This window comes from Azospirillum sp. TSH20 (assembly GCF_003115935.1).
In the GTDB taxonomy this organism is placed as follows: Bacteria; Pseudomonadota; Alphaproteobacteria; order Azospirillales; family Azospirillaceae; genus Azospirillum.
Window position 1 is genome coordinate 1 of sequence record NZ_LGQU01000039.1, and the last position, 57,145, is coordinate 57,145.

General features: G+C 68.0%; 52 protein-coding genes and 3 tRNA genes (1 of these 55 cut by a window edge). 35 read left to right on the plus strand and 20 right to left on the minus strand.

Features of this window, described 5'->3' with window-relative positions:
- From TSH20_RS10825 to TSH20_RS10845, 6 genes are all read left to right on the plus strand, one after another.
- A partial coding sequence (locus tag TSH20_RS10825) for an NAD(P)(+) transhydrogenase (Re/Si-specific) subunit beta (protein WP_146207476.1) occupies positions 1-746 on the plus strand: 746 nt, incomplete at its 5' end.
- Positions 747-845: 99 nt separating this feature from the next.
- Complete coding sequence (locus TSH20_RS10830; protein WP_109074742.1) at positions 846-1,133, plus strand: DUF1330 domain-containing protein; 288 nt, start codon at positions 846-848, stop codon at positions 1,131-1,133.
- Between the two features lie 142 nt (positions 1,134-1,275).
- Entirely contained in the window at positions 1,276-1,404 is a 129-nt protein-coding gene (locus TSH20_RS36140; protein ID WP_256379244.1) for a hypothetical protein, read from the plus strand.
- A 183-nt stretch (positions 1,405-1,587) separates the two neighbouring features.
- Positions 1,588-2,613, plus strand: a complete 1,026-nt coding sequence (locus TSH20_RS10835; protein WP_109074743.1) for an ABC transporter substrate-binding protein — start codon at positions 1,588-1,590, stop codon at positions 2,611-2,613.
- Positions 2,614-2,643: 30 nt separating this feature from the next.
- Entirely contained in the window at positions 2,644-3,396 is a 753-nt protein-coding gene (locus TSH20_RS10840; protein ID WP_085090656.1) for an ABC transporter permease, read from the plus strand.
- The gene (locus TSH20_RS10845) at positions 3,384-4,154 is read left to right on the plus strand and encodes an ABC transporter ATP-binding protein (RefSeq protein WP_109074744.1); all 771 of its coding nucleotides are present in this window, start codon (positions 3,384-3,386) and stop codon (positions 4,152-4,154) included. Before TSH20_RS10840 ends, TSH20_RS10845 begins: the two co-directional genes overlap by 13 nt.
- Positions 4,155-4,165: 11 nt before the next feature.
- Here the strand turns inward: TSH20_RS10845 and TSH20_RS10850 are convergent, their stop codons facing one another.
- The 3 genes from TSH20_RS10850 to TSH20_RS10860 form a co-directional block, all read right to left on the minus strand.
- Positions 4,166-5,380, minus strand: a complete 1,215-nt coding sequence (locus TSH20_RS10850; protein ID WP_109074745.1) for a threonine ammonia-lyase — start codon at positions 5,378-5,380, stop codon at positions 4,166-4,168.
- A complete protein-coding gene (locus tag TSH20_RS10855; RefSeq protein WP_109074746.1) occupies positions 5,377-8,190 on the minus strand; it encodes a penicillin acylase family protein in 2,814 nt (937 codons plus the stop codon). Before TSH20_RS10855 ends, TSH20_RS10850 begins: the two co-directional genes overlap by 4 nt.
- 142 nt (positions 8,191-8,332) lie before the next feature.
- The gene (locus TSH20_RS10860; protein ID WP_247871271.1) at positions 8,333-10,648 is read right to left on the minus strand and encodes an MHYT domain-containing protein; all 2,316 of its coding nucleotides are present in this window, start codon (positions 10,646-10,648) and stop codon (positions 8,333-8,335) included.
- 210 nt (positions 10,649-10,858) lie between these two features.
- Between TSH20_RS10860 and TSH20_RS10865 the strand changes: the two genes are divergently transcribed.
- On the plus strand, positions 10,859-11,452 hold the full coding sequence (locus tag TSH20_RS10865; RefSeq protein WP_247871270.1) for a hypothetical protein: 594 nt from the start codon (positions 10,859-10,861) through the stop codon (positions 11,450-11,452).
- A 4-nt stretch (positions 11,453-11,456) separates the two neighbouring features.
- Here TSH20_RS10865 and cbiB read toward each other — a convergent pair whose 3' ends face one another.
- Positions 11,457-12,419: an adenosylcobinamide-phosphate synthase CbiB gene (cbiB, locus tag TSH20_RS10870; protein WP_109074748.1), complete on the minus strand. Its 963-nt coding sequence runs from the start codon at positions 12,417-12,419 to the stop codon at positions 11,457-11,459.
- 69 nt (positions 12,420-12,488) lie between these two features.
- On the opposite strand from cbiB, the gene cobD reads away from it, so the two are divergent.
- From cobD to TSH20_RS10890, 4 genes are all read left to right on the plus strand, one after another.
- Positions 12,489-13,583 carry a threonine-phosphate decarboxylase CobD gene (gene cobD, locus TSH20_RS10875; protein WP_109074749.1) on the plus strand — a complete coding sequence of 365 codons (1,095 nt, stop codon included), beginning with the start codon at positions 12,489-12,491 and terminating at the stop codon, positions 13,581-13,583.
- A 136-nt stretch (positions 13,584-13,719) separates the two neighbouring features.
- Positions 13,720-15,114 (plus strand): diguanylate cyclase, encoded by a 1,395-nt coding sequence (locus tag TSH20_RS10880; RefSeq protein ID WP_247871269.1) that lies wholly within the window; start codon positions 13,720-13,722, stop codon positions 15,112-15,114.
- A 33-nt stretch (positions 15,115-15,147) separates the two neighbouring features.
- Entirely contained in the window at positions 15,148-15,465 is a 318-nt protein-coding gene (locus TSH20_RS10885; protein WP_146205371.1) for an STAS domain-containing protein, read from the plus strand.
- A 3-nt stretch (positions 15,466-15,468) separates the two neighbouring features.
- The gene (locus TSH20_RS10890; protein ID WP_109074752.1) at positions 15,469-16,659 is read left to right on the plus strand and encodes a SpoIIE family protein phosphatase; all 1,191 of its coding nucleotides are present in this window, start codon (positions 15,469-15,471) and stop codon (positions 16,657-16,659) included.
- Here the strand turns inward: TSH20_RS10890 and TSH20_RS10895 are convergent.
- Positions 16,622-17,542: a response regulator gene (locus TSH20_RS10895; protein ID WP_109074753.1), complete on the minus strand. Its 921-nt coding sequence runs from the start codon at positions 17,540-17,542 to the stop codon at positions 16,622-16,624. The two genes, TSH20_RS10890 and TSH20_RS10895, sit on opposite strands and share 38 nt — an antisense overlap.
- A 132-nt stretch (positions 17,543-17,674) precedes the next feature.
- Complete coding sequence (locus TSH20_RS10900; RefSeq protein WP_247871268.1) at positions 17,675-21,121, minus strand: response regulator; 3,447 nt, start codon at positions 21,119-21,121, stop codon at positions 17,675-17,677.
- Between the two features lie 457 nt (positions 21,122-21,578).
- Here TSH20_RS10900 and TSH20_RS10905 point away from each other — a divergent pair, with 457 nt between their 5' ends.
- Both TSH20_RS10905 and TSH20_RS10910 read left to right on the plus strand, forming a co-directional pair.
- Positions 21,579-22,313, plus strand: coding sequence for an ABC transporter substrate-binding protein (locus TSH20_RS10905; protein ID WP_109074754.1), 735 nt, complete (start codon positions 21,579-21,581; stop codon positions 22,311-22,313).
- Between the two features lie 82 nt (positions 22,314-22,395).
- Positions 22,396-23,037, plus strand: coding sequence for a glutathione S-transferase family protein (locus TSH20_RS10910; protein WP_109074755.1), 642 nt, complete (start codon positions 22,396-22,398; stop codon positions 23,035-23,037).
- Between the two features lie 62 nt (positions 23,038-23,099).
- On the opposite strand, the gene TSH20_RS10915 is transcribed toward TSH20_RS10910, so the two are convergent.
- The 3 genes from TSH20_RS10915 to TSH20_RS10925 are packed head-to-tail and all read right to left on the minus strand — an operon-like array spanning position 23,100 to position 24,973.
- Positions 23,100-23,426 carry a DUF1244 domain-containing protein gene (locus TSH20_RS10915; protein ID WP_109074756.1) on the minus strand — a complete coding sequence of 109 codons (327 nt, stop codon included), beginning with the start codon at positions 23,424-23,426 and terminating at the stop codon, positions 23,100-23,102.
- Positions 23,427-23,458: 32 nt separating this feature from the next.
- Positions 23,459-24,685: a DUF2478 domain-containing protein gene (locus tag TSH20_RS10920; protein WP_109074757.1), complete on the minus strand. Its 1,227-nt coding sequence runs from the start codon at positions 24,683-24,685 to the stop codon at positions 23,459-23,461.
- Positions 24,686-24,730: 45 nt separating this feature from the next.
- Positions 24,731-24,973 (minus strand): sulfurtransferase TusA family protein, encoded by a 243-nt coding sequence (locus tag TSH20_RS10925; RefSeq protein WP_085089306.1) that lies wholly within the window; start codon positions 24,971-24,973, stop codon positions 24,731-24,733.
- 169 nt (positions 24,974-25,142) lie between these two features.
- Here TSH20_RS10925 and TSH20_RS10930 point away from each other — a divergent pair, with 169 nt between their 5' ends.
- Both TSH20_RS10930 and TSH20_RS10935 read left to right on the plus strand, forming a co-directional pair.
- Positions 25,143-26,165, plus strand: a complete 1,023-nt coding sequence (locus tag TSH20_RS10930; protein ID WP_109074802.1) for an SDR family oxidoreductase — start codon at positions 25,143-25,145, stop codon at positions 26,163-26,165.
- A gap of 104 nt (positions 26,166-26,269) precedes the next feature.
- The gene (locus TSH20_RS10935; protein ID WP_109074758.1) at positions 26,270-27,520 is read left to right on the plus strand and encodes an Hsp70 family protein; all 1,251 of its coding nucleotides are present in this window, start codon (positions 26,270-26,272) and stop codon (positions 27,518-27,520) included.
- 202 nt (positions 27,521-27,722) lie between these two features.
- On the opposite strand, the gene apbC is transcribed toward TSH20_RS10935, so the two are convergent.
- Positions 27,723-28,877 (minus strand): iron-sulfur cluster carrier protein ApbC, encoded by a 1,155-nt coding sequence (gene apbC / locus TSH20_RS10940; RefSeq protein WP_109074759.1) that lies wholly within the window; start codon positions 28,875-28,877, stop codon positions 27,723-27,725.
- A 172-nt stretch (positions 28,878-29,049) separates the two neighbouring features.
- Between apbC and hflK the strand changes: the two genes are divergently transcribed.
- The 3 genes from hflK (at position 29,050) to TSH20_RS10955 (ending at position 33,134) form a co-directional block, all read left to right on the plus strand.
- Complete coding sequence (gene hflK, locus TSH20_RS10945) at positions 29,050-30,315, plus strand: FtsH protease activity modulator HflK (RefSeq protein WP_109074760.1); 1,266 nt, start codon at positions 29,050-29,052, stop codon at positions 30,313-30,315.
- 13 nt (positions 30,316-30,328) lie between these two features.
- Positions 30,329-31,264, plus strand: coding sequence for a protease modulator HflC (hflC, locus tag TSH20_RS10950; protein ID WP_109074761.1), 936 nt, complete (start codon positions 30,329-30,331; stop codon positions 31,262-31,264).
- A gap of 202 nt (positions 31,265-31,466) precedes the next feature.
- The gene (locus tag TSH20_RS10955; protein ID WP_247871267.1) at positions 31,467-33,134 is read left to right on the plus strand and encodes a DegQ family serine endoprotease; all 1,668 of its coding nucleotides are present in this window, start codon (positions 31,467-31,469) and stop codon (positions 33,132-33,134) included.
- Between the two features lie 110 nt (positions 33,135-33,244).
- Here TSH20_RS10955 and TSH20_RS35295 read toward each other — a convergent pair whose 3' ends face one another.
- Positions 33,245-33,418 carry a hypothetical protein gene (locus tag TSH20_RS35295; RefSeq protein WP_169055058.1) on the minus strand — a complete coding sequence of 58 codons (174 nt, stop codon included), beginning with the start codon at positions 33,416-33,418 and terminating at the stop codon, positions 33,245-33,247.
- 524 nt (positions 33,419-33,942) lie between these two features.
- Here TSH20_RS35295 and TSH20_RS10960 point away from each other — a divergent pair.
- Positions 33,943-34,632, plus strand: coding sequence for a response regulator transcription factor (locus tag TSH20_RS10960; protein ID WP_109074762.1), 690 nt, complete (start codon positions 33,943-33,945; stop codon positions 34,630-34,632).
- A gap of 133 nt (positions 34,633-34,765) precedes the next feature.
- Here TSH20_RS10960 and TSH20_RS10965 read toward each other — a convergent pair whose 3' ends face one another.
- A complete protein-coding gene (locus TSH20_RS10965) occupies positions 34,766-36,175 on the minus strand; it encodes an ATP-binding protein (protein WP_109074763.1) in 1,410 nt (469 codons plus the stop codon).
- Positions 36,172-36,873, minus strand: coding sequence for a response regulator (locus TSH20_RS10970; RefSeq protein ID WP_109074764.1), 702 nt, complete (start codon positions 36,871-36,873; stop codon positions 36,172-36,174). Before TSH20_RS10970 ends, TSH20_RS10965 begins: the two co-directional genes overlap by 4 nt.
- Positions 36,874-37,041: 168 nt before the next feature.
- Here TSH20_RS10970 and TSH20_RS10975 point away from each other — a divergent pair, with 168 nt between their 5' ends.
- On the plus strand, positions 37,042-37,329 hold the full coding sequence (locus tag TSH20_RS10975; protein WP_109074765.1) for a hypothetical protein: 288 nt from the start codon (positions 37,042-37,044) through the stop codon (positions 37,327-37,329).
- A gap of 21 nt (positions 37,330-37,350) precedes the next feature.
- Here the strand turns inward: TSH20_RS10975 and TSH20_RS10980 are convergent, their stop codons facing one another.
- Entirely contained in the window at positions 37,351-37,863 is a 513-nt protein-coding gene (locus TSH20_RS10980) for a MarR family transcriptional regulator (protein ID WP_109074766.1), read from the minus strand.
- Positions 37,864-37,977: 114 nt separating this feature from the next.
- The gene (mbfA, locus tag TSH20_RS10985) at positions 37,978-38,934 is read right to left on the minus strand and encodes an iron exporter MbfA (protein ID WP_109074767.1); all 957 of its coding nucleotides are present in this window, start codon (positions 38,932-38,934) and stop codon (positions 37,978-37,980) included.
- Positions 38,935-39,214: 280 nt separating this feature from the next.
- On the opposite strand from mbfA, the gene tpiA reads away from it, so the two are divergent.
- The 10 genes from tpiA to TSH20_RS11035 all read left to right on the plus strand — a co-directional run bounded on the left by tpiA (position 39,215) and on the right by TSH20_RS11035 (position 50,213).
- Entirely contained in the window at positions 39,215-39,970 is a 756-nt protein-coding gene (tpiA, locus tag TSH20_RS10990; RefSeq protein ID WP_109074768.1) for a triose-phosphate isomerase, read from the plus strand.
- A gap of 167 nt (positions 39,971-40,137) precedes the next feature.
- Positions 40,138-40,470, plus strand: a complete 333-nt coding sequence (gene secG, locus TSH20_RS10995; RefSeq protein WP_109074769.1) for a preprotein translocase subunit SecG — start codon at positions 40,138-40,140, stop codon at positions 40,468-40,470.
- A gap of 198 nt (positions 40,471-40,668) precedes the next feature.
- Positions 40,669-42,300, plus strand: coding sequence for a CTP synthase (locus tag TSH20_RS11000; protein ID WP_109074770.1), 1,632 nt, complete (start codon positions 40,669-40,671; stop codon positions 42,298-42,300).
- Positions 42,301-42,469: 169 nt separating this feature from the next.
- The gene (locus tag TSH20_RS11005) at positions 42,470-44,299 is read left to right on the plus strand and encodes an autotransporter domain-containing protein (RefSeq protein WP_158281983.1); all 1,830 of its coding nucleotides are present in this window, start codon (positions 42,470-42,472) and stop codon (positions 44,297-44,299) included.
- Positions 44,300-44,373: 74 nt separating this feature from the next.
- A complete protein-coding gene (locus tag TSH20_RS11010) occupies positions 44,374-45,069 on the plus strand; it encodes a dienelactone hydrolase family protein (protein WP_109074772.1) in 696 nt (231 codons plus the stop codon).
- Positions 45,070-45,196: 127 nt separating this feature from the next.
- Positions 45,197-46,024: a 3-deoxy-8-phosphooctulonate synthase gene (kdsA, locus tag TSH20_RS11015; protein ID WP_109074773.1), complete on the plus strand. Its 828-nt coding sequence runs from the start codon at positions 45,197-45,199 to the stop codon at positions 46,022-46,024.
- 78 nt (positions 46,025-46,102) lie between these two features.
- Positions 46,103-46,540, plus strand: coding sequence for a DUF192 domain-containing protein (locus TSH20_RS11020; RefSeq protein ID WP_247871674.1), 438 nt, complete (start codon positions 46,103-46,105; stop codon positions 46,538-46,540).
- Positions 46,541-46,625: 85 nt separating this feature from the next.
- Entirely contained in the window at positions 46,626-48,272 is a 1,647-nt protein-coding gene (locus TSH20_RS11025; protein WP_109074774.1) for an efflux RND transporter periplasmic adaptor subunit, read from the plus strand.
- Entirely contained in the window at positions 48,262-48,984 is a 723-nt protein-coding gene (locus TSH20_RS11030) for an ABC transporter ATP-binding protein (RefSeq protein WP_247871675.1), read from the plus strand. Before TSH20_RS11025 ends, TSH20_RS11030 begins: the two co-directional genes overlap by 11 nt.
- Positions 48,981-50,213, plus strand: coding sequence for an ABC transporter permease (locus TSH20_RS11035; RefSeq protein ID WP_109074776.1), 1,233 nt, complete (start codon positions 48,981-48,983; stop codon positions 50,211-50,213). Before TSH20_RS11030 ends, TSH20_RS11035 begins: the two co-directional genes overlap by 4 nt.
- On the opposite strand, the gene TSH20_RS11040 is transcribed toward TSH20_RS11035, so the two are convergent.
- Positions 50,182-50,586 (minus strand): hypothetical protein, encoded by a 405-nt coding sequence (locus TSH20_RS11040; RefSeq protein WP_109074777.1) that lies wholly within the window; start codon positions 50,584-50,586, stop codon positions 50,182-50,184. The genes TSH20_RS11035 and TSH20_RS11040 overlap by 32 nt on opposite strands.
- A gap of 155 nt (positions 50,587-50,741) precedes the next feature.
- Between TSH20_RS11040 and TSH20_RS11045 the strand changes: the two genes are divergently transcribed.
- From TSH20_RS11045 to TSH20_RS11055, 3 genes are all read left to right on the plus strand, one after another.
- Positions 50,742-50,819, plus strand: a tRNA-Pro gene (locus TSH20_RS11045).
- Positions 50,820-50,896: 77 nt separating this feature from the next.
- A complete protein-coding gene (locus tag TSH20_RS11050; RefSeq protein WP_109074778.1) occupies positions 50,897-51,193 on the plus strand; it encodes an ETC complex I subunit in 297 nt (98 codons plus the stop codon).
- 17 nt (positions 51,194-51,210) lie between these two features.
- Positions 51,211-51,287, plus strand: a tRNA-Arg gene (locus TSH20_RS11055).
- A gap of 178 nt (positions 51,288-51,465) precedes the next feature.
- Here the strand turns inward: TSH20_RS11055 and TSH20_RS11060 are convergent.
- The 4 genes from TSH20_RS11060 to TSH20_RS11075 all read right to left on the minus strand — a co-directional run bounded on the left by TSH20_RS11060 (position 51,466) and on the right by TSH20_RS11075 (position 56,570).
- A tRNA-Lys gene (locus tag TSH20_RS11060) sits at positions 51,466-51,541 on the minus strand.
- A gap of 140 nt (positions 51,542-51,681) precedes the next feature.
- Positions 51,682-52,245: a pantetheine-phosphate adenylyltransferase gene (coaD, locus tag TSH20_RS11065; protein WP_109074779.1), complete on the minus strand. Its 564-nt coding sequence runs from the start codon at positions 52,243-52,245 to the stop codon at positions 51,682-51,684.
- 23 nt (positions 52,246-52,268) lie between these two features.
- A complete protein-coding gene (gene gyrA, locus TSH20_RS11070; protein ID WP_109074780.1) occupies positions 52,269-55,052 on the minus strand; it encodes a DNA gyrase subunit A in 2,784 nt (927 codons plus the stop codon).
- A gap of 159 nt (positions 55,053-55,211) precedes the next feature.
- Entirely contained in the window at positions 55,212-56,570 is a 1,359-nt protein-coding gene (locus tag TSH20_RS11075; RefSeq protein WP_109074781.1) for an MATE family efflux transporter, read from the minus strand.
- A gap of 293 nt (positions 56,571-56,863) precedes the next feature.
- Between TSH20_RS11075 and TSH20_RS35300 the strand changes: the two genes are divergently transcribed.
- Together TSH20_RS35300 and TSH20_RS11085 are read left to right on the plus strand one after the other, a co-directional pair.
- A complete protein-coding gene (locus TSH20_RS35300; protein ID WP_199232143.1) occupies positions 56,864-57,049 on the plus strand; it encodes an entericidin A/B family lipoprotein in 186 nt (61 codons plus the stop codon).
- Positions 57,050-57,088: 39 nt separating this feature from the next.
- A protein-coding gene (locus TSH20_RS11085; protein WP_109074782.1) for a hypothetical protein crosses the window boundary here: on the plus strand, positions 57,089-57,145 show its 5' end (the start). The gene runs 132 nt beyond the window's last position; the window shows 57 of its 189 coding nt (coding positions 1-57); it begins with the start codon at positions 57,089-57,091; its stop codon lies off the right edge, out of view.

Here is a 57,145-nt window from a genome sequence, read left to right on the forward strand (position 1 = left end):
CGATGCTGAACAGCTACTCCGGCTGGGCGGCTTGCGGCATCGGCTTCACCCTGCAGAACAATCTGCTGATCATCACCGGTGCGCTGGTGGGCTCCTCGGGCGCGATCCTGTCCTACATCATGTGCAAGGGCATGAACCGCTCGATCTTCAACGTCATCCTCGGCGGCTTCGGCGGCGAGAGTGCCGCGGCCGGCGGTCCCGCCAAGGGTCCGCAGGGCAGCGTCAAGGCCGGCTCGGCCGAGGATGCCGCCTACATCATGAAGAACGCCCAGTCGGTCATCATCGTCCCTGGCTATGGCATGGCCGTCGCCCAGGCCCAGCACGCCCTGCGTGAAATGGCCGACGTACTGAAGCACGAAGGCGTGGATGTGAAGTACGCCATCCACCCGGTGGCGGGCCGCATGCCCGGTCACATGAACGTGCTGTTGGCCGAGGCCAACGTGCCGTACGACGAGGTGTTCGAACTGGAGGACATCAACCGCGACTTCGGTACGGCGGATGTGGCCTTCGTCATCGGCGCCAACGACGTGACCAATCCGGCCGCCAAGACCGATCCGACGTCGCCGATCTACGGCATGCCGATCCTTGACGTGGAGAAGGCCAAGACGGTGTTCTTCATCAAGCGCGGCATGGCTGCCGGTTACGCCGGTGTCGAGAACGAGCTGTTCTTCCGCCCCAACACCATGATGCTGTTCGGCGACGCCAAGAAGGTCACCGAAGAGGTCGTGAAGGCGATGGAAGCCTGACCGGCATCCATAGCGGTTGACCGGAGCGGGCGCGGGAAGCAAGGCTTTCCGCGCCCGTTTCTTTTGGGCCGAAAAACGACAAGAGAGGATGCGGAAACCATGACCGCCTACATCATTGCCGACGTCCGCGTGACCGACCCCGTCGCCTATGAGGTCTACAAGTCGCTGACCCCCGATGCGATCGCCAGGAACGGCGGACGCTTCATCAGCCGCGGCGGCGAGACGGCGGTGCTGGAAGGCGATTGGCAGCCCAACCGGATCGTCATCCTGGAATTCCCGGACATGGCGGCGGCCAAGGCCTTCTACGACAGCCCGGAATACCGCAAGGCGCGCGAGGCGCGTCGCAACGCCGCCGATTTCAAGATGATCGTGGTGGAAGGTCTGTAACGGACGGCCGGCGTCGTTACCGTCGGTTACACAACATCGTTCACGGGACACACCGCAGCAACACGGCCCCGCTATCGCTTACCGTCACCGAGAGACGGCGGCTTATCCCCGCCGTCCTCCCCACAGTGACGGAAATCAGGCCATGGACGATGACGATCTCTGCGAACCATTCGATTCGCACCTCACGCTCTGGACCCGCATCGCGGTTGCGATCCTGTTGGTGGGGGTATCGCTCTGCGGCGTGTCGCTCTACCTGCTGACGGAGAGCTGAGGCCCTACCGCCCAAGCCGCGCCGAACCCACAATTTCTGCGGCTTTCCGGCGGTGTCCGGCGCATTAATAACAAAGATTTTTTGTGTGATATTGAATTCCCTTTTCCAGTTATGTGGAAATCGCTCTTCTCCATCCGTGCAATCGTGCTAAATAGCCTCGGAACCCCAGTCGAGGATGATCCGATGCTTCGCACCACCCGCCGCTTCACCCTTGCCGCCCTGGTTGCCCTCGGTACCGCCGCCGTGATGCCCGGCACCGTGCGCGCTGCCGATCCGGTGAAGCTGGAGATCGGCTATATTCCGATCCTGGCGGCGTCGCCGCTGTTCATCGTCGATGGGCAGGGCTGGGCCAAGGATGCGGGGATCGAGCTGAAGCTGACCCGCTTCGAATCCGGCCCGCACGCCATCCAGGCGATGGCCGCCGGCAAGATCGACCTGCTTTATGCCGGCGTCGCCCCGGTGCTGGTCGCCCGCACCAAGGGCGCCGACATCTCGGTCATCGCCAATTCGGCGGTGGAGGAAATGGTGGTCGCCGCGCGCGGTCCCTTCGCCAAGGCGGTGGGCACCAACCCGACCGCGGAGTCCTTCAAGAAGTTCGCCGCCGATACCGGCCGCAAGCCGAAGTTCGGCACCCAGCCGCCGGGTTCCGTTCCCGACACCGTGCTGAAGTACTGGCTGTTCAAGGTGGTGAAGGTCGATCCCGCCGACGTGGAACTGGTGCCGATGGGCATCGAGAAGACGCAGCAGGCCCTGCTGGCCGGCGCGCTCGACGCCGCCACCATCCGCGAGCCGACGGTGACCGTCACCCAGCAGATGGACCCGAACGTCGCGCTGCTCGCCACCGGCGCCCAGATGTTTCCGAACCAGCCAGGCACCGTGGTCTCCGCCCGCGCGGAAGTGCTGAAGGCGCATCCCGACGCCATCAAGGCCCTGCTGAAGGCCCACATCCGCGCCGTCGACATGATCGCCAAGGATCCGGCCGCGTCGGCGAAGCTGGTGAACAACTATCTCGGCAAGGGCCTGCTGGAGCCGGCGACGCTGGAAGCCGCCTTCAAGGGGCCGGGGTCCAACTTCCTCGCCGACCCGCACAAGGTCGTGCCGGCGGTCGAGCAGATGATGGCCTACACCAAGGAGATCGGCTCGGCCAGCGAGACGGTGCCGGTGGCCGAGGCCTTCGACTTCAGCTTCTACGACGCCGCCGCCAAGTAAGCCGGCCGACCGATGCAGACCGACAAGCCGATGAAGTCCTATCAGAAAGTCGCCCTATCGGCGCTGGGCGTGCTCGTCTTCCTGCTGGCGTGGGAAGCGGTGGCGCGCAGCGGCGTCGTGCCGGCCCGGCTGCTGCCCTCGCCGAGCGCGGTGCCCGCCGCCTTCCTGACCGAGTTCAAAAGCGGCACCTGGCAGGAGATGGTGCTGGCCAGCCTGTCGCACTATCTGGTCGGGCTGTCGCTGGGCACCTTCCTCGGCGTGTCCTTCGGCACGGCGGCGGCACTGTGGGGCAAGTGGGACGCCTTCCAGGCCTGGGTCGTGCGCATGCTGCGCCCGATCCCGGCGATCGCCTGGATCCCCTTCGCCATCATCTGGTTCGGCGTCAGCGAAGGGGCGGCGTCCTTCCTGATCTCGCTGACGGTGTTCTGGATCAACTACTACGCCAGCTATGCCGCGGTGCGCGGGGTGGACAAGGACCTGATCGAGCTTGGCCATGCCTTCGGGCAGGGCGGGCTGATCCCGCGTCTGTTCAAGATCATCCTGCCGGGCGCCCTGCCGGGCATCCTGTCGGGCATGCGCGCCGGGCTGGGGCAGGGCTGGATGACGGTGGTCGCGGCCGAGCTGTTCGGCATCTCCGGCCTTGGCATGCGGATGATGGAGGCGTCCGGCCTGCTGGCCACGCACATCGTCGTGCTCTACATGGTCACCATCGCGCTGCTCTACGGCGTGTCGGATTTCCTGTTCATGCAAGTTCAGTCGCGGGTGCTCTCATGGCAGCGGTGACCCTTTCCAAGACGTCCACCGCCGGGTCGGTCATCGACCTCGAGGACGTGTCCATCGGCTATGGCAAGGACGCGCCGCCGGTGCTGGTCGACGTCAACCTGTCGGTCGAGCGCGGCAGCTTCGTCGCCATCGTCGGCCCGTCCGGCGTCGGCAAGTCCACGCTGCTGCGCGTCGTCGCCGGGCTGCACACCGCGCGCAGCGGCGGCGTCACCATCCACCAGGACCAGCGCCCCGGCCATCGCCCGGTCGGGCTGGTGTTCCAGGACTCCCGACTGCTGCCCTGGCGCCGGGTGATCCGCAATGTGGAGTTCGGCCTGGAGGGCCTGCCGGTCAGCCGTGACGAGCGCCGCCGGCGCGCGGAGGCCGCGTTGAAGCTGGTGCGGCTCGACGGCTACGCCCGCCGCTGGCCCTACGAGCTGTCGGGTGGCCAGCGCCAGCGCATCGGCATCGCCCGCGCCATGGCGGTGGACCCGGACATCCTGCTGATGGACGAACCCTTCGGCGCGCTCGACGCCATCACCCGCCACAATCTGCAGGACGAGCTTCGCCGCATCCACCAGGAGACCGGCAAGACCGTGCTGTTCGTCACCCACGATCTGGAAGAGGCGGTGCATCTGGCCGACCGCATCATCGTGCTGGGCGGCACCCCGGCCCGCGTGGTGCGCGACGTGCGCAACAGCGCCGGCCGGGACGGCTCGGTGTTCCGCGATCAGGTGGAACAGCTGCGGTCGGAGATCGCGGACAATTACAGCATCTGAGGGGTGGGGTCCTACCCCACCTCAACCATCAGGCTGGTCGGATAGCCCGCGTCCTTCATCCGTGCGATCAGCGCATCGACATGGGTCTGGTTGCGGGTTTCCAGCACCACGTCCACTTCGGCCATCTTCACCGGCACATTGTGGAACAGGCGCTGGTGGTGGACCTCGACGATGTTGGCGCCGGCCTCGCCCAGCAAGCGGGTGACGCGGGCCAGAGCGCCGGGGGCGTCGGTGATGCCGATGCGCAGGCGGACGATCCGCCCCTCATAGACCAGACCGCGCATCAGCACCTGCGCCATGATGCGCGAATCGATGTTGCCGCCGGACAGCACCATGCCGACCTTGCGGCCGCGGTAACGCTCCGGCTCTTCCAGAATGGCGGCGAGCGCGGCGGCGCCGGCCCCTTCGGCGACCAGCTTCTGCATCGTGGCGAGGCGGTAGACCGCTTCCTCCAACCGGGCCTCGCCCACCTCCACCACGTCGTCGACGAGCGCGCGGATGATCGGCAGGGTCAGGGCGCCGGGCGCCTTCACCGCGATGCCCTCCGCCACCGTGGCGCCGCCGCAGGTGATCGGCTGTCCGGCCAGCGCCTGACGCACGGCGGGGTAGAGGCTGCACTGCACGCCGACGATCTCCAGATCCGGCAGCAGCGCCTTGGCCGCCGTCGCCATTCCGGCGATCAGCCCGCCGCCGCCGATCGGGACCACAAGCACGTCGAGGTCCGGGACGTCCTCCAGCAGTTCCAGCGCTGTCGTGCCCTGGCCGGCGGCGACCAGCGGGTCGTCGTAGGGATGGACGAAGGTCAGCCCGTCGCGCGCCGCCAGATCATGGGCGAAGGCGGCGGCCTCGCTCAGCGTTTCGCCATGCAACTCGACGGTGGCGCCCAGATTCTCCGTCCGCTCCACCTTGGTGAAGGGGGTGAAGGCGGGCATGACGATGGTGGAGCGGATGCCGAGCCGCGTGGCGTGGCAGGCCACCGCCTGGGCATGGTTGCCGGCGGACATGGCGATGACGCCGGCTTGGCGCTCCGCCTCGCCCAGCGACAGCAACTTGTTCAACGCGCCACGCTCCTTGAAGGAACTGGTGGCGTGCTGGCTCTCCAGCTTCACGTGCAGCCGGCACCCCGCCATGTCCCCCAGGCGGGGCGCCGGAACCGTGGGCGTTCGGGACAGATGCCCCGCGATGCGCGCCGCCGCGGCGCGCACGTCCTCCAGAGTGATGGTCATTTCTTGTTTGTCCCGGTGTTGCGTGGTGTGAGTGTCAGCACCTCCGCCCCTGCCGAGACCAGCGTGCCACGGTCGCCGGCCAGACGCAACGAGCCGCCGTCGCGCCACAGTCCGACCAGATCGCCCCAATGGCGGGACCAGATGTTGCCGGACTGGCCGGTGGCGATCACGAAGCGGGAATTGTCCAGATCGGCCAGATCATAGACCGCGCGGAACCCGGCGCCATGGACATGGCGGAACGGGTTTGCCGGGTCGCGGGTCGAGGTCGTGCCGCGGTTGACGGTGAAGAAGCCGCCGTCGGTTTCCACCGACAGGTCGGCAGTGCCGCCGATCAGCGGCAGGCGGCTCAGCATCCGGTGGACCAGCGCCGCCTTGTGGTCGTCGCCCCAGCGCCAGCTTTTCGGGCTGGAGCCGTGACGCTCGGCCAGCATCGCCACCGCCGCCTCCAGCGACCGGCCGATCACGTCGGCGCAGCCTTCCTTCTGCGGCGTGGTGACGTCGTCGCACCACTCCGGCCGCTCGTTCAGGACATGGCGCAAAGCCTCCGGCCGCAGGTCCCAGTAGGAAGCGAAATCGGGCCCGAGCTCGTCGGCGAACACCGCACGGACCAGTTCGCGCATCCAGGCGGTGAAGATCAGCGGTTCCGGCCGGTTGCGGTCCATGCGGCCGTCCCAGTTGCGCAGAAGCGTCGCCGCATCGCTGGCGAGGCCGGGTGGGGACGGATATTTCAGAAGTTCGGGCAGGAAGTCGCGGGCGGGAAGCGAGACGATGTCCATCTGCTGCTGCGCCACCTCCTCGACGGAAAAGCGTCCGGTGCCCAGCATCTCGACGATGCGCTTTGCGCGCGACGGATCGGGCCATTCGGTCGCGAGGCGGTAGGGATAGTCGCGCCCGACCACAGCGTTGTTGGCGTTGACGAACTGCCCGGACGGCGGATTCACCGACTGCGGCAGGGCGTAGTAGGGCAGGAAGCCGGTCCAGTCATACTCGCCGGTCCAGCCGGGAACCGGCACGCGGCCGTCGCCCTTGCGGCGGATCGGCACCCGGCCGGCGGAGATGAAGCCGACCGTGCCCGACACATCCGCATAGACGACGTTCTGCTGCGGAGCGACATGCAGGCGCATCGCTTCGCGCGCCGCTTCCGCCGATGCCGCGTGGTTCAGGCGGTAGAGCGCCTCCGCACTGGTATCGTCGTCGGCAAGGCCGGGGAAGGACAGCGACAGCACCGTGCCGGGCGCATTGCCGGCGGGCATGGCGTCGAGGTCGGAAATGACCGGGCCATGCCGCGTGCTGCGCACGGTCAGCGTCTGCGACGGCTCGCCGGCGATGGCGATGGTCTCGGCGCGCGTCTCGAAGGGCTGGCTGCCGTCGGGGGTCAGATAGCGGGCGGGATCCTGCGGGTCGGGCTTCTCGACGAACAGGTCCTGCGTGTCGCTGTGGGTGGTGGTGAAGCCCCAGGCGACCTTGCCGTTGTGGCCGAGGATGGCCAGCGGCACGCCCGGCACGGTGGCGCCGGTGACGCTAAAGTCGGGCGTCACGATGCGGGCGAGATACCAGAGGATCGGCGCTTCCAGCCCGAGATGCGGGTCGTTGGCGAGGATCGGCTTGCCGGTGGTGGTGCGGGCGCCGGTCAGGACCCATTCATTGGATGCGGTGTCGAAGCCCATTTGCGGCAGGGCTGCCAGGGTGCGGCGCACGGTTTCCCGCAAATCCATGCCGCGCAAGTCGGTCGCCAGCGTCGTGGGGGCGCCGGGGGCGTCGGGCGGGAACAGGTCGTCGACCTGGGCCGGCGACAGCCGTTCCAGCACGCGGGAGCGGAACAGCTCGTCGCGGTAGTTGGCGGACAGCTGCAGCGCCATCAGCTTGGCCCAGACCAGGCTGTCAGTGACGGTCCAGGGCTCCGGCGTGTGGCGCAGAAGCTGGAATTCGATCGGCAGCGCCTCCGACCGCGTGGCGAGATAGGCGTTCACGCCCTCGGCATAGGACTCGAAAGCGGTGCGGGCGTCCGGCGACAGGGTGGCTTCCATCGCCTCCGCCGAGCGGCGGACGCCCAGCGTGCGCATCAGCCGGTCGCTGCGCAGGGCGAAGTCGCCGTATTTGGTGCCGATCAGCTCGGCAAGCCGGCCGGCGCCGGCGCGGCGCATCGTCTCCATCTGCCACAGCCGGTCCTGGGCGTGGGCATAGCCCAGCGCGCGGTAGGCGTCGCTTTCCGTCGCCGCGAAGATATGGACCACTCCCTGCTTGTCGCGGACGATCTCCGCCGGGGCGCCACTGCCGGGGATGGCTATGGTGCCGCTGGTCTGCGGCTGCTGCGCCCGTATCCACCAATAGGCGCCGAGCAGCGTCACCGGGGGCAGCAGAACCAGCACGCCCGCGACGACCGCCACCTTGCCCCAACGCCCGCGCGGCAGGCGGAATTGCGGGCGTCCCGGCGGCCGGTTGGACGGCGGGGTTTGGGGCGGATATTGCGGGGGAGGGGCGTAGGGAGGAACCGCTTGCGGCGGCTGCACGCCATAGGGCGGCGCCGGCTGCTGCGGATAGGGATAGGGCTGCCCGGGTGGATAGCTTCCGGGCGGGTAACCGTCGGGCGGATAGACCGACTGCTGCGGAGCCTGCGGATAGGGTGCGCCGGGATAGGGTGCGCCAGGGTACTGGACCGGTGGCTGCTGCGGGGGCGCCGGATGTCCGGCATATGGAGGTGCAGCGGGCGGTGCGGCAGGAGGGGCGGGGCGGGACAGCGCACGCGCCAGGGCGGCGCGGAGATGGAAAGCGCAGGTCTCGCCGGCGCGGATCAGGGAACGGCGCAGCATCACGGTCCGTGAGAGAGAATGGGGCGGCGACGGGCGGGGGCCGCCGGGGGGCTCGTTCGGGTGGCGGATGCTAGTCCCCCGGCCGCCGGCCCGTCCAGGGTTGGTTCGGTGGAGTCGGGCGCTTTTTACCGCCGCGTCCCGCCTATGCGGCCGAGGTCAGGATCTCGCGCAGCATCGGGGCCGACACCGGCTTGTGGATCAGGCGGTGGCCGCTGCGCTGCACCTCGGCGATGCGGGCGGGGTCGGTGTCGCCGGTCAGAACCACGGCGGGGACGCGCACGCCGCAGACGCCGTAGATGTCGCGGATCGCCTCCACCCCCGTCCGTCCTTCGCGCAGGCGATAGTCGGCGACGATCATCGCCGGTTGCCGGCCGAGATTCAGCAGCGACGCGATCGCCTCGTCGGCCGACACGGCGGCGACCACCTCGTATCCCCATTCCTCCAGCATCGCCCGCATGCTGAGCAGGATGATGGTGTCGTCGTCGACGACCACGATCAGCCCCTTGGCGTCCGGCGGTTCGGCTGGGCAGCGCACCGGTTTCGGGACCGGGCGGGGAACCGCCGTTGGCAGGTCGAGGAAGAAGCCGCTGCCGCGGCCGGGTGTCGAGCGCACCACGACCTCATGGTCCAGCAACCCGGCCAGCCGCCGCACGATCGCCAGCCCCAGTCCCAGACCCTTGCGCCTGTCGCGTTCCGGGTTGGCGAGCTGGATGAACTCCTGGAAGATGTCCCCCGTCCTGTCGGCGGGGATGCCGATGCCCTGGTCGATCACCGCCAGCCGCAGAGTACCGCCGCGGTGCAGGCAGCCGACCAGGATATGGCCGCGCTCGGTATAGCGGATGGCGTTCTCGATCAGGTTGCGCAGGATGCGTTCCAGCAGGGCGGGGTCGCTGCTGGTCCAGGCGGAGGTCGGGACATGGCGCAGCGTCAGCCCGGATTCGGTGGCGCGGATGCGGTATTCCTCCGCCAGCCGGTCCAGCAGGGGCCCGAGCGCGAAATCGGTGATGCCGGGCTTCACAACCCCGGCATCCAGCCGCGACACGTCCAGCAGGCTGTCCAGCATCACCCGGAGACCGTTCAGCGAATCGGTCATGCTGGCCAGCAGCGGCGACGTGGGGTGGTCCTGCAGCTTGTCCGATAAGGCGTGGGCAAAGAAGAACAGCGACTGCAGCGGCTGGCGCAGATCGTGGCTGGCGGCGGCGAGGAACTTGGTCTTCGCGCGGTCGGCCCGCTGGGCGTCGTCGCGGGCTCGGACCGCCTCGATCCTCGCCGCCTCCGCCTCGTCGCGGGCGCGCAGGATCGCTTCCTCGGCGGCCTTGCGGGCGGTGATGTCGCGCATGATGCCGGTATACATGCGCCGCCTGCCGACATGCCATTCACCCACCGACAGGTCGAGCGGGAAGGTGGAGCCGTCCTTGCGCAGCCCTTCCACCTCGCGGCCGATCCCGACGATCCGCCGCTCTCCCGTCCGGTGATAGCGGTCGAGATAGCCATCATGGGCGCTCCGGTACGGCTCCGGCATCAGCATGTTGACGTTGCGGCCGATCACCTCGTCGGCGCGGTAGCCGAAGGTCTTCTCCGCCGCATGGTTGAAGGATTCGACGGTGCCCTGGTCGTCGATCAGGATGATGGGGTCGACCGCGGTGTCGACGATGGCGCGATAGCGCGCCTCCTGTTCCGCCGACCGCTCCGCCTGCTGCCGGCGGTCGAGCAGCGACGACAGCATCGCGAGCGAAAGCAGCAGCAGCGTGCCCACTCCCGTCATGATCGCCAGCAGGGAGGGGGAAAGCGCCATCCGCTGCCCGGAGGAGGTCATCGCATGGGCCGGCATGGCGTGGTAAGCGCCCATGCCGTCGGGCGCCGCGGTGCTCACCTCGGTTATCGGCTCCATCCCGGCCGCGGCCATGCCGGTGTAGTGCATCGTCACCACGCCCAGGCCCAGCAGAACGGCACCGGCGGCACGTTGCAGCGGGCGCGGGGTCCGGAAGGCCAGCCACATGGCCGCGGTGGAGGCGACGATGGCGACGGCCACCGAAACGGCGACCAGAATGACGTCGTAGGACAGGTTCATGTCCATGCGCATTCCCGCCATCCCTACATAGTGCATGCTGACGATGCCCAGCCCCGTCAGGGTTCCCGCCACCGGCAGGGTGTGACGGCGGGGACGGTTGCGGGCGACGGCGAACAGGCCGGCCCCGGAAACGGCCACCGCCAGCAGGAAGGACAATGCGGTAAGCCCGGCGTCGTAGCTGATCGGTATGTCGCTGCGATAGGCGAGCATGCCGATGAAGTGCATCGACCAAATCCCCGCCCCCAGCGCCAGCGCCGCACTCGCCAGCCGCCGGCCGTCGCCCGGGTCGCGCTCGGAATCGCCGCGGCGGTTCGGCGCGATGGAGGGATTGGCCGTGCCGTTGCCGCTGTGATGGGCGAGATCCAGCGCCACATAACCGCCGAACACGGCGATTACGTATGACAACGCGACAAGGAGGGGGTCGTAATGGCCGGGCACGGTGGGCTTTGCTGTTGTGGGACCACGTTCGGGGAGGGAGCAGACCTGATTGTGCGTGTACAGGAACAATTTTGGTGAAGGTGCCAGCCCCTTCCTGCAAACGAAAGGCTTGCCTTGGTGGTAGACAGGCGACCTAGGCCGTCCGTCGGGATATTTCGAATGAACAGCAAACTCCCGCCCGGCCCCACGCCAGGGGCAGACAAGCATACCGCCTCGCCGGTTCGGCCGAAGCAGCCGTGGCGGCTGTTGGCTCGGCTGCTGCGTCCGGTCGCGACCCTGCTCGCGGTCGGATATTTCCTTCTGGATGCGCTGGCTTACTGGGTGGTGCGGCCGGTGGTCCGCCGGATCGCCCGGCTGCCACTGTTCGGGCGGATCGGCCGCTGGGTGGCCGGGCTGGGGCCTTACCCGTCGCTGATCCTCGTCCTGGTGCCCCTGGCGTTGCTGGAGCCGGCGAAGCCGGTCGGGGCATGGCTGTTCGCCACCGGCCGCCCGATATCCGGGGCCGCCGTGATCGTCGGGGCGGAACTGGTCAAGATCACCCTGGTTGAGCGGCTGTTCCATGCCGCCAAGCCGAAGCTGCTGACCATCGGCTGGTTCGCCTGGGGCTATGTTCGGGTGACGGCCTGGCTCGCCTGGCTGAAGGAGACCGCTCCCGTCCGCGCCGCCCGTCGTCTGCTGTCCGGCCTCCGCCGTGTCGGTCGCCGGGTCGGCCGGCGGCTGTCGCTGATGATGCGGCGGTTGGCGCGCGGGTGACCGCCTATCCCAGCGCCGCCAGCGCCAGCGCCGAGGCGATCAGCAGGGCGCAGGCGCGGCGGTAGAGAACCAGCGCCCGGTCGATGTCGTCGGGGGTGGCGGCGGTGCGGCCGGGGCCTAGCCAGACATCCTCGATCCGGGTGGCGCCATAGACCCGCGGGCCGCCCAGCCGCAGGTCGAGCGCGCCGGCCATCGCCGCTTCCGGCCAGCCGGCATTCGGGGAGCGGTGGCGGTGGGCGTCCCGCCGGACCGACGCCCAGGCCTGCGTCGCGTCGCCGCCGCCGGTCATCCAGGCAGCCCCCACCAGCAGAAGGGCGGTCAGGCGCGATCCCGGCAGGTTGACCAGATCGTCCAGCCGCGCCGCCGCCCAGCCGAAGGCCTCGTGGCGCGGGGTGCGGTGGCCGATCATGCTGTCAGCGGTGTTGACCGCCTTGTAGAGCGCCAGACCGGGCAGCCCGCCAACCAGCAGCCAGAAGGCCGGTGCCACCACCCCGTCGGAAAAATTCTCCGCAAGGCTTTCGATGGCGGCGCGGGCGACGGCGGGCTCGTCGAGCGTCGCCGGGTTGCGGCCGACGATCATCGACACCGCCCTGCGCGCACCCTCCAGCCCACCGGTGCGGAAGCCCTTGGCAACGGCCGCCACATGGTCGTGCAAGCTGCGCTGGGCCAACAGGGTGGAGGCCAACACTGCCTCGACCAGCCAGCCGAACGGCAGCAGCCGGCAGACCCAGGCCACCGCCACCGCGACACCGCCGACCGTCAGCAGAAGCACCACAACCGCCAGCACGCCGAACGCCTTGCGGCGGCCGAAACCATCGGTCTCATGGTTGAGCGTACGGTCAAGCTGGGCGATAAGCGCTCCGATCCACACGACCGGGTGACGGATGCGGGCGTAGAGTGGATCGGGATAGCCCGCCAGCGCTTCGACGATGAGTGCGGTGGCGAGCAGGAAGGGATGCAGCGGCACGGGTGGGACGTTCCAGGCAATGGGGCGGCGCGCTGGCCGCGCGTCGGTGAATGAGGAAGAGGCGCGATCATGGCCGAAGACAGCCCGGTGACCAAGCCGTGCGTGGCGGACGAAGGGCGGACGGGGCAGGAGGCCTCCGCGGGCGGCGCCCTGCTGCATGGCGGCGACCTGGACGGCGCGCGCGCGGTGTTTCCCGGCGCGCCGGAGCCGTGGGTCGATCTGTCCACCGGCATCAACCCCTGGCCCTACCCGCTGCCGCCGGTGCGGCCGGATGCCTGGAACCGGCTGCCCGGCCGCGGAGAGGAGGCCGCGCTGCGGAACGCGGCGGCGGCCTGCTACGGCGCGCCGTCGGCCGAATTGGTGGCCGCGGCGTCTGGCTCGCAGGCGCTGATCCAATTGCTGCCCCGGCTGCGCGCGCCGGGGCGCGTCGCCGTCCTGGGGCCGACCTATGCCGAGCACGCGCGCTGCTGGGCGCTGGCCGGCCATGAGGTCCGGATGGTGGAGGAGGTGGAGGAGGTCGAGGTCCTGGTGATCGTCAACCCCAACAACCCCGACGGCCGGCACTGGCCCGCTGCCCGGCTGCTGGAGATAGCCGACGCACAGGCGGCGCGCGGCGGCTGGCTGGTGGTGGACGAGGCCTTCGCCGACATGCGGCCGGAGGACAGCCTCGCGGCGCATGCCGGCAAGCCGGGGCTGGTGATCCTGCGGTCCTTCGGCAAGTTCTTCGGGCTTGCGGGGCTGCGGCTGGGCATCGCACTGGCGCCGGCCGGGCTGGCGGCGGCGCTGCGCGAGGCCATCGGGCCCTGGGCGGTGTCGGGACCGGGGCTGGCCATCGCCACGGCGGCGCTGGGCGATCGCCATTGGATCGAGGCGACCAGGCTGCGGCTGGCGGCGGCGGCGGCGGAGCTGGACCGTATGCTGGAGGGGGCCGGCCTGCGGGTGGTCGGCGGGACCGAACTGTTCCGTCTCGTCGAGGACCCTCGGGCACCGGCGCTCTATCGTGCCTTGGGGGAAGCCGGGATTCTCGTGCGCCGATTCGAAGGCCGGGCGGACTGGCTGCGCTTCGGGTTGCCGGACGCCGCTGAAGATTGGCAGCGGCTTGGTGTCGCATTGGCTGTGGAAAGACGCCGGGCACTGCAACCGCGTGAAACGTCAGCGTCTTGAACAATCGGCGAAAATTTTATATACTCAACCGTTTTTAGAAATCCGGCCGTCACACTTCGACCCTGTCGGAAATCGCCGGCGTTGCGGGGATATAAAATTCTATGAAACACTCTCGGCCATGCCGGTATCGGGTTGCATGGTGATGATCTCGGGCCGTGGTGTGGATGACGGGCGCGATACCGCGTTTTCAGTCTTCGACCGTCTGCCGGTCGGGGTTTGCCTCGTCACGGCATCAGGGATCATCCACCACGCGAATCCAGCCCTGCATGACCTGCTGGGTTGCGAGGCGGGCGGCCTGCCGGGCCGGAGTCTGTGCGAATTTGAACTCGACCATGGTGGCTCCAGCAGCTGGGCGCAGGCTTCGGGTGATGCGCAGCGCGCCCTGCGGAACGATGGTTCCACACGCTGGGTGACGGTGGCTGAAAGTCCGTGGATTGGCAAAGCGGACGGCAAAGCCGGCATCAGCCGGCTGCTGACCGTTACAGACGTCGATTCGATTTTTCGGCAGGCCGGCGATCCGCGCGATGCGGAAGCGCCTGCCGGGATATCGGCGGTCGACGCTCTGCTGTACGAGGCGCCGATCGGTACGGCCGAAGGTGCGACGCGGACGGTCAGTCTGACCAAAACCGCCATCCACGAGCTGACCGAATCGCGCCCGAACGAGGAGCGGCTGGAGGCCATCCTCGAACAGAGTCCGATCGGCGTTTCTGTATCCCGGCGCGATGACGGCCGGATCATCTTCGTCAACACCCGCTTCGCCGAACTGATCGGCCTGCCGCGTGAAAAACTGATCGGCAGCCGTGCCCGCGACTATTACCTGGACAGCCACCAGCGCCTGCGCGTGTTGGAACGGCTGCGCGGCGGCAGCGGCGTCACCAATATGGAGGTCCAGTTCAAGCGGGCCGACGGCTCGCCCTTCTGGACTCTGTTCACGGTGAATCAGGCGGTGATCCAGGGCATGGCGGTCAATCTCGCCTGGATCTACGACTACACCGAGCGTCGCAGCATGGAAGAGGCATTGCGCGACATGGCGTCGCGCGATCCGCTGACCGGCATCTACAACCGTCGCTCCTTCATGGACATGGCGCGCGCCCAATTGGCCCGCGCCCACCGGTTCCACGAGCCGCTGTCCGTCTTCGTCCTCGATGTCGACCATTTCAAGCGCATCAACGACACCTTCGGCCATGCCACCGGCGACGACGCGCTGCGCATGGTGGCGGCCGGCTGTCAGGCGATTCTTCGGGAATACGACATTCTCGGCCGGCTGGGCGGGGAGGAGTTCGTAGTAGTCCTGCCCGGTGCGACCGCCGACGAGAGCCGCGTGGTGGCCGAACGGGTGCGCCGCCATCTGGCCCGCATGCCGATCGAGGCGACCGACGGCACCTTCCGCCTGACCGCGAGCATCGGCATCGCCGGACTGGAGGGGGCGACCGACACGTTGGAGCGGGCGATCCACCGTGCCGACCTCGCGCTCTATCGGGCGAAGCACCTCGGCCGCAACCGCGTCGCGGTGTTCGAGCCGGGAATGTAGGTCGGCAGGGTTTCAAGGGTGGATCGGGCAACGGTGGATCGGGTGATGGACTACACGGTGCGCGACAGCGGCGGCGTGCGCGAACTGGAACTGCGCGGGCAGATGACGTTCGAGGCCGACGCCGGGTTCCGGGACATCCTGTCGGAGTGGGAGAAGGGCGGCATTGCGGAGTGCGTGCTGAACCTGTCGGCCGTCGAGTATATGGACTCCGCCGGGCTGGGGCTGCTGGTCCTGGCGAAGAATGCGGCCAAGCGGACGGGCGTCGTCTTCCGCATCAGGCATCCGCGCGGTCAGGTCCGCGAGCTGATCGAGATCTCGGAGTTCCACACCATCATTCCCTGCGAGTTCTAGCCGGTGAGCGGCAGCCCGCTGGTCGTGATCGGCCATCCGCGTCCCCCGGCGGCGGGGCGTTTGCGCGGTGTGCTGGGCCGGCTGGGGGTTCGAAACATCATGGTGGTCGATGGCGACGGGCTGGCCGGGGCGTTGGCGGCCGGGACGCCGCAGATGCTTCTTCTGCATGCCGGCCTGCCGGGATTCGGGCCGGAACTGCTGGCGGGGCTGCGGACGGAGGCTCATCTGCGCGACCTTCCGATCCTCGTGCTCGGCCGCTTCCCCGGCGGGCGGGAGCGGGCGGAACTGCTGCGCGCCGGTGCGACCGATCTGCTGGCGCGCCCGCTGACCCTGGCGGAGCTGTCGGCCCGCCTGTCGCTGCATCTGGAAAACCGCCGGCTCGACCGCTCGCTGCAGGAGGTGATCCGCAGCCTGCGCAACCACCACAGCGACGCCGTGCAGCGGATGGCGCTGGCGCGCGACATGCAGTTGGACCTTTTGCCCGATGTCACGCTCTGCCGGTCGCTGGAGCGGCGCTATGGCATCGCGCTGGACAGCCATTTCGAATCCAGTTCGGAACTCGGCGGCGATCTGTGGGGCGCACGGCCGATCGACGACCGGCGCTTTGCGCTGTTCCTGTGCGATTTCACCGGCCATGGGGTGGCGGCGGCACTGAACACCTTCCGGCTGCATGCGCTGCTCGCCCGCAGCGATTTGCCGGCCGACGATCCGGCCGAAGCGCTGCGGGTGCTGAACGGCCTGCTGGTCGGACTGCTGCCGGAGACGCAATTCGCCGCGATGATCTATGCCGTGGTGGATGTCGCCGCCGACCGGCTGGTCTACGCCACGGCCGGCGCGCCGAAGCCGCTGGTCCGCCGCCCCGATGGTGAGCTGGAGATCGGTTCGAGCTGCGGCCTGCCGCTGGGCGTCGCGGCCGAGGCGCGCTACCGCAACCAACGCCTGGGCTTCCCGCCGGGCTCCGCGCTGGTCCTGTTCAGCGATGCCTTGTACGAGGCGCGTGGATGGGACGGGCAGATGTTCGGCTATGGCGGCGTGACCGATCTGGTGCGCGGCCTGGGGAATGGCGGCGCGCCGGACCGGCCGCTGCGTTGCCTGCTCGACCGCTATTTCGCGGCGATGCCGCGGCTGCTGGCCGACGACCTGACGGTGCTGTGGGTCAGTCGGACAGGCCGTCCGGCGTCCGGTCCAGATTGACGATGCCAACCACCCGGTTGCCGTTGCCGACATAGGTCAGCTGGTCGAATCCGACCATGCGGGCCAGCGCGATTCCGCGGCCATGGGTGGCGTTGGACTGGGAGGCATCGACCGACAGGTAGCGGTTGAAGTCGAAACCCGCCCCCATGTCGGTCACGGTGAAGATCACGCGGCTGTCGCTGCGCTCCACATGCAGGGTGGCGTATTTGTCGCGATGCTCGGCCGAGGCCAGCCTCGCCTCGATCTCGCGCGCCAGCATGCCGCTGGCCTTCAGCCGGCCCTTCGCCTCGAAGCCGATGCCGAGGTTGCCGTGCTCCACCGCATTCACCAGGATCTCCGACAGCCCGAAGGTCAGGCTGTGGGCGGTGGCGGCGACGGACGACAGGGTGATGGCGAGATTCTGCGCCTCCTGCAGGGTGCGGAAGCGGAAACGCCCGTCGCGCAGCAGGCCGATGGCGTTGGAGCGGGAACGCAGGTCGCCCTGCAGGCTCCGCATCCGCCCGGTGGTCTCCTCCGCCGCACGGACGACGGAGCGCAGCAGCGCACCGTCATAGGGCTTGAGGAGGTAGTAGAACACGCCGGCGCGGATGGCGGCCGCGATCTCCGAACTGCTGTCGGAGATGGTCTGGACGATGACGGGGATGTCGGCCAGATGCGGCTCGCGCTTCATCCACTCGTACAGTTCCAGCCCGTCGCCGTCGGCGAGCCGCCGGTCGAGCAGAACGACATGGATCGCCGACCCGCTGGCTGACAGGATTTCCCACGCCTGCGCCTTGGTCTCGGCCTCCAGCGTGCGGTAACCGATGCGGGAGAGGTAGCCGGCAACGATGGCGCGGGTCATTTCCTCGTCATCGACGACCAGAGCGGTGACGGCATCGGCCATGGTCGGCGTCTACTCCAACGGTTCGGGGAGCGGGATCGGGAAATCCGCGGCATTTTACTGAAACTGACGCTATTGCACAATCACCGGCGGCACTGCGTCGCAGCATGGCGGGTCGGCGACCCGGTCAGCGGTTCAACCGACGGACGCCTCCAGGGCCGCCGCGGCCTTCCGTGCGGCCGACAGCTCGGCGGCGACCCGTTCGCCGGCGGTGGCGGTCAGGGCGTCGAGGTCGCCGCTGCGGGCGGCGGCGACCAGATGATGCGCGGTGACGGCCAGCCGGTCGAACCCGACATTGGCCGCGGAACCCTTCAGGATATGCGCCTCGCGTTCGATGCCGGCGCAGTCCCCGCGCGCGATGGCGGCACGCAGCAGATCGAGATGCTGCGGACTGTCGCTGAAGAAGGTTTCCAGCAGCAGCGCGAACCCGTCACCGCCCAGCGCGTCGCGCAGTTCATCGATCTTTTCCGCATTGACGGTGGCAGGCTCCGGTTCGGACGGCGGCTGTGGCGGGGCAGGGGCTTGCCCGCCGCCATCGGCGGTGTCGTCGGCCGCCGGAACGACGAAGCGGGCGATGGTATCCAGCAGCTTGCGGGCGTTGATCGGCTTGGACAGATAATCGTCCATGCCGGCTTCTAGGCAGATGGCGGCGTCGCCCTGCATGGCGTTGGCGGTCAGGGCCACCACCGGGATGCGCGCGGCGGGGCCGGACAGCCGGCGGATCCGCCGTGTCGCCGTCAGCCCGTCCATCACCGGCATCTGGACGTCCATCAGGACGAGGTCGTAGGGCCGGGACGTCACCGCCTCCACCGCCTCCTCGCCGTTCGACACCGCTTCCGCGCTGTGTCCGGCGCGGCGCAGCAGGGCCAGCGTCAGCTGTTGGTTGACCGGATTGTCCTCCGCCACCAGCACGCGGGCGCGCTGCTTCGCCTCCGGCTGCTGGGCGGACGGGACATCGGTTTTGGCGACAGCCGCCATGTCGGCCGGCCCGCGGACGGGGAGCGACACGATTTTTGTGGCGGCGATAGCGCTTGCCGGGAGGGGATGCGGCCCGGATGCGAGGCTATCCGCAGGCGGTTGCGGTTCCAGCAGCCGGGCGAGGCATTGGCAGAGAGTGCTGAAGCGGATCGGCTTGGGAAGGTGGGTATCGACCGGTGACCGGTCCGGCTCCTGCCCCTCCGATCTCTGCGACGAGGCGAGCGCCAGCCGGATGCCGGCCAGTTCGGGGATGGACCGGATGCGGCGGGCCAGCTCGGGACCGGTCAGGCCCGGCATGCGGTGATCGAGGATGGCGGCGTCGAAGGGCTTGCCGTTCCGGGCGGCGGCGATCAGGCGGTACAGGGCCTGCTCCCCGTTCTCCGCCGTTTCGGTCACGATGCCGAAACCGTCGATCTGCCGGGTCAGCAGGTCGCGGTTGACGGCGATGTCGTCGACCAGCAGCAGGCGGCGCCCGGCCCAATCGCCGGCCGGCGTCGGCGGATGGGCGCTGCCCGCGCCGCGCTTCAGCGGGATGGTCACCCAGAAGGTGCTGCCCGATCCCGGCTGGCTGTCCACGCCGATCCGGCCGCCCATCAGTTCCGTCAGCCGCTTGCAGATCGCCAGCCCCAGCCCGGTGCCGCCATGGCGGCGGGCGGGCGAGGAATCCACCTGGGTGAACATGGCGAACAGGCGGGGCCGCTCCTCCTCCGGAATGCCGATTCCGGTATCGCGCACCTCGAACCGGACGCGGACGCCGTCGGATTCGGAACCGGCGGAAGCCGGCTCCTCGCTCAGCAGGATGGTGACGCTGCCGGTATCGGTGAACTTCACGGCGTTGCCGGCGAGGTTCAGCAGGATCTGCCGCAGCCGTCCGGCATCGCCCAGCAACGGGCCGCGCAGGCCGGGCGGCACGTAGCTGGCCAGATCCAGCCCCTTGGCCGCGGCGCGCGGCGCCAGGATCTCCGCCACGCTTTCAACCATCGGCACAAGCTCGAACTCGCCGATCTCCAGGTCCAGCCGGCCGGCGTCGATCTTGGAGAAGTCGAGGATGTCGTTGATGATGACCAGCAGCGATTCCGCGGAATCGCGGATCGTCTCGGCATAGGTGCGCTGTTCGGCCTCCATCGGCGTGTCGAGCAGCAGCCCGGCCATGCCGATCACGCCGTTCATCGGCGTGCGGATCTCGTGACTCATGGTCGCGAGGAATTCCATCTTGATGCGCTGGCCATCCTCCGCCCGCTCCTTAGCGTCGCGCAGCGTATGCTCCAGCCGCTTTTCCTCGGTCAGGTCGCGCAGGATCGCGGCATAGAGCGGGCCGGCCCCGGTCCTGACCAGCGCCATGGAATAGGCCAGCGGGAAGCTCTCCGCCTCCCCGGTGCCGTCGGATGCCGACGGCCGCAGGGCAACGGTCTCGCCCCGCCCCGCACGACCCATGCCGCGGCGGCCCTGTGCGATTTCGTCCATCGCACGGGCGGCATTGGTCCGCCTGTCCGGCGGCAGCAGATCCAGCACCGACCGTCCGACCAGCCCGCCCGGCGCGGAGCGGAAAATGGCGTGTGCGGCCGGATTGGCGGCCTCGATCACGCCGTCCGGCCTTGCGGTGACGATGCCCTCCGCGGCGGTGTCGACGATGGCGGTCAGACGGGCGTTGGTCTCTTCCAGTTCCTTGCCCTGCCGGCGCTGCGCCGCCAGTGAACGGGCAAGCATCAGCCCGAAGAGGCCCAGCAGCAGGATCATCCCGCCGGACAGCAGGGTCGCCGTCCACAGATTGTCGCGCCACCCGGCCAGCACCGCGTCCTTGCGCACGCTGACCGTCAGGACCAGCGGCCAGACCGGCGTCGTCCGGTAGGCGACGATGCGCGTGTCGGGACCGGCGCCGACGTCCGTCCCGGAATGGCGGAACACGCCATATTCGGCCTGCGGCAGATGGCGCTGGAACAGTGGGGTCGCGGCGAAGGAACGGGCGATCTCCTCCCCGGCCTGCGGCTGGACGGTCAGCAGGGTGCCGTCATAGCGGTACAGCGCGATGCGGTCGCCCACGACGGAGACGTTGTCGGCGACGTGGCCGCCCTGGACCGCGCGGTACAGGCCCTGGAAATAGTCCGGATTGACGGTGGCGACGACCACCGCCTGCAGTGTGCCGTCGGCGTCGCGCAGAGCGCGGCTCATCGGCAATATCCAGCGTCCCGACCGCTCTCCCCCATCGGCGCGGTCGATCAGGCTGCGTCCCGGGCGCGGATCGCCGATCACCAGGCCGCTGCCCTGGCCGGCCGCCGGCAGGCGGAAGACGTCCAGCACCGTCAGATAGAAGCCGGCGGGGCGCGTCCCCTCCGTGGTGGCGACGATGCGGCCGGTGCGGTCGAGCAGCGTCAGCCCGCGCAGGTGCGGCGAGCGGCGCAACCGGTCGGTCAGCATGGCGGTCGGGTCGGGGTCGGTCGCCCCATCCTGGCCGGTCCAGCTGGCATCGGACAGCGAATCGACGATGGAGGAGAGGGTCACGTCCACCGACTGAACCGTGCGGGTGGTCGATACCTCCAGCGCAGCGGCGAGGCTGGACAGGCTGGCCTCCGCCGAATCGAGTGCGGCCTGCCTTGCGGCGATCAACTGCTGTCCCTGGTTTATCAGCAGGGCGAAGACCGCCAGAAGGGCGAAGGCGATGACGCCGCCCCGCTTTTCGAAGAGACCTTTCAGGTCCGCTTTGGCTGGGGACAGGGACAGGACTGCGTTCCGGACGGTCAGATGTGGTCGAGCGACCCGGCCGGTTTCGCGGACCCGACGCGCAATCGCCTTCGGATTGCAGTCGAATCAAGGCGCTGGACGTCGGCCGTGGTCGAAGTTTGCGCCCGGGATAATAGCAGGAACGGACGGCGGACGCCAAGCACTCGCTGCTGTCCATGCTCGTGTTATGCTAAGATATCAGCGGCGCTTCGCCGATTTGTGTTTGGGGCGTGAAGAACTGGGGCGGTTGGTTAACGAAAGGTGTGACATGGCGACGCGGGTCCTCTGGGCAATCGGCTCGGCAATTCTGTCGGTTTTATCGGTTTCCATCGCTGAACCGGCTATGGCAGCCGATGGGAAACTTCAGAAAATTGCAGAGCAGAAGCAACTTCGTGTCTGCTCCTGGCCCGATTACTATGCAATCTCGTTCCGTAATCCGCGCACCGGCGCGTTGGAAGGGTTGGATGCGGAACTGGCGCAGGCCTTCGCCGACGATCTGGGTGTGCGGCTGGCCGTGGTGGAGAGCAGCTTTCCCCGCTTCATCGACGATCTGCTGGCCGATCGCTGCGACATCGGCATGTTCGCCATCGGTGCCACCCAGGCGCGGGCGCAGCGCGTCGCCTTCAGCCAGCCCTATCTGCGCAGCGGCATCTATGCGGTGACCACTCAGACGAACGACGGCATCCAGCGGTGGGAGGACCTCGACCGAGCCGGCAACGTCGTGGCGGTGCAGAAGGACACCTACATGGACGGCTATGCGCGATCGGCCATGAAAGCCGCGCGCATCGTCGCCGTCACCCGTCCGCAGGAGCGCGAGGAGGAGGTGCAGTCCGGCCGCGCCGACGCCTTCCTGACCGACTATCCCTATGGGCAGCGCATGCTGGCCTTCCACCCCTGGGCGCGGCTGATCGTGCCGGACGTGCCGGTACAGCCGACCCCCTATGCCTATGCGGTGGCGCCGGGCGATCCGGCGTGGCTGGAGCGGGTCAACGCCTTCGTTGCCGCGATCAAGACCGACGGCCGGCTGGAGACCGTCGCCGCCCGCTACAAGCTGACCCCCATCGTGGCGCGGGACTGAGCCGCGCGCCAAGAATGCGACCACGGGACAAATCCGTATTAGGATCGGTGGCGTCTTCCAGCAGTCAGCGGGGAAATCGTCGATGATCCTGATCGGACAGTATGACTCGCCCTTCGTGCGCCGTGTCGCCGTGGCCCTGCGCCTCTACGGCATGGCTTACGAGCACCGGCCCTGGTCGGTCTTTTCCGACGCGGCGGAGGTCGCGCGCTTCAACCCGCTGAAACGCGTGCCGACCCTGGTGCTGGACGATCTTATGCGGGAGGATGGCGAGGTGCTGATCGAAAGCGGCGCCATCCTCGATCATCTGGACGAGGTCGCCGGGCCGGACCGTGCGCTGATCGCCCGCCAGGGTGCGGACCGCCGCCGGGCGCTGAAGCTCTGCGCGCTTTCCACCGGCTTCGCCGACAAGGCGGTGAGCCTCGTCTATGAACGGGTGCTGCACAAGGAGCGGTCGGACCTGTGGGTGGAACGCTGCACCGGCCAGATCGGCGCGGTCCTGGATGTGCTGGAGGCCGATCGCGCCGCCGCGTCCGGCCCCTGGTGGTTCGGTGAGCGGATCAATCACGCCGACATCGCCGCCGCCTGCGCCCTGCGCTTCGTCGGCGAGGCCCATCCGCAGGTTTTCGACCGCTCCCGCTGGCCGGCGCTCGCCGCCCATTCCGACGCCTGCGAGGCGATGGCGGAGTTCCAGGCGGTGGTGCAGCCCTTTTCGGTGAGCGCCTGAAGCGGTGCCCCCTCCCGGTCCCTGCGTCGGCAGCGGACCGGAGGGGGACCCGTCGCTTCACCTTACCGGTGCCCGCTGATCTCTGCATGCAGCGGCTTGGTGTCCTCGAACGTCTTCTGCTGTTCGGGGGTGGCTTCCTTCTGGTGCTTCTGCTTCCATTCGGAATAGGGCATGCCATAGACGGCGATGCGGGCCTCCTCGTCGGATAGCTTGACACCGCGTTCCTTGGCCGCCGCCGCGTACCATTTGGACAGGCAGTTGCGGCAGAAGCCGGCGAGATTCATCAGGTCGATGTTCTGCACGTCGGTGCGCTTGCGCAGATGCTCGACCAGTCCGCGGAAGGCGGCGGCTTCCAGTTCGATGCGGGTCTGGTGGTCCAGATCGGCCATGGGGTCTCAACTCCTCCGGTGTTCTTGTTCGGTTAAGAGTGGGGTGGCCGGTGCAGCGTGACCATCCGGCCATAGGGATGAAAATCGCGCGATCCGCCACCGCCGGCGATGGTGCGCACCACCGCCTCGCGGTCGATGGCGACGAAACCGGCCAGCGAATGGACGCCATAGTCGAACAGGCGAGGGGTCAGCGGCGTGCCGGGGCCGATCATCGCCACCGTCGCGCCGGCCGAAACCCGCAATAGGCGGGGCAGGGTGCGGTTGGCGAAGGCGGACGCGGTGATGGCCACCGCCTCGGCCCCCGGCAGCAGCCAATCGCAGGCGGCCTCCGGATATTCGCCATCCTGGGGGTTCAGGTCGATGACCTTCGCGCGCGGCAGGCGGCGGGCAAGCTGGGGGAAGCCGCCGATCACCACCACCCGGCCCTCCACCGAGGCGAACAGGTCGAGCCCATTGCCGGGGACGCCGGTCACGTCCGGCCGGTTGTAATGCGCGTTCAGGGCGGCGACGCCGACCGCGATCTCCAGCGGATCCCAGGATTGGGCGGCCATCGCGGCGAGATCGCGCAAAGACCGGCCGGCCCAGCGTTGCGGATCGTCCTCGGCCGCCGGAGCCTGCCGGGCGGCGACGCCCAGGCCATCGGCGGTCTCCACCAGAACCCACTTGTCGCCGGTGACGACGCGGCGGACCTCGGCATCGGCGACGCCCTGGACGAGGTCCACATACATCCGCTGCGGCCCCCACCAGCGCCACAGCGCGTCCGGCACCGGCGACAGCAGGTCGCAGAATCCGCCGGTGGCGGTCTGCCATTCGTTGAGATAGCGGCTGCCGACGCTGGTCAGCAGGGGGATGCCCTCGGCGATGGCGGTCAGCATCTCGTCCGACAGGCCGTCGCCATGGGATTCCAAACCGGCGAACTTGTTGATCACCAGCAGGTCGACCCTTGATGCGACGGCATTGCGGATCGCCTGGCTGGCCTCGGCCACGCCGGTCGGGTCGACGCGGCAGGACTGCGATTCCCGCCCCAGCTTCTGGGTGATGTCATAGGCGCGTCCGGTGGCGACATCGACCAGTTCCATCCGCTCGGCGCAATCGTCGCCCGGCCCGTGGTTGCGCTGCACCAGCCCGCCGACGCGAAAGCCGCGCCGCTTCAACTCCGCCGTGAAGCCGTCCAGCAGCGCGTCGACGCCGTAGGAGCCGGGGCCATGGATCACGGCACCGGGGCGCAGCGGCGGCAGGGAGGCGGGAGGAAGCAGCATCGGGAGGACCTTTCGCGGGACGGCGGGCGGGTGGCGGCGGAGGCCTCAACCGCCGCGGCGGATGCGGTAGATGAAGACCGTCTTGTGGACCTCGTCCGGCTGGGTCTCGTGCGACAGCAGCGCGTTGTCGGTCGTGTTGCAGAAGTGCCGGAAGTCGATGACGGAGGCCGGATCGGTCGCATAGACCACCAGTTCCTCCCCGGTCTCCATCCCGTTCAGCAAGGCGCGGGTGCGCAGGATGGGCAACGGGCAATGCAGCCCCTTCACGTCAAGCTCTCTCGCCGGCACCGAGCCCGCTCCACACTGGTTGAGGACGAATTCCTTCAAGGACGCATGACTGTAGCGGGTTCCCGCCCGCTTCTCCAGACCGGCGGCCGAAAGGTCGCATCCGGGATTTTCGTCAACCGGCGCTGTTGTACGGCGCAATCGACGAAACCGGAATGGAAGGATGGCGGTCATGGCGAAGCGTTCTATGGACGACAAGGTGGTGGTCATCACCGGCGCCTCCAGCGGCATCGGCCGGGCGACCGCACTGGAATTCGCCCGCCAGGGGGCGGCGGTCATCCTCGCCGCCCGGCGGATGGCGGCCCTGCACAAAGTCGCGGAGGAATGCGTCGAGGCCGGCGGCCGGGCCATGGTGGTGCCGACCGACGTGACCGACCAGCGCGCGATGCAGCATCTGGCCGACCGCGCCGTTCAGGCCTTCGGCGGCATCGACGTGTGGGTCAACAATGCCGGCGTCATCGCCTTCGGCCGCTTCGAGGACATTCCCGACGAGGTGTTCGAGCAGGTGGTGCGCACCGACTTCTTCGGCATGGTTCATGGCTGCCGCGCCGTGCTGCCCCATTTCCTCGACCGTGGCGAGGGCATCATCATCAACACCGCGTCGATGGTGTCCAACATCGGCCAGCGTTATGCCACCCCCTACACCGCGGCGAAGTTCGCCGTGCGCGGCTTCTCCGAATCGCTGCGGCAGGAACTGGTGGACGAGCCGGGCATCCATGTCTGCATGGTGATGCCTGCCTCCATCGATACCCCGCTGTGGCAGCATGCCGCCAACTACACCGGCCGCGCGGTCAAGCCGCTGAACCCGATCCACCCGCCCGAGGAGGTCGCCGCCGCCATCCTGTCGCTGGCCCGCAATCCCCAGCGCGAGTTGTTCGTCGGCGCCGAAGGCCGTCTCGCCGCCGTCGGCAACGCCATGGCGCCCCAGATGACCGAACGGGCGTTGGCCCACACCATCGAGCGCGACATGTTCCAGAACCGCTCGGCGCCGGCCACGTCCGGCGGGGTGATGACCGCCATGCCGGAATATCAGGGAGCCAGCGGTGGCTGGATGGAACGGCGGCAGGAGCACAGCCGGGGCAGGGAGGATGGACGGAAGCGTTCCTTCTCCTGGACCAACCTGACCCTGTTCCTGCTGCCGGTGGTGCTGGCGAGCCGTCCGCTGGGTGCCCGGCGGATGCGCCACTCCTGGTGAATTTCAGGCGCGGTGCTTGATCCGGCGCGCCGGAGCCGTTATACGCTCGCCCCTTTTCCGGTGCGGCGGGTGGCCGCACCGGTCATCCGGGCAGGAGGCGGGACATGACGGCGTGCGGGCTCGATTTCGGCACCTCGAACACGACGCTGGGCGTGCAGGACGCGGACGGCTTCCGGCTGCTGGCGCTGGACGGCACGCGCACGACCCTGCCGACCGCGGTGTTCTTCGATTTCGAGCATGACCGGACCACCATCGGTCAAGCCGCCATCGACGGCTATGTGTCGGGGGTGGAGGGGCGGCTGATGCGCTCGATCAAGTCGATGCTCGGCACCGACCTGATCGACGCCGATACCGCGCTCCGCAAGGGCCGCATCAGCTTCCGCGCGGTGATCGGCACCTTCCTCGATCTGGTGAAGAAGCGGGCGGAAGAGGCGATGGGCGGCGAACTGGGCGACGTCGTCGTCGGCCGCCCTGTCCATTTCGTCGACGGCGACCCGGCCGGCGATGCTGCGGCGGAAGAGACGCTGGGGCAGATCGCGCGGGCGGCCGGATTCCGCAACGTCTCCTTCCAATTCGAACCCATCGCCGCCGCGCTCGATTACGAGCAGCAGGTCGCCGGGGAGGAACTGGCGCTGATCGCCGACATCGGCGGCGGCACGTCGGACTTCTCGGTCGTGCGGATCGGGCCGGAACGCCGCGGCAAGGCCGACCGGGCCGGCGACATTCTGGCGAATGACGGCATCCGCGTCGGCGGCACCGACTTCGACCGCGACCTCAGCCTCGCCACCGCCATGCCGGAACTCGGGTTTGGCAGCGCCATGAAGCGTGCCGGACTGCTGGCCCCCCGGAGCATCTATTTCGATCTGGCGACCTGGGCGAAGATCAACTTCCTCTACACCGCCAAGGCGATGGCCGAGTTGGAGCGGCTGCAGCGCGATTCCGCCGAGCCCGAGAAGATCGAGCGCCTGATCGGCGTGGTCGAGCACCGCCAGGGCCACGCGCTGGCGATGGCGGTGGAGCGGACCAAAATCGCGCTGTCGGACCATGAGGCGACGGAGTTGGCGCTGGATTGGGGCGACGGGGATCTGGCGCTGGCGGTGGACCGGGATGCGCTGAACCGCGCCACCGGATCGCTGGCGGCCCGCATCGGTTCGCGCATCCGCGATTGTCTGGCCGATGCCGGGGTGACCGCCGACCGCATCGACGCGGTGTTCCTGACCGGCGGCTCCACCCTGCTGCCCCAGGTCCGCGCCGCGATCCTCGCCGAGGCGCCGGGCGCGCGGGTGGTGGAGGGCAACATCTTCGGCTCCGTCGGCCTGGGGCTGACGGTGGAGGCGCTGCGGCGGTATGGGTGAGGGTCGGCTTCCTTTGCCCCCTCCCTAACCCTCCCCCGCTCTCAGCGGACCTACGGTCCGCCTGCCGCGTCAGCACAAAGCATAGCTTTGTGCGAGAGCTTCGCGGGAGAGGGGACTGCCGCCGCTCTGGCACTTAACCCCCTCTCCCGCGTAAGCGGGGGAGGGTCGGGGAGGGGGCACCCATGCGGGCACCCCCACACCCTCACTGCACCACGATGCGCGGCGCCGCGCGGCCGCCGGTGCCGCCGCCGATCTTTTCCCACAGGCGGTTGGCGATGCGGCGGTAGGCCTGGGCGTGTTCGGAGTCGGGCTGCGACACCACGATCGGCTGGCCCTGGTCGGAGGTCTCGCGGATCGACAGGTGCAGCGGGATCTCGCCCAGGAACTCCATGCCGAGATCGTCGGCCTCCTTGCGGGCGCCGCCGTGGCTGAAGATGTCGGTGCGGTGGCCGCAGTTGGGGCAGCAGAAATAGCTCATGTTCTCGATGATGCCCAACACCGGCACATCGACGCGGCGGAACATGTTCAGGCCCTTGCGGGCGTCCAGCAGAGCGATGTCCTGCGGGGTGGAGACGATCACCGCGCCGGCCAGCGGAACCTGCTGGGCCATGGTCAGCTGGGCGTCGCCGGTGCCGGGCGGCATGTCCACGACCAGGATGTCGAGATTGCCCCAATTCACGTCGCGCAGCATCTGCTGAAGCGCGCTCATCACCATGGGGCCGCGCCAGATCATCGGCGTGTCCTCGGCCACCAGGAAGCCCATGGACATCACCTTGATGCCGTAATTCTCCATCGGCTCCAGGCGCTTGCCGTCGGGGCTGTTGGGGCGGCCGGAGATGCCCATCATGCGCGGCATCGACGGGCCGTAGATGTCGGCGTCGAGCAGCCCGACCTTCAGCCCGTTGGCGGCGAGAGCCAGCGCCAGATTGGCCGCGGTGGTCGATTTGCCGACGCCGCCCTTGCCCGACGCCACCGCGACGATCGCCTTCACGCCGGGGACCAGCGGCTTCTGAGGGTCACCTTGCGGCGCACCGCCATGCGAATGCCCGTGCGAGTGGCCATGTCCGCCATGCGAATGCCCCTGCTGCGGTGCGGCCTGGGGCGCGGCGCGATGGGCGGTGAGCACCGCGGTGACCGACAGGACGCCGGGCAGGGCATCGACCGCCTTCTCCGCCGCGTGGCGCAGCGGTTCGGCCTGGGCGCCGCGCTTGGGGTCGACTTCGATGGAAAAAGCGACATGGCCGTCGCGCACCACGAGGCCCGACAACATGCCCAAACTGACGATGTCGCCGCCCCGGTCCGGGTCGATGACGGTCTTCAGCGCCTGCATGACTTGAGCTTCGCTGATCTGCGCCATGGTTGAAAACTCCGCTGTCTTCCCGATATTGGCGGATATCCGTTGGTGGAATCCTTGCCGAAGGGTATGGGGGACTATAGGACCGACGGACGAGATCGGTAAAGGGATGCGCGGGGCTTAAGCCGTTGCGCTTCCACATGATGGGACGAATCGCAGAGGGGGACACAGTCGGATGCCGTGGAACAATCAAGGTGGGGGCGGCGGTGGCGGCCCCTGGGGTCCCCCGCCGGGCAACAACGGCCCGGGCAACCCGTGGGGGCGTCCCCAGGGCGGGGGAAATGGCGGCGGTGGCGGTGGCCCGCAGCCTCCCGACCTTGAGGATCTCCTGCGCCGCAGCCAGGATCGTCTGCGCCGCGCCATGCCCGGCGGCTTCGGCAGCGGCCGTGGCATCGCGCTCGTCGCCGGCGTGCTCGGCCTGATCTGGCTCGCCAGCGGTATCTACCGCGTCGAGGCGGACGAGCAGGGCGTGGTCATGCGCTTCGGCCAGTGGACCCGCACCGAGCAGCCCGGCCTGCGCTATCGCCTGCCGTCGCCGATCGAGACGGTGCTGCTGCCCAAGGTGACGCGCGTCAACCGGATCGAGGTCGGTTACCGTTCCTCCGTCGGCGGCGGCCGCACCGACCGCGACGTGCCAGACGAGTCGCTGATGCTGACCGGCGACGAGAACATCATCGACATCGACTTCACGGTGTTCTGGGTCATCAAGGACGCCGGCAACTTCCTGTTCAAGATCCGCGAACCGGAAGTGACGGTGAAGAAGGCCGCCGAAAGCGCCATGCGCGAGGTCATCGGCCGCACCGACCTGCAGCCCGCCCTGACCGAGGCGCGCCAGCAGATCGAAACCTCGACCCGCCAGCTTCTCCAGACCATGCTGGACGAATATCAGTCGGGCATCGAGATCACCCAGGTCCAGCTGCAGAAGGCCGATCCGCCGCAGCCGGTCATCGACGCCTTCAACGACGTGCAGCGTGCCCGCGCCGACCGCGAACGCGCCCGCAACGAGGCGGAAGCCTACCGCAACGACATCATCCCGCGCGCCCGCGGCGAGGCGGAGCGGCTGGTGCAGGAGGCCTCGGCATATCGCGAGCAGGTGGTCAGCCTGGCGCAGGGCGATGCCGAGCGTTTCCGCAAGGTGTACGAGGCCTATGCGCTGAACAAGGACGTCACCGCCAAGCGCATGTATCTGGAAACCATGGAGGAAATCTTCCGAGGCCGGAACAAGATCATCGTCGACGGATCGGCGCAGAACGTCGTGCCCTATCTGCCGCTGAACCAGCTGGCCCCGCACGCGGTGCCCGCGCCGCAGCAGCAGGCGCCGCGCCAGGCGCAGCCGAACCAGAGCGGCAGCCAGGGCGGCGCACGGTCTGGCACGCAGACCCAGCCGCTGTCCTCGCTGTCGCAAAACCCGCCCCAGAATTCTTCAATGTCCGGCCAGTGAGGAGGATCGCATCATGAAACGCACCCTCGCCATCGCCGGCATCGCCATCGTGGCCCTCGGCATCGTCGCGTCGTCTTCGCTGTTCACCGTCAACGAGGCCCAGCAGGCGCTGGTTCTGCAGTTCGGCGAACCGCGCCGGGTGATCCGCGAACCGGGCCTGCAGGTGAAGATCCCCTTCATCCAGGAAGTCCGGCTGATCGACCGCCGCGTCCTCGACCTCGACCCGCCGGTGGAGCAGGTCATCCTGGCCGACCAGAAGCGCCTGGACGTCGACGCCTTCGCCCGCTACCGCATCCACGACCCGCTGCGCTTCTACCAGACCGCCGGGACCGAGGCGGTGGTCGAAACCCGCCTGAACTCGATCGTCAACTCGTCGCTGCGCCGCGTGCTCGGCAACGTCACGGTGCTGGCCGTCCTGTCGGACGAGCGTGCCCGCATCATGACCGACATCAAGCAGCAGGTGAACGACGAGGCCAAGCGCTTCGGCATCGAGATCGTCGACGTGCGCATCCGCCGCGCCGACCTGCCGGAAGAGACCAGCCAGTCGATCTTCGCCCGCATGCGCTCCGAACGCGAACGCGAAGCGGCGGAGGCCCGCGCCCAGGGTCAGGAACAGTCGCAGCAGATCAAGTCGCGCGCCGAACGCGAGCGCACGGTCATCATCGCGGAGGCCCAGCGCGACGCGCAGATCCTGCGCGGCGAAGGCGACAACACCGCGCTGAAGCTGATCGCCGAGGCGACGTCGCAGGACCCCGGCTTCTACGGCTTCTACCGGTCGCTCGAAGCCTACCGGAAGTCGCTGAACGGCAACGACACCACCATGGTGCTGTCGCCGAACGGGGAGTTCTTCCGCTACTTCAGCGGCCCGGGTCCGCAGGCGGGCGGTGGTCCGGCTGCCGCCGCTGCTCCGGCTCCCGCTCCCGCACCGGCCCCTGCGCCGGCGCAGTAAGGCCCCGCAAGGCGGGATTGACGCGGTCTTGCGGCCGGGTCGGGTTCAACCCCGATCCGGCCGCAGGCATGTTCGGCATCCTGTTTCCACGGCAGGAGGTCCGCAGCATTGGTTCAATGGAAATCCGAAGGCTTAAGATTTCCACTGGTGCCGACTGGACCGGCACGCCATCTTGCGGCCATACTCGTGGCCCAACACATATATGGCCCAGAACCGGGCGGCCGCTCCCGCCCACGGAATCGGCCGGACGTCTGGTAGGGAGAGCACGTTGATTCGCATACCCAACTTCGAACCCGCCACGCGCGGCGCCGTGGCCGAAGCCCGGCCTCGCAAGGCGGGCGTCCGGCCGCTGGTCGCCGCCATCGTCTGGGGCATGACCTCGGTCATGGCCGGCGGTGCCGTCATCGGCGCGCTGGCCGGTGCCGCACCCGCCCAGGCCCAGGCGGCCCAAGCCCAGGCGGCAACGCCGCCCCGCAATGCGCCCGGCAGCTTCGCCGATCTGGCGGAAAAGCTGCTGCCGGCGGTCGTCAACATCTCCACCAGCCAGAACGCCCCGCAGCGTCCGCCGGGTCAGCGGCCGGAGATCCCGCAATTCCCGCCGGGTTCGCCCTTCGAGGATTTCTTCCGGGACTTCTTCGACCGCCAGCAGCAGCAGGACCAGCCGCAGCGTAAGGCGACCTCGCTGGGTTCCGGCTTCGTCATCGACGCCAAGAACGGCTATGTGGTCACCAACAACCACGTCGTTCAGGACGCCGACGAGATCACCGTCATCCTGCAGGACGATACCAACATCAAGGCGGAGCTGGTCGGCAAGGACAGCAAGACCGACCTGGCCCTGCTGAAGATCAAGACCAGCCACCCGCTGGTCGCCGTGCCCTTCGGCGACAGCGACGCCATGCGCGTCGGCGACTGGGTTCTGGCCATCGGCAACCCGTTCGGTCTGGGCGGGTCGGTCACCGCCGGCATCATCTCGGCGCGCCAGCGCAACATCGACGCCGGCCCGTATGACGATTTCCTGCAGACCGACGCCTCGATCAACCGCGGCAATTCCGGCGGCCCGATGTTCAACCTGAACGGCGAGGTCATCGGCATCAACACCGCCATCTTCTCGCCGTCGGGCGGGTCGGTCGGCATCGGCTTCGCCATCCCGTCCAACCTCGCCAAGCAGGTGGTGGCGCAGCTGAAGGAATACGGCAAGACCCGCCGCGGCTGGCTGGGTGTGCGCATCCAGGCGGTGACGCCGGAGATCGCCGAAAGTCTGGGCCTGCCCAACCACAAGGGTGCGCTGGTCGCCTCCGTCACGCCGGAAGGTCCCGCCGCCAAGGGCGGCATCCAGGCCGGCGACGTGGTGACCAAGTTCGACGGCAAGGAAATCGACGAGATGCGGCGCCTGCCGCGCGTCGTCGCCGAAACCAGCATCGACAAGGCCGTCCCGGTCGAAGTCTGGCGCAAGGGCAAGTCGCAGACCGTTCAGGTCAAGGTCGGCGAGCTGGAAGCCGCGGAAGAGCAGGGTCTGCTCGCCGCCGGTCCGGAAGACAAGCAGCAGCCGAAGGAAAAGGCCCCGGCCCAGAAGCCGACCGAATCGCTCGGCATGAAGCTGACCGCCATCACGCCGGAGCTGCGCCAGCAGTATGAGATCAAGCCCGACATGAAGGGCGTGGTCATCACCGATGTGGCCGGCAACTCCACCGCGGCGGAAAAGGGCCTGCGCGCGGGCGACGTCATCATCGAGGTCGGCCAGGAAGAGGTCCGCAAGCCCGAGGACGTGACCGCCAAGGTCCAGAAGGCCAAGGAGCAGAACAAGAAGTCCGTCCTGCTTCTGGTCGACCGTAAGGGCGACCTGCGTTTCGTGGCGATCCCGCTCAGCTGACCGGCTGCGGGGAACGAACAAGTGCGTCCAGAATGGGGCGTCGGCGGGAAACCGCCGGCGCCTTTTTTGTTGCGGCGGTGGGAAGAGGGGCGGGGAGGCGGCTGAGCCGCCTATGTCCGGTCCAGCAGCATCGCCAGGGCAACGGCGCCGGCCAGCAGTGCGCACAGGGTGCCGACGATGGCGAGGCTGCGCAGGAACTGGCGGAACTCGCCCTGCTTCCACGCACTGCGCCCCAGCAGCACCAAATAGCCCGCCATGGCGGCGACGATGATCTGCCAGCCCATCCCGTCCTCGTCCTGTACCCGCCGGGCGGCGGAAGCCGGCAGACATGCGCATGCGCGGCCCGGACCGGTCAAGCGGTACGACCATGGCCGCAGGCGCAACTATATCGAAAGTGCACCCCCTCCATTCGGGTTATCTGTTGGCATCACCACGTCGGCGGCTGCCGATGCAACTTCGTGTGAGAAAATTGTGCCCTTCCTCGCTTAAGAGAGGCTGCCTTACGCAAATAAGTGGTGGTTAACAAAACAGTTAACGCCTTCGAGCGCGTCAATGTTCGCTACTGTGATATCTTTGGAACCGGCAATCTTGGAGAGGCTTTGCGCATATGCCCAATGCGTTCTTCTTTTAACTCTGGAGAGTGGTACCGTAGGGCACGACACGGGGGTAACCTCACCCTAAATAACGGCCTGCCGGAGCTATCGAGGGGTAATCGCTGAAACGCCAATGCGTCGCGACCCTTCTCTGTACAACGGCCTTCACCCTGGCCACCACGTCATGACGATGGACCAAATTGCGGGAGCGGACGATGGACTCAGTGCGCGCTTTTCTAGTCGACTCGAACAAGCTGTTTCGCGAGGGGTTGAAGCGCCTGCTCGATGATTCGCCCTTCCAGATCGTTGCCGAGGCGGGAAACCTGCGGGAGGCGCTGGGGTCGGTTGAAAGCGGCTTGCGGCCTCAGCTTGTCCTTCTGGACCTGCAGAATGGCGGCGACGAGGAAGCCGACGGGATGCGCCGCCTGCGCGCCCTGCTTCCGGAAACCCGCATGGTCATCCTGACCAGCGACCTGTGCACCCGCCGTCTCGCCAACGCGCTGGAGGCCGGTGCCGACGGCTACCTGATGAAGGACCTGTCGTCCGACGCGCTGGCCCAGTCGCTGAAGCTGGTGATGATGGGCGAGAAGGTGTTCCCGACCCATCTGGCGGCGCTGCTGATCTCCGGCCGCGTCAACGGCAACGGCACCGAAATGCCGGTGTCGCGCAAGGGCCTCTCTCAGCGCGAGGTGCAGATCCTGCGCTGCCTGCTGAACGGCGACAGCAACAAGATGATCGCCAACCACCTGAACATCACGGAAGCCACCGTGAAGGTTCACCTGAAGAGCCTGCTGCGCAAGATCAACGCTTCCAACCGTACGCAGGCCGCCATCTGGGCGCTGAACAACGGCATCGGCGGCGAGCTGGCCGGCGCCAACGTCGTTGCCGCGGCGGCGAACCAGTAACCACGCGCCCGTCCATTGCCCCCGTCCCCACCTTGCCGGTTCGCCGGGAAGGTGGGGGACGAGGCAGTCATTGCATGACATGAATTGCCCGCCTGAATGAAGGCGGGCTTTTTCATGGAATCACGTCATTGGATCATACCGGCAGCCGGATCACCGCGCGCAGGCCGCCATAGGGGCTGTCGTCCAGCGTGATGTCGCCGCCGTGGCCGCGTGCCACGTCCCGCGCGATGGTCAGCCCAAGGCCGGACCCGCCGGTGTCGAGATTTCGGCTGCTGTCGACACGGAAGAAGGGCTTGAACACGTCGTCGCGCAGATAGGCGGGGATGCCCGGGCCGTCATCGTCCACCGTGATCTCGATGATGCCGTCCTTCGGTTCGGCCTTGACCCAGGCGGTGCCGGCATGGCGGCCGGCATTGACCAGCAAGTTGGCGATGCAGCGGCGGACCGCATTCGGACGCAGCGGCAGGATCAGCCCCTCCGGCGCGGTCAGCGTCACCTCGGTTCCGTCACGCCGGGCGCCGGCGGCGACCTCGTTGAGCAGGCGGGTCAGGTCGGTCGGCTGCACCGCCTCCGTCCCCTCGCCGCGGGCGAAGGCGAGATAGCCTTCGATCATGGTTTCCATCTCGGCGACGTCGGCCTTCAGCTCCTCCACCTCCGGATCCAGCTCGGGATCCTCGATCATGTCGAGCGCCAGCTTCATCCGGGTCAGCGGCGTGCGCAGATCGTGGCTGACGCCGGCCAGCATCTCGGTGCGCTGGTTGATCTGGCGCTGGATGCGTTCGCGCATCAGCAGAAAGGCGGAGGCCGCCTGCCGCACCTCCGTCGCACCCTCCATCTTGAAGTTGGAGACGTCGCGGCCCTTGCCGAGCGCGTCGGCGGCGATGGCCAGCCGCTTGATCGGCCGGATCTGGTTGCGCATGAACAGGATGGCAACGGCGAACAGCACGATGGCCGATCCGACCATCCACAGGATGAAGATATAGCTGGTTGGCGTGAACAGCCGGCGTTCCGGCGACATCACCGACAACACGCCGTCGGCCATCTGCACCCGGATCTCGTACCATTCATGGGCGACGCGGGTGTTGATGGTGAAGGGGCGGCCGACCCGCTCGTCCAACGCCTTGCCCAGCGTGCGTTCCAGCAGACCGCTCAGCTCCCGGGGCTTGTCCGGCAGGGTCTGGTCCGGCTCCACCGTGACGATCAGGTCCGTAGTGCGGGCGGCGGTGGCCAGCGTCCAGTCGCGGCCGTCCTGCGACGGGTCCCGCTCCAGCATCGCGATGACGGTGGCGATATCGCCGGCGACCGCATAGGCCAGCCGGTTGGTCACCGTGTCCCAATGGCGGTCGTAGAAGATCCAGGTCGCCACCGCCTGGGCCAGGATCACCGGCGTGACGATGATCAGCAGCGACCTGCCGAACAGCGTGCGCGGCAGGAAGCGCTTCAGGAACGGCGTACGCCGGCGACGTTCGGCGCGCCGCGCCGCCGCCCGGCTGGCCGCGGCGCCGTCGGCGCCGGCCCGTCCGCTGCTGCCGGCCGCCGTCACGGATCGGGCCTCAGCACATAGCCCTCGCCGCGGACGGTGTGGAGATAGCGCGGCTCGCGCGGGTCGGCCTCGATCTTCCGGCGCAGGCGTGTCACCTGGACATCGACGGTGCGGGCGTTGCCGGCGACCTTGCTGCGCTCCGTCAGTTCATCGCGGGTAAAGGTCACGCCGGGAGAGGCGGCGAGGATGCGCAGCAGGCTGGCCTCGGCCGTGGTCAGGCGGATCACCTCGTCGCCGTGGCGCAGCTCGTCGCGGTCGGGCAGGTAGATGAGCGGACCCAGCCGAACGGGGACAGCCGGCGGGGCCGCCGGTTCCGGCGGGCGCGTGGCCTGCCGGCGCAGGATGGAGTTGATGCGCAGCAGCAGTTCGCGCGGATTGAAGGGCTTGGCGAGATAATCGTCGGCCCCGGCCTCCAGCCCGGCGATGCGGTCGTCCGGCTCGTCGCGGGCGGTCAGCAGCAGGATCGGCAGGTCGCGCTCGCGCCGCAGCGATTCGGTCAGCGACAGCCCCGACTCGCCCGGCATCATGATGTCGAGCACCAGCAGGTCGAAGGCAAGCCCGCCCAGCTGCGCCCGCGCATCGGCGGCGTCGCGGGCCGTGCTGACCAGAAAGCCGTTTCCGGCGAGATACTTGCGCAGAAGTTCGCGCAGGCGGGTGTCGTCGTCGACGACCAGGATGTGGGGCTGATCTTCGGTCATGACGGGACTATAACGCGGCTCCCCGCAATCGACATAGGGGCACCATGCGGGACATACCTTGGGTATGCATGGCGGGCAGGCGTGTAAGCGTTTGGCCGTTTCGGCCTCGAACCGTGTTATCCTCCATATGTCCTCTACGAGGGCCGAGAGACACGAGGAGCGATCACGATGGCCGACCACCACAGGTCCAACGACCCCAAGGACCTGGACGCCCAAGACCTCGCCGACATGACCCGCGCCTTCCTCGCGAAGGGGGGGAACATCGTCCAATGCCCGCCGGGTGCCTCCGAAAACGTGGTTTATCGCAAGGGCGGCTTCCGCCGCCGCAATCCCAATGAGGCAAAGGCGGCCGCCGAAAAGCCGGCTGACGGTGCAACCCAGGGCGCAACCGAAGACAAGCCGGCGGAAAGCCAATCCGCAGCGCCGGTGGAGACTTCCGAATCGAAAGCCGGCTGATCCGGTCCAGCGTTTCCTGATTTAGCGTTTCACGGCAAGACGGGCAGGGGGAACGGGCGGTGCGAATTTCGTCCGGTCCTCCTCGTCCAGCATGCCCATCATCACCTTGCGGAATCCCTCCACCGCCTCGGCCCCCGCCATGCGATAGGCGCGGGCGATGCGCTGACGCTGGGTCTCCGACAGCTGGCGTTCCAGCTCCACGCCCTTTTCCGTCAGCTCCAGCAGCCGTTGCCGCCGGTCGCGGGCGCCGGTCTGCTGATCGATGAAGCCCTGGCGCACCAGCTCGCCCAGCACGCGCGACAGGCTCTGCTTGGTGATCTTCAGGATCGCCAGCAGTTCCGAAACGGTGATCTTGGGATAGCGGCCGACGAAGTAGATCACGCGGTGATGCGCGCGGCCGAAGCCGATTTCCGCCAGAATTTCGTCCGGTTCGGCGGTGAATTCGCGATAGGCGTAGAAAAGCAGCTCCATCCCGGTACGGAGTTCCTCCTCGCGGAGGAAGAGCTGGTTAACGCCTGCTTTCAGATCGGCCATGGCGACGCGGTTGGTTCAATTTGTTCTAATTAGGACAGCAAGTCAGACATAAACAATCGTGCGTCCGGTTACAAGAACAAGCTCATTCCCGCAAACGGCTTTTCCCGCCGCCGCTCAGGCGCTGCCGATCAGGATGCCGGTGGCGAAAACCAGCAGCCCGCCGACCACCACCTGGAAGGCGGCGGACAGCAGCGGCGTGTCCATATAGCGGTTGCGGATCCAGGCGATGATGGCCAGTTCGATCACCACCACGCCAACGGCGATGGCGGTCGCCGTCCAGAAATGCGGGATCAGATAGGGCAGGGCGTGGCCCAGCCCGCCCAGCGTGGTCATCGCGCCGCAGACCAGCCCGCGCAGCCACGGGCTGCCGCGCCCGGTCAGCGACCCGTTGTCGGACAGAGCCTCGGCGAAGCCCATGGAGATGCCGGCGCCGATGGAGGCGGCCAGTCCGACCAGAAAGGTCTCGTGGCTGTCCTGGGTGGCGAAGGCGGCGGCGAACAGCGGGGCCAGGGTCGAGACCGACCCGTCCATCAGCCCGGCCAGACCCGGCTGCACGACCTGCAGCAGGAACAGCCGGCGTTCCGATTCGTGTTCCTGCTCCCGAACCTCCGGCGAGACGTATTTCGCCTCCAGCCGTTCGGCCTTGGCCTCGTGCCGGCGCTCCTCCTCGGCGAGATCACCCAGCAACTGGCGGATGGCGGCATCCTGCGACCGCTGGGCGGCGCGGGTGTAGAAGCGCTTGGTCTCCGCCTCCATCAGCTCGGCCTGGCGGCGCACGGTTTCGAGCCCCAGCGGCCGGCTCAGCCAGACCGGCTTGCGCTCCACGAATCCCTTCACGTCCTGGCGGCGGATCAGCGGGATGTGGTCGCCGAATCGCGCACGGAACAGCTCCAGCAGCCGGTGCCGGTGCCCGCTCTCCTCCGAAGCCATCGCGCGGAACAGTTTGGCCGTGTCGGGATAATTGTCGGAGAGGGCGTGGGCGAATTCGTCGTAGATGCGGCTGTCCTCCTCCTCCAGCGCAATGGCGAGCGCCAGCAGCTCCTTTTCCGTCAGGTCCGAGAAGTTCTTCATGGGGGTCAGGCCTTCGCCGCGTCTGGATGGTGCGTTGCGAATGATGCTATTCCGCCTAGGAGCATCCGCAACATGGCACTTCGTCTGATGTGGCTTCGCCCGCAGGCTGATGGGCCTTCGCCGGGGGACTGCTACAAGATGTCTCTTATGGCTGCCGACGGCCGATGTGCCGGTCGGGTGAGTGGAAATTCCGCGGCGGGCTTGCTATGGGCTTGGGGCACGAGAGGCCAAGAACGTTCCACAAGTTCCCATATAAAGCCAAGACAAGAAGGAAACGACCATGACCGCCAACCGGAAGCTGATCGCCGGAAACTGGAAGATGAACGGGTTGAAGGCCGACGGGCTGGATCTCGCCTCCGACCTCGCCGGTCGGCTGAAGGGCGCCGGCCCGGTCGTTTTCGACATGCTGGTCTGCCCGCCCTTCCCGCTGCTGTTTCCGGTGGGAGAGGCGATTGCCGACAGCCCGCTGGCGCTGGGCGGCCAGGATTGCGCGCCCAAGACCTCCGGCGCCCATACCGGCGACGTGGCGCCGACTATGCTGAAGGATGCGGGCTGCCGCTTCGTCATCCTCGGCCATTCGGAGCGCCGCGCCGACCATGGCGAGAGCGACGCCGTGGTCAACGCCAAGGCGGTCGCCGCCCACAAGGAAGGCCTCGTCGCCATCATTTGCGTCGGCGAGACCGAGGCGCAGCGTGACGCCGGCCAGGCGAACGCCGTGGTGTCGGGCCAGCTCGCCGGCTCCATCCCCGCCGGCGCGACGGCCGAGAACACCGTCATCGCCTATGAGCCGGTCTGGGCCATCGGCACCGGCAAGACCGCGACTCCGGACGATGTGAAGGCGATGCACGCCCACATCCGCGCCGAGCTGGACGGCAAGATCGCCGAGTCCGCCAAGGTCCGCATCCTCTATGGCGGTTCGGTCAAGCCGAACAACGCGGCGGAGCTGATGGCGGTGGAGAATGTCGACGGCGCGCTGGTCGGCGGCGCGGCCCTGAAGGCCGACGATTTCTGGGCCATCGCCACCGCCTGCCGCTGATACACCACGCTGGTGTCAGCCATGCCGCCAATGGATATGCCGTGGGTATTTTGGCGCTGGCATATCCCGCGGCGGCGCGGTACAAACAATGGGCGCGCGCCACGGGCCCTTAAGACGGCCTGTGGCGCGCTATTCGATTTTTGGGATGGGCGTGGGGTGAGCATCGCATGGAATCGGTGATTCTGGTTATTCACCTGCTGATCGCCGTCGGGCTGGTCGGCGTGATCCTGATCCAGCGGTCGGAAGGCGGCGGACTCGGCATCGGCGGCGGTACCATGGGCGGCATGATGAGCACCCGTGGCACGGCCAACCTGCTGACGCGGACCACCGGCATTCTGGCGGGCTGCTTCTTCGCCACCAGCATCGTGCTTGCGATCCTGGCCGGCGGCCATTCGCGCCCGGCGTCGATCATCGACACGCTGCCGGCCTCTCCGGCGGCTCCGGCCCAGCCGGTGACCCCGGCCGCTCCGGCCCAACCCGCGCCGCCGGTGTCCCAGTAAGGGATCTCCAGCGCACGGGTACGAAGCGGACAGCGAGGCGGCCTCCCCGAAGCCGCCTCTTTCTTTTGAGGGCCGACGTCCGCGACGTGAGTTTCGGCGCCGACCCCTCGGGGACATGAAATATCCGCCCCCTATGGGGACAGGAAACATGCGTCCCCTCCGGGGACATGGAACAGCTCTCAAGCTCTTCGGACGGACATGACTCGCTACATCTTCATCACCGGTGGCGTCGTTTCTTCGCTGGGCAAAGGTCTGGCATCGGCGGCGCTTGGGGCGCTTCTCCAGGCGCGCGGCTACAAGGTGCGGCTGCGCAAGCTGGATCCGTACCTGAACGTCGATCCCGGCACGATGAGCCCCTATCAGCACGGCGAGGTCTTCGTGACCGACGACGGGGCTGAGACGGACCTGGATCTCGGCCACTACGAGCGCTTCACCGGCGTGTCGGCCCGCAAGGGCGACAACATCACCACCGGCCGCATCTACTCCACCGTGATCGCGAAGGAGCGTCGCGGCGATTACCTGGGCGGTACCGTCCAGGTCATTCCGCACATCACCGACGAGATCAAGGAGTTCATCCGCGCCGACGCCACCGACGAGGACTTCGTCCTGATCGAGATCGGCGGCACGGTGGGCGACATCGAGTCGCTGCCCTTCCTGGAGGCGATCCGCCAGTTCGGCAACGAGGTCGGGCAGGAGAACGTCCTCTACATCCACCTGACCCTGCTGCCCTACATCCCGACCGCCGGCGAGCTGAAGACCAAGCCGACCCAGCATTCGGTGAAGGAGCTGCTGAGCGTCGGCATCCAGGCCAACATCCTGCTGTGCCGTGCCGACCGTCCGATTCCGGAGAACGAGCGCAAGAAGATCGCGCTGTTCTGCAACATCCGTCCGGAGCGGGTGATCGCGGCGCTGGACGTCGATTCGATCTATCAGGTGCCGATCAGCTATCACGAGGAAGGCTTCGACACCCAGGTCCTGAGCTATTTCGGCCTGCCGATCGACAAGGAGCCGGACCTGTCGCGCTGGACCCGCATCATGGAGCGGGTGCGCAAGCCGCAGGGCGAGGTCACCATCGCGGTGGTCGGCAAGTACATCAGCCTGCTCGATAGCTACAAGTCGCTGGCCGAGGCGCTGACCCACGGCGGAATCGCCAACAACGTCAAGGTCAACCTCGACTGGATCGATTCGGAGATCTTCGAGGACGACGACGCGGCGGTGAAGCGGCTGGAGAACGTCCATGGCATCCTGGTGCCGGGCGGCTTCGGTTCCCGCGGGACGGAAGGCAAGATCCGGGCGGCCCAGTTCGCGCGTGAGCGCAAGGTGCCGTACTTCGGCATCTGCTTCGGCATGCAGATGGCGGTGATCGAAGCCGCCCGCAACATGGCGAAGATCGAGGATGCCGGCTCCACCGAGCTGGGCAAGCCGGGCAACCCGGTCGTCGGCCTGATGACGGAGTGGATGCGCGGCAACACGCTGGAGCGTCGTGCCGAGGTCGGCGATCTGGGCGGTACCATGCGGCTCGGCGCCTACCCCGCCAAGCTGCTGGAGGGCAGCAAGGTCGCCGAGGTCTACGGCACCACCGACATCTCCGAACGGCACCGTCACCGCTATGAGGTGAACGTGTACTACAAGGAGCGTCTGGAGCGTTGCGGCATGAAGTTCAGCGGTCTGTCGCCTGACGGGGAGCTGCCGGAGATCGTCGAGATCCCCGACCATCCCTGGTTCATCGGCGTGCAGTTCCACCCGGAACTGAAGTCCAAGCCGTTCGAGCCGCACCCGCTGTTCACCGCCTTCATCAAGGCGGCCATCGACCAGAGCCGGTTGGTCTGACGGTTTCTTAAGCTGTCTTATTCAAGCCTGATCGCGCCCCGCCCTCCAAAGGCGGGGCGTTTTCATGTCCGGCACCTTCCCTATACGTCAGCTTCCTTGCGCCCCCGAAAACCTTGTGCGACGATCCGCGGAAAATCGCACAACCAAGCAATTGGATCGGGGAGTGACCATGTATCGCGTCAGGATCGCCGCGCTCGCCACCTGCCTGACTGCGCTCTCCGCAGTCCCGGCCGTCGCGGCGGACTATTCCTCCACCATCTTCTTCGGCGACAGCCTGACCGACAGCGGGGCGTTCCAGTCGCTGCTGCCCTTCGGCGGCAAGTTCACCACCAATCCGGGGCCGGTGTGGGCGGAGAACCTTGCCGGCGCGCTCGGTACCTCCGCCACCACGGCGGCGCGGGGCGGCACCGACTATGCGGTCGGCGGCGCGCGGGTGAACACGTCGGTCGGCGTCCCGGCGACAGGCCCGACGGCCCTGGCGCCCAGCGTGGCGACGCAGGTCTCCGGCTATCTCGCCTCCACCGGCGGACGGGCGGATCCGAACGCGCTCTACACCGTCTGGGGCGGCGCCAACGACATCTTCGCCGCGCTCAACAACCCGGCGACCGCCCAGGCGACGGTGACGCAGGCGGCTGGCGATCTGGTGACCCAGGTGGCGCGACTGCGTGCCGCCGGTGCGCGCACCATCCTGGTGCCGACGGTGCCCGACATCGGATCGACCCCGTTCGGGCAGGCGCAGGGCGCGACGGCGGCGGCGCAGATCACGCAGTTGGTCAGCGGCTATAACCAGCTGGTCACACTGGGTCTGGCGAATGCTGGCGTCTCGGTCATTCCGATCGACACCTATTCGCTGCTGCGGGCGGCGGTGGCGAATCCGGTATCCTTCGGCTTCGCCAACGTGACCGGCACCGCCTGCACCACCAGCAGTTCGCTGCTCTGCACCTCCGCCTCCCTGGTGGCGCCGAACGCGGCGCAGAGCTATCTGTTCGCCGACGGCGTCCACCCGACCACGGCCGGTCATCGCGCGGTGTCGGACTTCGTGCTGAACGCGCTGACCGCCCCCGGCAACGTGGCGCAGCTTGCCGAATCGCCGATCCACACTCGCGACCGGCTGACCGCCACCATCCTCGCCCAAGCGGCGACCAGCCTGTGGAGCCGCAAGCCGGGCACGACCGGCGCCTGGGTCAGCGGCGGAGTCGGCCGGCTGACCAGCGACCGCACCGGCGATCCCGGCATCGGCGGGCAGACGGAGGTGCGCGGCACGCCTCTGTCGGTCAGCGTCGGCATCGACAAGCGCTTCACCGAGAACCTGCTGCTCGGCGTGGCCGGCACGGCGTCGCATTACCGCGGCAGCTTCTCCACCGGCGGCGATTACAAGCAGCGGGAGTATGTGCTGAGCGGCTACGGCGTCTACCGCATGGGCGGCGCCTTCGTGAACGGGGTGGGGTCCATTGGTTTCGCCGACTACGACCTGCGGCGCGGCGTGACCATCAACGGCACCGACCATTCCACCGGCGGCAGCACCGAGGGCATCAACGCCTCCATCGGCGCCGAGGGCGGCTATGAGTTCACCATGGGCGGGCTGACCCATGGCCCGGTGCTGGGCCTGCGCTACCAGCATGTGGAGGTGGAGGGCTTCAGCGAGGACAGCAGCCTGTTCGGCTTCACCTATCGCTCGCAGACCCGCAACTCTCTGGTCGGCAGCATCGGCTATCAGGCCGCTTACGATTTCGGCAGCGTCCTGCCCTACGCCAAGGTGACGCTGAACCGGGAGTTCAAGGACGACCAGCGCAGCATCACGGTGGAGAGCCGCAGCATTTCCACGCTCGCCTACGATGTGGCGGTGGCGAAGCCCAACCGCAGCTATGTCGATTTGACGGCCGGCGCCTCCTTCAAGCTGGCGGAGTCGGTCACCGGCACGCTCGGCCTGAATGCCCGGCTGGGTGAGGAGGACCGCCGCGATTACGGTGGGTTTGTCGGCGTCAGCGTCGGATTCTGACGAAAGGCGGGATGACCGGGGGCAAGTCCGCTCCATATCAGGGGCGGATTTGCCAACGGGAGGAAAACAAAGCCATGTCCGAGGTGATGATCGATGCGGCCGATGGCGGCCGCTTTTCGGCTTATGTCGCCAAGCCCAAGGTGACGCCCGCCGGCGGTCTGGTGGTGATCCAGGAAATCTTCGGCGTCAACGCGGTGATGCGCGAGCAATGCGACTGGTACGCCTCGCAGGGCTTCCTGGCGGTGTGCCCCGACCTGTTCTGGCGCCAGCAGCCGGGCGTGCAACTGACCGACAAGACTGAAGCGGAGTGGAACAAGGCCTTCGCCCTGATGAACGGCATGGATCAGGACAAGGCGGTGGAGGACCTGAAGGCAGCGCTCGCCTGGGTGCGTGGGCAGGATGGCTGCACCGGCAAGGCCGGCAGCGTCGGCTACTGCCTGGGCGGCCGGTTGGCTTTCATGATGGCGACGCGGTCGGACGCAGACGCCAATGTCGGCTATTACGGCGTCGGGCTGGAGGGCCTGCTGGGCGAGGCGGACAAGATTTCCAAGCCTCTGCTTCTGCATGTCGCGGAGAACGACAAGTTCTCCAGCCCCGACAAGCGTGACGCCCTGCTGGCCGGGGTGAAGGACAACAGGTGGGTGACCGCCAAGGTCTATCCCGGCATGGACCACGCCTTCGCCCGGCCCGGCGGCGAGCATTACGACCAGGACGCCGCCGACGAGGCCAACCGGCTGACGGTGGAGTTCTTCCGCACGCATCTGTCCTGACATGGGCGCCGTTGACCGGCTTCTGAAATAGTGGGATGCAAGGGTCTTCCGACCCTTGCCCCATCCCCTGCAGGGTGAGAGCGAGAGGGCGGCGCCCTCCCGCCCGTTTTCGTTTTGGAGCACTCCGATGACCACGCCGCGCCCTGTCCAGATCGGCGACCTGACCGTTGCCAACGACCGTCCCTTCGTCCTGATCGCCGGCCCCTGCCAGATGGAAAGCCGCGACCATGCGATGGAGACCGCGTCCGCGCTGGTGGAGATGACCAGGGCGCTGGGCATGGGGCTGATCTACAAGTCGAGCTTCGACAAGGCCAACCGCACCTCGATCACCACCGCGCGCGGCCTGGGCATGGACAAGGCGCTGCCGATCTTCGCGGAAATCCGCGAGCACTTCGGCTGCCCGGTCATCACCGACGTGCATGAATCGACCCAGTGCGCTCCCGTCGCCGAGGCGGTGGACGTGCTGCAGATCCCCGCCTTCCTCTGCCGCCAGACCGACCTGCTGATCGCCGCCGCCGAAACCGGACGCGCGGTGAACGTCAAGAAGGGCCAGTTCCTGGCGCCGTGGGACATGAAGAACGTCGCCGCCAAGCTGGTCGCCTCGGGCAACGAGCGCGTCCTGCTGTGCGAGCGTGGCGCCAGCTTCGGCTACAACACGCTGGTGTCGGACATGCGTTCCCTGCCGATCATGGCGGAGACCGGCTTCCCGGTGGTGTTCGACGCCACCCACTCCGTCCAGCAGCCGGGCGGGCAGGGCACCACCTCGGGCGGCCAGCGCGAGTTCGTGCCGGTCCTGGCCCGTGCCGCCATCGCGGTCGGCGTCGCCGCCGTCTTCATGGAGACGCACGAGAACCCCGATTGCGCCCCCAGCGACGGGCCGAACATGGTCCCGCTGAAGGACATGCCGGCCCTGCTGGCGAAGCTCCAGGCCTTCGACCGTCTGGCGAAGTCCTAAAAACGTGTAACTTGGAACGGGCCGGTTCAGCCTTCGGGGACAGTCATGATGGTCAGTCGGAGTTTTCGGGGTGCGGTCGTGGCGCTCCTGCTGCTGGTGGTCGCCTTCCCGGCGATGGCGCTGGAGAGCTTTCAGAAATCCAAGCTGACCATCGAGACGTCGGGCGGCGGCAAGTTCCGCTTCGACGTCGAACTGGCGCTGACGCCCGGCCAGCAGGCCCAGGGGTTGATGTTCCGCCAGTCGATGCCGGCCGACGCCGGGATGCTGTTCGTCTACGACCGGGTGCAGCCGGCCAGCTTCTGGATGAAGAACACGCTGATCCCGCTCGACATGCTGTTCATCGCCCCCGACGGCCGCATCGTGAACATCCACGAGCGCGCGGTGCCGGAATCGCTGGACTCGGTCAATTCCGACGGTCCGGTGAAGGCGATCCTGGAGCTGAACGGCGGCATGGCCTCGCGGCTGGGCATCCGTCCCGGCGACCGCGTGGTGTCTCCCGACATCGCCAAGCCCTGAGCGGATAGATGATCCGCCGCCCATGACTTTCGCGTAAACTCGCCCAGATCAATCGCGCGGGGCTTGAGCGGCGCGGAGGGCTGGGATGGCCAGGAGACCAAGCGGCCGGGCGGCGATTTTCCTCGGACTGGCGCTCAGCGCCGCGGCCGGACTGTCCGCCTATGTCGTGCTGGCGCGGGCGGAACCGGGGCCGGCCTACCGGCTGGCGCGGGTCGAACAAGGACCGCTGGTCAGCGCCATCACCGCCACCGGCACCATGAGCGCGCTGGTGACGGTGGAGGTCAGCTCCCAACTCTCCGGCCAGATCGCCGAGCTGTATGCCGATTTCAACAGTCGGGTCACCAGCGGGCAGATCCTCGCCCGGCTGAACGGCGACCAACTGGCCGCCCGTCTGGCCCAAGCCGGCGCGGACGTTGATTCCGCCAAGGCGGCGCTCATCCAGCAGCAGGCACTGCATGACAAGGCGCGGGCCGATCTCGCCAGCGCCAGGGCCAGCGTCGCCAATGCCGACGCCCAGATCGTTCGTGCCGACCTCTCCCAGCGCGACGCGGACCGTGACCTGCGCCGCCGGCGCGACCTGCAGGGACGCGGCGTCGTCGCCGCCGCCGATCTGGAGAAGGCGGAAACCGCAGCCCACAGCGCGCAGGCCCAATTGATCGCCGCCCGCGCCCAGAAGCGGCAGGCCGAAGCGGCGGAGGCGTCGGCCGATGCCTCGCTGGCGGTCGCCGCCGCCCAGGTGGAGGTTGCCCGTGCCCAGGTCTCCCAGCGCGAGGCTGCCCTGCAGCTGGTCCGCGTCGACCTCAACCGCTCCGTCATCCGCTCCCCCATCGACGGGGTGGTGGTGAACCGGGCGGTCAGCACCGGCCAGACGGTGGCGGCCAGCCTGTCGGCTCCCACCCTGTTCACCATCGCCCAGGATCTGCGGCAGATGGAGGTGCTGGCCAACATCGATGAGGCCGACATCGGCCGGGTGCGCGAAGGCATGCCGGTACGCTTCACCGTGAACGCCTTCCCCGGCGACAGCTTCACCGGGCGGGTGGCGCAGGTGCGGCTGGCGCCGAAGGAGGACATGACGGTCGTCACCTACATTGTCGTCATCACGGTGGAGAATCCGGAACTGCGGCTGCTGCCGGGCATGACCGCCAACCTCCGCATCACGGTGGACGAGCGGCCGTCGGCGCTGAAGCTGCCAAACGCCGCCCTGCGCTTCCGCCCGCCGGGAGCCGAGGCCTCGACCGAGGCGCCGACGCCGACCACCGGCGGCCCCAATGGCGGGCGTGGCGCCGCAGCGCTGGAGGCGGCAGCCAGACGGGTGATGGACGGGCTGAAGTTGGATGAGACGAGGCGCCGCGACATCACCACCCTGGTTGCGGAGGCGCGCGACCGCTTCGCCGCCCTGGACGCTGAGGCTGGCGACCCCGAGCGCCGTCGGGTGGAGGCGAATGCAATCCGCACCGCGACCCTGGAGCGAATCGCCGGGCTGGTCGCCCCGGAACAGCGCGACCGCTTCGAGGCGCTGGTGGACCCCGGCCGGGCGGCGGAGGCGATGCGGACGGTCTGGGTGCCCGGCCCCGGCAACGGCAGCGCGGTTGGCATACCGGTGCGGCTCGGCATTGGCGATGGCAGCTATACGGAGGTGGTGTCCGGTGATCTGCGGGCCGGGCAGGAGGTCATCACCGGCATCCTGGCCCCCGACCGCGGCAGCCGCCGGGGACCGCGCCTTGGCTTCTGATCCAACGGCACCCGAAACCCTGATCGCTGTCGAACGCCTCAGCCGCCGCTATCGCATGGGTCCGCAGACCGTCCACGCGCTGGACGACGTGACCGTCACCATCCGCCGGGGCGAGTTCGTGGCGGTCATGGGACCGTCGGGATCCGGCAAATCCACCTTCATGAACCTGCTGGGCTGCCTGGACCGCCCCGATGCCGGACGGTACCGGCTGGATGGGCAGGAGGTCGCCGGCCTGTCCACCGACGCGCTGGCGGCGGTGCGGAACCGCAGCATCGGATTCGTCTTCCAGTCCTTCAACCTGCTGCCGCGCCAGACCGCGCTCGCCAACGTCATGCTGCCGATGGTCTATGCCGGCGTCGACCATGCCCAGCGGGTGGAGCGGGCGCTGGCGGCGCTCGATTCGGTGGGGCTGCGGGAACGGGCAAGGCACCGGCCGACCCAGCTTTCCGGTGGGCAGCAGCAACGCGTCGCCATCGCCCGCGCCCTGGTCAACGACCCGCTGCTGCTGCTTGCCGACGAACCCACCGGCGCGCTCGACACCGCGACCAGCCTGGAGATCATCGGCCTTTTCCAGCGGCTGAACCGCCGCGGCATCACCATTGTCCTGGTGACGCACGAGCCGGAGGTGGCGCGCTTTGCCGCCCGCGTCCTGCAGTTCCGCGATGGCCGCCTGATCGACGATCTGCGTCAGGAACCGGAGGTCGCGGCATGACCGCCTGGGACGCCCTGCGCGCGGCGCTCGAGTCCCTGCGGGCGAACCCGCTGCGCAGCGCGCTGACCATGCTGGGCATCGTCATCGGCGTGGCTGCGGTGATCGCCATGGTCGCGGTGGGAGCCGGCGCCCGCGATCAGGTGCTGCGCCAGATCGCCAGCCTGGGCACCAACCTGATCCTGGTGGGGCAGGGCAGCATCGTCCGCAGCGGCGTGAAGCTTGGCGCCGGCACCGCATCCTCCCTGACGGAGGACGACGCGCTGGCGGTGCTGTCGGAGATCCCCGACGTGGTGGTGACGGCGCCGTCGGTGCGCTGGGGCCTGCAGATCGTCGCCGGCAATCAGAATTGGGGCACCATTCTGTTCGGCATCACGCCGGATTACATGGACGCCCGCGACTGGACCATCGCGCTGGGACGCGGCCTGTCGGACGAGGATGTGGCACAGGCGAACAAGGTCGTGGTCCTTGGTCAGACGGTGGTGCGCAACCTGTTCGGCGGCGGCGATCCCATCGGGGAGCCGGTGCGGGTGTTCTCCACCCCGCTGACCGTCGTCGGCGTTCTGGCGGAGAAGGGGCAGAACACGCAGGGCCAGGACCAGGACGACGTCATCTTCGTGCCGCTGTCCACCGCCAAGCGCAACATCCCGGGCATGGCGAAGAGCAACCCGCGCTTCATCCATAGCATGGCGGTGAAGATGCGGGACGGCGCCGACATGGCGGAGGCGCAGGCGCAAATCCGCGACCTGCTGCGCCAGCGCCACCGGCTGATCCCCGGCCAGGACGACGATTTCTGGATGCGCGACCTGTCGGAGGTGTCGGCGACCCGTGACGAGTCCTCCCGCGCCCTGTCCTTCCTGCTGGCCGCCGTGGCAGCGGTCTCGCTGCTGGTCGGCGGCATTGGCATCATGAACATCATGCTGGTGTCGGTGACCGAGCGCACGCGCGAGATCGGGCTGCGGCTCGCCATTGGGGCGCGGCGGCGCGACATCCTGGTGCAGTTCCTGATCGAATCGATCACCCTGTCACTGATCGGGGCCGCGGTCGGGGTGGCGCTGGGCATCGGCACCGCCGTGGCGGTCGCGGCACTGGCCGGCTGGCCGACGCTGATCCGGATCGATTCGATCGTGCTGGCGGTGGTGGTCAGCGCGCTGGTCGGCGTGTTCTTCGGCTTTTACCCGGCGCGTCGCGCCGCCGGCCTCAACCCCATCGAGGCGCTGCGGCACGAATAGCCGCAAAATCAGCCTCCGCATCGCCCTCCAGCACGACAAGCCGCGCATCGCTGCGTCCCAGCCACAGCGCCAGCCGCCCGACCCACGCCACCTCGCGCGGTATGGCGAGCAGCGACGGCTGCCGTTCCGCCATCACACGGGCCAGGGCCAGGGCCGAGGTCGCGGCATGGCGCTTGGCGAGGTCGATCTGCCCGACGGGCGGGTTCAGCGCCGCGCGCAGCGGTCCCCCGCCCATCGGCGCCACCACATCCACCGCAACGCCGGCGCGCAGCAATCGATGGGCGAGATCGACCGCCGAGCGGCGGTCCGGCCGCTCTTCCAAGTCGGGCAGAAACAGGGCGACGGCAAGCGGGGCGGGGGTGAGCGATGGCAATGAAACGGATCCGGAACGGTGTTGGAGACAGGCTGTTGAGCGACCGAACGCCGCACCAAATGCCCTAGGCGGCAGGCTGGATGGAAAAGTCCGCAAAAGCGGTGCGCCGTCCGCTTGCCGTGGGCGTGGCGTTCGTGTATCTCACAACGCGGCGACGGGGCGTAGCGCAGTCTGGTCAGCGCGCCAGTTTTGGGTACTGGAGGCCCCCGGTTCGAATCCGGGCGCCCCGACCATCGCCAGGGGACAACTCCGCGTCCAGGCCATCCGCGCCGGGGACGCTACCGCAGGCATTTGGGGAGACGAGCGAGCCATGAACGTCCGGATCTATCAGCCGAGCAAGACGGCCATGCAATCCGGCCGTGCCAAGACTCACCGTTGGATGCTGGATTACGAGATCGAGACGCCGCGCCGTCCGGAACCGCTGATGGGCTGGACCAGCTCCGGCGACACGCTGAACCAGGTGCGCCTGTCCTTCGAAACGAAGGAAGAGGCCATTGCGTTCGCGGAGCGCGAAGGCTGGAACTACACCGTGCAGGAATCTCCGGTCCGCCGCGTCCGTCCGCGCAACTACGCCGACAACTTCCGCACCGATCGCCCGCGCTTCTGATCGCAAACCCGGGACAAGGCCCCATAGCTCAGTTGGATAGAGCAGCCGCCTTCTAAGCGGCAGGTCGCTGGTTCGAATCCAGCTGGGGTCGCCATCCAGGCCAAGCCGTTGCAGAACAGCAAAAGCCCCGCTTCGGCGGGGCTTTTTGTTTTCTCGGCCGTCATGCAGGACGGGGGAGGCATGCAGGTGAAGTCGTGCCCCATGCCGTGCCCCACAACGCCGAAGGGGCCGCTAAAGCGACCCCTTGAGGAAGGCTAAGGCCTTGAATTGGATGGTGATCCGGGTGGGATTCGAACCCACGGCCACATGATTAAAAGTCACGTGCTCTACCGACTGAGCTACCGGATCATCCTGCTCGGCAGTGGGAAACTGGCCCCCGCCGGAAGTGGGCGCACCATAGAAAGACGCGCCCGAAAGGTCAACCATGGGCTTGATGGGAAATGCAGGATTTTGCCATCAAGCCCATCCGGCCGGTTGAGCCGGACCGGTCAGGTCTGGCTGGTCGTCGGAACCGTGCCGTTGCCGGCCTCAAGCGCAAAACGCTCGGCCAGACGCTCGGCAACGCGGGCGGAGACGAAATGGCGGATGTCGCCGCCGAGCCGCCCGATCTCCTTCACGAAGCGGGAGGAGATGAACTGGTGCTTCTCCGACGACATCAGGAAGATCGTCTCGACCTTCGGGTTCAGCCGCGCGTTCATGCCCGCCATCTGGAATTCATATTCGAAGTCCGAGACGGCACGCAGGCCGCGGATGATGACCCTGGCATTCACCTCCATGGCGAAATGCATCAGCAGATTGTCGAACGCCCGCACCTCGATGCTGGCCCCGGCGGCGTTCAGCCCGGCCACATCCTCGCGAACCATGGCGACCCGCTCGTCCGTGGAGTAGAGCGGCCCTTTGCCGGCATTCCGGGCGACGCCGATGATCAGGTGGTCGACCTGACGGGCGGCGCGCTGGATGATGTCCATGTGACCGTTGGTGATCGGATCGAAGGTGCCGGGATAGACACCGATTCGACGACCTTCGCTGGTCTCGGTCTGGCTGGTCGCCATGGGTTCCCCTTTACGCCCTTCCGTTATTCGTTCGGCGCGGCGGAGCTGCCGGCATCACCGGTGGGCTCGACCGAACCGTTGGCGTCATCGCCAGTCTCAACGCCCGTATCCACGCCGTTCTCGCCTTCTTCCTCGGCGATGGTGGCGACGGACACCACGCGCTCGTCCGCCCCCACGCGGAACAGCGTGACACCCAGCGTCTTGCGGCCGGCCACCCGCACGTCGTGCAGCGGCATGCGGATCACCTGGCCGCCGTTGGTGACCATCATCACCTGATGGTTCGATTCGACCGGGAAGGCGGCAACGATGGAGCCGTTGCGCTCGCCCATCTCCATGTTCCAGATGCCCTGGCCCCCGCGTCCGGCGGTGCGATACTCGTAGGACGAGCTGCGCTTGCCATAGCCGCGGTCGGAGACGGTCAGAATATACTGTTCCTTCTGTTTCAGTTCTTCGTATCGCTCCTGCGACAGGGTGACGCTGTCCGTCGGCACCTCGTCGGCTTCCGGCGCGGCCTCGCCCTCCATCTCCAGGCCTTCGTCGCGCTTCATCTTGAAGAAGGCGGCGCGCTCCTCGGGCGTGGCGTCGACATGGGTCAGGATCGACAGCGACACCACCTCGTCACCGTCGGCCAGCCTGATGCCGCGCACGCCGGTGGAGGTGCGGCCGGCGAAGACGCGCACATCGTCCACGGGGAAGCGGATGCACTTGCCGCCGCGGGTCGCCAGCAGGACATCGTGGGTCTCGGAGCAGGTGTGCACGCCGATCAGACGCTCGCCTTCCTCCTCCAGCTTCATGGCGATCAGGCCGTTGGAGCGGATGTTGGCGAAGTCGGACATCCGGTTGCGGCGCACGTTGCCCTTCGACGTGGCGAAGACGACGTGCAGATCGGCCCAGGCGGCCTCGTCCTCCGGCAACGGCAGGACGGTGGTGATGGTCTCCCCGTCGATCAGCGGCAGCAGGTTGACGAAGGCCTTGCCGCGCGCCTGCGGGTTGCCCAGCGGCAGGCGGTAGACCTTCAGCTTGTAGACCATGCCGCGGTTCGAGAAGAGCAGCAGCGGCGTGTGGGTGTTGGCGACGAACAGGTCGCTGACCGCATCCTCCGCCTTCATCGACATGCCGGAGCGGCCCTTGCCTCCGCGCTTCTGGGCGCGGTAGGTCGACAGCGGCACGCGCTTCACGTAACCGGACTGGCTGACGGTGACGACCATGTCCTCGCGCTGGATCAGGTCCTCGATGTCGGCCTCGAACTCCAGATCCTGGATTTCGGTGCGGCGCGGGTTGCCGAACCGCTCCTTCATCTCCACCAGCTCGTCGCGCAGGATCCCCATCAGCTTCGGCCGGTTGGCGAGCGTGGCGAGGAAGTCGGCGATCTGGTCGGTGACGTCGGTCAGTTCGGCGCCGATCTTGTCGCGCTCCAGCCCGGTGAGGCGGTGCAGACGCAGGTCGAGGATGGCGCGGGCCTGGACCTCCGACAGACGGTAGGTGCCCTGTTCGCTGACGCCGCGGCCGGGCTCGTCGATCAGCTCGATCAGCGGGCCGACGTCGTGAACCGGCCATTCGCGGTTCATGATCTCCTCGCGCGCCCAGACCGGATCGGGGGCGCTGCGGATCAGCTGGATCATCGCATCCAGGTTGGCGACGGCGACCGCCAGACCAACCAAGGTGTGCGCCCGCTCGCGCGCCTTTCCCAGCAGGAACTCGGTCCGGCGGGTGATGACCTGCTCGCGGAAGCGGATGAAGGCGGCGATGATTTGCTGAAGATGCATCAACTCCGGACGGCCGCCGTTCAGCGCCAGCATGTTGACGCCGAAGGAGGTCTGGAGCTGGGTGTGGCGGAACAGCTGGGCCAGCACGACGTCGGGAACCGCGTCGCGCTTCAGTTCGATCACCACGCGCACGCCGTCGCGGTCGGATTCGTCGCGCAGGTCGGAGATGCCCTCGATGATCTTGTCGTTCACGACCTCGCCGATGCGTTCCATCAGCTTGGCCTTGTTGACCTGATAGGGAATCTCGGTCGCGACAATGGCGGTGCGGTCCTTGCGCACCTCCTCGAAATGGGTCTTGGCGCGCAGGATGACCGAGCCGCGCCCGGTCTGCAGCGCCGCCCGGCTGCCCGACCGGCCGAGGATCAGGCCGCCCGTCGGGAAATCAGGGCCGGGCACATGCTCCATCAGTTCGTCGAGCGTGACGTCCGGGTTGTCGATGTAGGCGCAGCAGGCGTCGATCACCTCGCCCAGATTGTGCGTCGGGATGTTGGTCGCCATGCCGACGGCGATGCCGCCGGCGCCGTTCACCAGCAGGTTCGGGAAGCGGGCCGGGACGACGGTGGGCTCGCGGCCCGAATCGTCATAGCTGGCCTGGAAGTCGATGGTATCCTTGTCGATGTCGTCCAGCAGCGCTTCCGCCGCCTTGGCCAGACGCGCCTCGGTGTAGCGCATCGCCGCGGGCGGATCGCCGTCCATCGAGCCGAAATTGCCCTGGCCGTCGATCAGCGGCAGGCGCATGGAGAAGTCCTGCGCCATGCGGACCATGGCGTCGTAGATCGCGCTGTCGCCGTGCGGGTGGTATTTACCCATCACGTCGCCGACGATGCGCGCCGACTTCTTATAGGGCTTGGTCGAGTCGTACCCGCCCTCCTTCATCGCGTAGAGGATGCGCCGGTGCACCGGCTTCAGCCCGTCGCGGACGTCGGGCAGGGCACGGCTCACGATCACGCTCATCGCGTAGTCGAGATACGATTTCCGCATCTCGTCTTCGATGTTGATCGGCGCGATGTCGGAGGCGGGAGGAAGGGGCGTATTGCTCAAGCAGGACACTCATTCTTCGAATGCGCCGCCGCTCGGGAATCCGCGGCAGTCACTGGCCTTGCGGGCCGAAGGTTTTGCCCGAGAAATATAGCAACTCTCGCAATTGCACACAATGATTCGGGGCCGAAAACCCCTGTCGGTGCCCCGACTGATGCCGGTTCAACGCCGGCTGAGATGTGCGAATCGCAGGGACAGGATGGTGACCGACACCAGACTGGCGATGAGAATTCCCTCGAACAGCCCATGGGCGCCGTGGCCGAGGCCGAAGACCAGGAAGGCCGACACCGGAATCATCACCACCGCGTAGGAGAAGAAGTGCAGCGCGGTGGGAATCCAGGCGTCGTGCCGGCCGCGCAGCGCGTTCGCCATCACCGTCTGGCCGCCGTCGGCGATCAGGATCCAGGCGGTAAAGGCGATCAGCGGCGCCACCGCCTCCAGCAGTTCCGGGTTGTTGGTGTAGATGGCGCCCAGCGCGTCGGGCAGGCTGCGATAGAGCACGCCGACGCAGGCCAGGATCGCACTTGTGACTCCGAGGCCGGTCCAGCCGGCCAGCGCCATGTCGCTGCGGTCGCCGCGGCCATAGGCCACGCCAACCCGCACGGCGGTGGCCGACGCCAGACCGACCGCTGCCATGAAGGGCAGGGCGGTCAGGTTCAGTCCAACCGTGTAGGCGCCCAGCGCCAGCGGCGAGATCATGCCGGCGAACAGGCCGAGCGCCGCGAAGGCGCCGCTCTCCACCCCGATGCTGAGCCCGGCGGCATAGCCGAGGTGACGCTGGCGGGCGGCACCGCTCCACCAGCCGGACACCGGCAGGCGGATCTGCCAGCGGTCATGGTCGTGCATCCACCAGACATAGGCGACCAGCCCCAGCCCCATGGACCAGCGCACGATGCTGGTCGCCCAGGCGGAGCCGACGGCGCCCAGCGGCTCCAGCCCGATATGGCCCCACACCAGCGCCCAGGCGAGCGCGGCATTGACGAGATTGCCGATCACCATGGCGACCATGCCCGGCAGCGGGCGCTTGATGCCCTCCAGGAAGAAGCCGGTGGTGATGTACAGCATCATGCCCGGCGCCCCCAGCCCCAGCACCGCCAGCACATGGGCGCCGCCCGCCGCCATCTCCGGCGTCTGGCCGCCGGCCTGGAACAGCGGGTCGCCCAGCAGCGAGATCAGTGCGAACAGCACGCCCAGCAGCAAGGCATAGGGGACCGACCGCCGCCATGCCCGGCCGCACTCCACGTCGCCGCCGGCGCCGAAGGCATGGGCGGTGACCATCACCGTCCCCATCAGCAGCCCGACGCCGGTGCCGACCATGATGTTGCCCGGCAGGTGCGCCAGCCCGTAATAGGCCAGCTCCTGCGCCGAGAAGCGGCCGACGATCGCGGTATCGACCGCCATCATCACCATCAGCCCGGCGCGGGAGACGATAACCGGTGCCGCCAGCCGCAACAGCTCGCCGATGTGGGCGGCAAGACGCGCGCGCAACGGCTCGGGGGCGGGCAGGGTGGCGGTGCTCATGACTGGACCTGTGGCGACGGAGGGATGACGGCGGCCCGTGCCGCGCGACCGGACCGTAAGGCTTGGCCGGAAAGCGGGCAGACTGCGCAAAAGCCGGTCATCTTGCCCGGTGGGCGTACCGCGTCAAGGATTTCGGGAGCCCCGAAAGGACCGTTGCATTCTCTGCATGGCGGCGGGGTCGGTTGCGGAACCAAGCCGCCGCAGCCCCGTTGTCAAAAGCAGAGACGAACGACCCCCAGGCCATCGCTCATCCCCGCCACCCCCGTCCCCTCACCCCAGACCGGAGAGACACCATGCAGCACGCCACGAACCGCCGGCAGCGCGCCACCGCCCGCGCCATCCCGTTCCCCGCGCGCGAGGTGGTGATCCTGACCTTCCTGATGGCGCTCGCCGCCATGCTGACCGGCTGCAACACGGTCGAGGGGGCCGGGCAGGACCTCCAGTCCGGCGGCCGGGCGATTGAACGGACGGCCGAGTAAAGCGTTATCCGAGGAACCCACCCAGTCAGGAGTTGCCGCATGAGCGATCCGCAGAAGCCGTCCACCCCCGGCGAGATTCCGGCCCCGTCCAATCCG

Bases quoted from the DNA above. Each gene is read 5' to 3' on its own strand.
- TSH20_RS11050 (WP_109074778.1), top strand. From the start codon at position 50,897: ATGAACGTCCGGATCTATCAGCCGAGCAAGACGGCCATGCAATCCGGC.
- TSH20_RS10830 (WP_109074742.1), top strand. From the start codon at position 846: ATGACCGCCTACATCATTGCCGACGTCCGCGTGACCGACCCCGTCGCC.
- TSH20_RS10930 (WP_109074802.1), top strand. From the start codon at position 25,143: ATGGCGAAGCGTTCTATGGACGACAAGGTGGTGGTCATCACCGGCGCC.
- TSH20_RS10915 (WP_109074756.1), bottom strand. From the start codon at position 23,426: ATGGCCGATCTGGACCACCAGACCCGCATCGAACTGGAAGCCGCCGCC.
- TSH20_RS10955 (WP_247871267.1), top strand. From the start codon at position 31,467: ATGGCCCAGAACCGGGCGGCCGCTCCCGCCCACGGAATCGGCCGGACG.
- TSH20_RS11075 (WP_109074781.1), bottom strand. From the start codon at position 56,570: ATGAGCACCGCCACCCTGCCCGCCCCCGAGCCGTTGCGCGCGCGTCTT.
- TSH20_RS11000 (WP_109074770.1), top strand. From the start codon at position 40,669: ATGACTCGCTACATCTTCATCACCGGTGGCGTCGTTTCTTCGCTGGGC.
- TSH20_RS10970 (WP_109074764.1), bottom strand. From the start codon at position 36,873: ATGACCGAAGATCAGCCCCACATCCTGGTCGTCGACGACGACACCCGC.
- TSH20_RS10975 (WP_109074765.1), top strand. From the start codon at position 37,042: ATGGCCGACCACCACAGGTCCAACGACCCCAAGGACCTGGACGCCCAA.
- TSH20_RS11005 (WP_158281983.1), top strand. From the start codon at position 42,470: ATGTATCGCGTCAGGATCGCCGCGCTCGCCACCTGCCTGACTGCGCTC.
- TSH20_RS10905 (WP_109074754.1), top strand. From the start codon at position 21,579: ATGGCAGCCGATGGGAAACTTCAGAAAATTGCAGAGCAGAAGCAACTT.
- hflC (WP_109074761.1), top strand. From the start codon at position 30,329: ATGAAACGCACCCTCGCCATCGCCGGCATCGCCATCGTGGCCCTCGGC.
- TSH20_RS10840 (WP_085090656.1), top strand. From the start codon at position 2,644: ATGAAGTCCTATCAGAAAGTCGCCCTATCGGCGCTGGGCGTGCTCGTC.
- TSH20_RS11035 (WP_109074776.1), top strand. From the start codon at position 48,981: ATGACCGCCTGGGACGCCCTGCGCGCGGCGCTCGAGTCCCTGCGGGCG.
- TSH20_RS10935 (WP_109074758.1), top strand. From the start codon at position 26,270: ATGACGGCGTGCGGGCTCGATTTCGGCACCTCGAACACGACGCTGGGC.
- tpiA (WP_109074768.1), top strand. From the start codon at position 39,215: ATGACCGCCAACCGGAAGCTGATCGCCGGAAACTGGAAGATGAACGGG.
- TSH20_RS10865 (WP_247871270.1), top strand. From the start codon at position 10,859: ATGAACAGCAAACTCCCGCCCGGCCCCACGCCAGGGGCAGACAAGCAT.
- TSH20_RS11010 (WP_109074772.1), top strand. From the start codon at position 44,374: ATGTCCGAGGTGATGATCGATGCGGCCGATGGCGGCCGCTTTTCGGCT.
- TSH20_RS36140 (WP_256379244.1), top strand. From the start codon at position 1,276: ATGGACGATGACGATCTCTGCGAACCATTCGATTCGCACCTCACGCTC.
- TSH20_RS10910 (WP_109074755.1), top strand. From the start codon at position 22,396: ATGATCCTGATCGGACAGTATGACTCGCCCTTCGTGCGCCGTGTCGCC.
- TSH20_RS10895 (WP_109074753.1), bottom strand. From the start codon at position 17,542: ATGGCCGATGCCGTCACCGCTCTGGTCGTCGATGACGAGGAAATGACC.
- TSH20_RS10855 (WP_109074746.1), bottom strand. From the start codon at position 8,190: ATGCTGCGCCGTTCCCTGATCCGCGCCGGCGAGACCTGCGCTTTCCAT.
- hflK (WP_109074760.1), top strand. From the start codon at position 29,050: ATGCCGTGGAACAATCAAGGTGGGGGCGGCGGTGGCGGCCCCTGGGGT.
- TSH20_RS10845 (WP_109074744.1), top strand. From the start codon at position 3,384: ATGGCAGCGGTGACCCTTTCCAAGACGTCCACCGCCGGGTCGGTCATC.
- TSH20_RS11025 (WP_109074774.1), top strand. From the start codon at position 46,626: ATGGCCAGGAGACCAAGCGGCCGGGCGGCGATTTTCCTCGGACTGGCG.
- TSH20_RS35300 (WP_199232143.1), top strand. From the start codon at position 56,864: ATGCAGCACGCCACGAACCGCCGGCAGCGCGCCACCGCCCGCGCCATC.
- TSH20_RS10880 (WP_247871269.1), top strand. From the start codon at position 13,720: ATGGTGATGATCTCGGGCCGTGGTGTGGATGACGGGCGCGATACCGCG.
- secG (WP_109074769.1), top strand. From the start codon at position 40,138: ATGGAATCGGTGATTCTGGTTATTCACCTGCTGATCGCCGTCGGGCTG.
- apbC (WP_109074759.1), bottom strand. From the start codon at position 28,877: ATGGCGCAGATCAGCGAAGCTCAAGTCATGCAGGCGCTGAAGACCGTC.
- coaD (WP_109074779.1), bottom strand. From the start codon at position 52,245: ATGGCGACCAGCCAGACCGAGACCAGCGAAGGTCGTCGAATCGGTGTC.
- TSH20_RS10835 (WP_109074743.1), top strand. From the start codon at position 1,588: ATGCTTCGCACCACCCGCCGCTTCACCCTTGCCGCCCTGGTTGCCCTC.
- cobD (WP_109074749.1), top strand. From the start codon at position 12,489: ATGGCCGAAGACAGCCCGGTGACCAAGCCGTGCGTGGCGGACGAAGGG.
- TSH20_RS10850 (WP_109074745.1), bottom strand. From the start codon at position 5,380: ATGACCATCACTCTGGAGGACGTGCGCGCCGCGGCGGCGCGCATCGCG.
- kdsA (WP_109074773.1), top strand. From the start codon at position 45,197: ATGACCACGCCGCGCCCTGTCCAGATCGGCGACCTGACCGTTGCCAAC.
- TSH20_RS10960 (WP_109074762.1), top strand. From the start codon at position 33,943: ATGGACTCAGTGCGCGCTTTTCTAGTCGACTCGAACAAGCTGTTTCGC.
- mbfA (WP_109074767.1), bottom strand. From the start codon at position 38,934: ATGAAGAACTTCTCGGACCTGACGGAAAAGGAGCTGCTGGCGCTCGCC.
- TSH20_RS10980 (WP_109074766.1), bottom strand. From the start codon at position 37,863: ATGGCCGATCTGAAAGCAGGCGTTAACCAGCTCTTCCTCCGCGAGGAG.
- TSH20_RS10920 (WP_109074757.1), bottom strand. From the start codon at position 24,685: ATGCTGCTTCCTCCCGCCTCCCTGCCGCCGCTGCGCCCCGGTGCCGTG.
- TSH20_RS35295 (WP_169055058.1), bottom strand. From the start codon at position 33,418: ATGGGCTGGCAGATCATCGTCGCCGCCATGGCGGGCTATTTGGTGCTG.